The following is a 56513-nucleotide window of genomic DNA, read 5'->3' as shown; positions in this document are numbered from 1 at the left end:
CATCTCGACAAAATGTCAATTTAGAGGAAGTCTTAGGTGTCAAGGTCATTGACCGTATGCAGTTGATTTTGGATATCTTTGCCATGAGAGCTCGAAGCCATGAAGGCAAGCTCCAAGTTCATCTTGCGCAACTCAAGTATCTCTTGCCTCGTTTGGTTGGTCAGGGGATTATGCTCAGTCGTCAGGCAGGGGGAATTGGTTCCAGAGGTCCAGGTGAAAGCCAACTAGAGCTTAACCGTCGTAGTGTTCGCAACCAGATTACAGATATCGAACGTCAACTCAAGGTGGTTGAGAAAAATCGGGCGACAGTTCGAGAAAAACGTTTGGAGTCAAGCACCTTTAAGATTGGCTTGATCGGTTACACCAATGCTGGGAAATCGACCATTATGAATACATTGACCAGCAAGACCCAGTACGAAGCTGATGAGCTTTTTGCAACTCTGGATGCGACAACTAAAAGCATCCATCTGGGGGGCAATCTACAGGTGACCTTGACAGATACAGTTGGATTTATCCAAGACCTACCGACAGAGTTGGTGTCGAGTTTCAAGTCAACCCTAGAAGAAAGCAAGCATGTAGATCTCCTGGTTCATGTCATCGATGCCAGCAATCCTTACCATGAGGAACATGAAAAAACGGTTCTCTCCATCATGAAAGACTTGGACATGGAGGATATTCCTCGCTTGACCCTTTATAATAAAGCAGATTTGGTGGAGGACTTTATGCCTACTCAAACGCCATATGTGCTGATTTCGGCAAAGTCTAAAGATAGTAGAGAACAGTTGCAAGTTATACTGCTAGATAAGATCAAGGAAATTTTTGAAGCCTTTACCCTACGCGTGCCTTTTTCTAAATCATACAAGATTCATGACTTAGAAAGTGTTGCGATTCTTGAAGAACGGGACTACCAAGATGATGGCGAAGTGATTACAGGCTATATTTCTGAGAAAAACAAATGGAGGTTAGAAGAATTTTATGACTGATATCAAAAATTTGGCTCTAAAATATGGGGGCTATACAAGTCTGGATAAGGTCTATCTGGATCAACTTCTAGCTGGTAAAACAGAGCAGGAGCAGTTGGCTCTTATCACACCTCCGCCAAGTGTAGTTAATGCTTACTTTGCAGAACTCTACCAGAAAAAGAGTCCTGAGGCTGCGACGGATTATTTTGCGGAACTCAGTCAGGAACTGAATCTTTACAATACTGAGCCAAGTTTCACTCTCGAAAACAAGCCTTTTATTCGTCTTAATCTATCTGGTAAATCCTTTGGTTTTTGCTATGAGAGTGAGGGCATGGCTCGAATTTTCTCTGAAAATGAAGAGGTTCTTTCAGAAGACTTGCTCTTTGAGATTGCGCAAATTTTCCCCCATCAGCTAGTCTTTGAGGAGTCTGGCAAGATTTACATGAAGGCTGTAGGGGACGAGGAAGTTATTAGCGTGGAGAGTCTTACAGCTTTGACTGATTTGGAAAACTTGGCTGATGGTCGTAAACGTCTCAAAGGCTACAGCCAAGAGGATTTACTGCAAGAAGCTGCTGCTTTTTCTGGCAAGCGCTATTTCCGATCGGAAAATCGCACGGCCATGTTATATATTGATTAATTAGAAAGTATCGAATGGATATTCAATTTTTAGGAACGGGGGCTGGTCAACCCTCTAAAGCCCGCAATGTCTCAAGTCTCGCCCTGAAACTTTTGGATGAGATTAACGAAGTTTGGCTCTTTGACTGTGGAGAGGGGACGCAAAATCGTATTCTTGAAACCACAATTCGACCACGTAAGGTCAGTAAAATCTTTATTACACACCTGCATGGAGACCATATTTTTGGCCTGCCAGGATTCCTTTCTAGTCGTGCTTTTCAGGCCAATGAAGAGCAGACAGATTTGGAAATCTATGGACCGCAAGGGATCAAATCATTTGTCTTAACCAGTCTACGTGTGTCAGGTTCTCGTTTGCCCTACCGTATTCATTTTCATGAGTTTGACCAAGATTCTTTAGGGAAAATCCTTGAGACCGATAAATTCACGGTGTATGCAGAGGAGTTGGACCACACTATTTTCTGTGTTGGTTATCGTGTCATGCAAAAGGACCTAGAAGGGACTTTGGATGCTGAAAAACTCAAGGATGCTGGTGTCCCATTTGGCCCTCTTTTTGGAAAAATCAAAAACGGTCAGGATGTTGTTCTTGAAGACGGTACTGAAATCAAGGCAGCAGACTATATCTCAGCGCCACGTCCAGGTAAGATTATCACTATTCTTGGAGACACCCGCAAAACCAATGCCAGTGTGCGTCTGGCTGTCAATGCCGATGTCCTAGTCCACGAGTCTACTTATGGCAAGGGTGATGAAAAAATTGCTCGCAATCATGGTCACTCGACCAACATGCAGGCAGCAGAGGTCGCAGTAGAAGCAGGTGCCAAACGCCTCCTACTCAACCATATCAGCGCCCGTTTCCTCTCAAAAGATATCAGCAAACTCAAGAAAGACGCTGCCACAATTTTTGAAAATGTGCATGTGGTCAAAGACTTGGAAGAAGTGGAAATCTAACAGATTGAGAAAGGATAAGTATGCCTACTATTCTTATTACCGGAGCTAGTGGTGGTCTATCCCAAGAAATGGTCAAACTTTTACCAGAAGACCAGCTGATCTTGCTTGGTAGAAATAAGGAAAAATTAGCCCAACTCTATGGAAATCATCCCCATGCAGAATTGATAGAAATCGATATTACCGATGATTCAGCCTTAGAAACTCTGGTAGCAGACCTCTATCTCCGCTATGGCAAGATTGATGTCTTGATTAACAACGCTGGTTACGGGATTTTCGAGGAATTTGACCAGATTTCTGACCAAGATATTCACCAGATGTTTGAGGTCAATACCTTTGCTTTGATGAATCTATCTCGTCGCCTTGCTGCTCGTATGAAGGAAAGCCGAAAAGGCCATATCATCAATATCGTCAGCATGGCAGGTTTGATCGCTACTGGCAAGTCCAGCCTTTACTCAGCGACTAAGTTTGCGGCCATTGGTTTTTCAAATGCTCTGCGCCTAGAACTTATGTCCTACGGTGTTTACGTGACGACGGTTAATCCAGGACCAATCCGTACAGGATTTTTTGACCAGGCCGATCCAGATGGAACCTATCTCAAATCGGTTGACCGCTTCCTGCTAGAACCAGATATAGTGGCTAAAAAGATTGTTAAGTGTATAGGAAAAAACAAACGAGAACTCAATCTTCCGATTTTGTTGAACTTAGCCCATAAGTTTTATACCCTCTTTCCCAAGATAACCGATAAGTTGGCAGGGGAAACTTTTAATTATAAGTAAAAAAGAACCAATACGTAGGTTGTTGCTAGCCTACATATTGGTTCTTATCATTTCTCAACTATCAAACTGGACTTCTTCTAGTAGATAGTCGATAAAGCGTTCGCCCATCTTGGATAGGCTGGTTTTCTCATGCTGGATATAGACTAGCTCAATTGGGTCATCAATATCCAGTGGGATAGAAACGATATTGTCTCCGTTGAGGTTGCTGTTCAAAATCCCTGTCGCAATGGTATAACCGTCCAAACCAATCAAGAGGTTAAAGAGAGTGGCGCGGTCGCTGACTACGATAGATTTTTTGTGGTATTCCTGCGAGAGAATCTCTTCTGAAAAGTAGAAGGAGTTGTGAGTTCCTTGATCATAGCTGAGGTAAGGGAAGTTTTCTAAATCAGATAGTTTGACCTTATCTTTCTTTGCCAGAGGATTGGTCTTGCTGACAAAGATATGCGGTTGGGCGGTAAAGAGATGATGAGCCAGGAGGTGGTTGTCATCCAGCATTTTCGTTAAAACATCACGGTTGTAGCTGTTAAAAAATAGGACACCGACCTCACTACGGAAGTTCTTGACGTCGTCGATAATCTCCCAAGTACGAGTTTCACGAAGGAAGAGCTCGTATTTTTCCATATCACTTTTCTTGAGTAGAGAAACAAAGGCATTGACTACAAAGGCATAGTGCTGAGACGAAACGCTAAAGAGTTCGCGGTGGGCGACAGGATTTTTATAGCGTTCCTCCAGAAGCTGGGTCTGCTCGACAACCTGACGGGCATAAGAGAGGAACTCCATTCCATCGCGGGTCAAGGTGATACCCTTGGGATTGCGGATAAAGATCTCAATGCCCATTTCATTTTCCAAATCTCTCACAGCATTAGAAAGACTGGGTTGGGTGATAAAGAGTTGCTTGGCTGCCTCATTCATGGAGCCTGTTTCGACGATTTTGATAATATAATGTAATTGTTGAATTCTCATGTTTTTATTGTACCACACTTGCGTCAGAATCGCCAAAGAAGATAGGAAAATCAGGGGGAGTGTGTGGGTCTCTGTAAAGTAGTTAAGAAGAAACTTCTAAATCATTTAGTAAATAAGATTAAAAATTTTCCTCGAAAATAAGAAACTTGCACGATTTACTCATTACTTAGCCAATACTAGAGTTTATACTAGTTACTGTAAAGATGATCATCTAAAAGAAGGAAGGAGGCAACCTTATGGCTAAAAATATAAATCGTTCAGAGATTGATTCTTTAAGTTTCGAGGTTGAAAACCAAGAACTTTCCGGGCAATCAGAAGCTAGTGGTACACAGCTTTTAAAATGACACTAGCAGGTCTCTGTGGATTGTGTTTCACCTATTTCTATGAGTGTACGAGAAATAATGTTCGCTGTTAGATAAAACAAAAGGAAAATTCTAGTGTTTTATTACAAAACATTGACAACATTTTGATTTGGTGTTATATTTACGGGGAGAAAGACAAATAAAACAAGACAACTTTGAGATTGATTCTTTGGATTATGGAAATTAATAGCTAAGAATTGGATGGTAAATCTGCTGCTGGGTGGCGTACGGCTGTTAGATTAACAGCACAGGGGCGCGGTGGTTGGTGATTTACATATTCTTATGAATGTATTTCGTCAAACGTGCGCTGTGGATAAAACTCTCTATTTTTTGACAGGAGGATAAAATGGAAGGAATTATTGGAACACTAGATTTCTATGCACCTGTACTGGTCTTAGGAGTTGTTGTCATAGGGATTGTTTACTTTATGAAAAAAAGAAACGATCGCAAATAATCAACATCAACCGATACCTGAAAAAGGCATCGGTTTTTTATAACTTGAATATGTTGCACAAAATACTCATGGAAAACCTTGAAAGAAACCGTATAATGAGAGAGTAATAAAGAAACGGAGGAATGAAATGATGAAACAGCTTATCGTGACAGGATTAACAAAAACATTTGGTCAAGGGGATAATATCGTTTATGCTTTATCAGATGTGAACTTGTCCGTTGAAAAAGGTGAATTTCTGGCAATTATGGGAGCCAGTGGTAGTGGAAAAACAACACTCCTCAATTGTATTTCAACGATTGATAAACCAACATCAGGTGAGATTCGATTTGAAGATTTTGACATCATCCATGCCAAGGAAAATGAACTAGCTGACTATCGTGCTAAAAACATTTCCTATATTTTCCAAGCTTACAACTTGGTGGAAACCTTGACAGTTTATGAAAATATCGTTCTACCTCTTCAAATTCAGGGGAAAAATATCAAAAAACATCAGGATAAGATTGAGGAAATTTTGAATAAGTTGGCCATCCAAAACTTAAAAGATAAGTTTCCTAATCAGTTATCAGGTGGCCAGCGACAACGTGTGGCAACTGCTAGAGCCTTGATTGATGATTCTAAACTGATTATCGCAGATGAGCCGACAGGAGCCTTGGACTCTGCCAATTCTGAAAAACTGATGGCACTTTTGCAGGAAATCAATAAAAGTTTTGGGATCACCATTTTATTGGTCACCCACGACCCTGCTGCAGCAAAGTATTCCTCACGGATGGTGCTACTCAGTGATGGAAAGATTATGGATGATTTGAAACGTAACAGCTTATCTAATGAAGAGTATTTGCAAGAGATATACAGCCGTACCAGATAGGAGGGGGAAAGTATGTATCCAAAATTGATTTTACGAAATGTATTTCGAAATTTACAGACCTATACCATCTATTTTTTCAGTCTGACCTTGATTTATAGCTTGCTCTACGCTTTTAATGCTTTACCAAGCCATCCAGTGATGCAAAGTTTATCAGGAGCAAAGGAAACGTTGACGACGGTGATGAGCCAGTACATGGGTTTGCTTTCCTATCTGATTCTATCGGCGATTGCCTTTCTCATCGTTTACGCCACAAATTTTGTGCTGGGACGGCGCAAGAAAGAGTTGGGACTTTATGCAACGCTGGGAATGAAGAAGAAGCAGATTATCCGTACCCTGTTCTTTGAAACCATGCTGGTCAATATCTTTTCTTTGATTCTAGGTTTCTTTCTTGGAGTGATCTTACTGGTCATTCTAGCTAAGATTGCATCTGAGTTTTTCATGGCTAATTACTTTGGTAATCTGGTTTTCTTTGATAGTAAGTCTGTCATCTTACTAGTTTATTCCTATTTGGTAACCAGTTTTATTGTTGGTGTTATGGACATTATCACTTTTAGAAAGCAAAATATCATTGCACTCATTCAAGAAAATGGGGTCAAGAAATCTGTCTTGGCAAAAGGCAAGCCAGTTCTTCAAGTACTTCTCTTTATTCTTTCGACAGCTGTTATCGGTTTTGGTGCTCTCTATTTTTCAGACTATCACCATCTATCATTCTTGAAAAGCTGGGGTATCTTGCTGGTATCTGTCTTCGTGATTTTTGTGATTTTATTTTACAATACCTTGAGCCATTTTATCTTGGTCTCCCTTAGAAAACTGCCTCAAACCTACTATAACAAACTAAACACTTTTAAAATCCGTCAATTTTCAAAACAAGCTGATAGTAATTCGGTCACGTTGGCTGTCTTATCCTTGACCTTGACACTGGCTCTCAGCTTACTCGTTTTTAGTGGTAGTGCCTATACGACTATGAACCGAGAGCTGAACAAATACTCACCTTATGATGTAACTGTCAATCTCTACCGTGGTCAAGAGTTTCAATTTTCTCAGGAATCTGTCAAAGACAGATTGAAAGCAGATGGATTTGACTTTAACCTCATCAAAGAGGAGTACAGCTATCCTAGCTATTCTAGTGATGTAATCTATAAAGATTTGATTGATACCAGCAATCTCTGGGAGCATGATAAGAAACTTCCTGAATCAAAAGTACCGATTTTAGGAATTTCTGCCTACAATCACCTCCGCAAACTGCAAGGGAAAAAAGCGGTTGACTTAGCAGAAGACCAATTTCTAGTCAATGCCAATTATAAAGGAACTGCCAAGCAGATTCAGGAATTTCTATCAACGACCAAAACCCTCATGATTAACGGTCATTCTCTCAACCTTGCCTCTTCAAAGCCACTTGAAACAGTTTACTTTTTATCTTCAGTAGGTCTAAATGACGCAGGAACCTTGATTGTACCAGATAAGGTAGTAGTTGGATTGACGGAAGACCACACTACCTATGTTGCCAATTTCAAAGAAAACATTGACAAACGGGAAGTAGAAACATTCTTGAGTCAGTGGATTGAAAAATACTACTTCACTCGTGATGGAGCAGAGTTGAATTCGTTCACCTATCAAACGAAAGGAAGTATTTTTGAGGTTTACCTTGGATTTATGGGCGTCATTGTCTTTGTCATGATTTTTGTTAGTGTTATTTTTATCATTATTTCCCTCAGTATTTTGTCCCTTCAAACTTCTACAAGTGCTTTGGATAGTGTTAATGATTATCAAATCTTATACCTTCTTGGGAACAAGAGAAAGCAAAATCGCTTTATTCTTTTGCAACAGATTCTAAGTTATTTCTTGGTTCCGTTGGTTATCGCAGGTCCGCTAGCACTTGCCTTTAGTACAGCTCTTTTGGGCTATTTTGAGAACTTCGCTAATACCAGCATTTCTATTGATATCACCTATCTGGGAGTAGCGGTTTTACTCTTTGTTCTTTACTTGCTAGTGACTTACAGAGTAAGTTGGCAAATTATTGAAAATTAAGTCAAATACCAGAGTTGCCTATCCGACAATTCTGGTATTGTGTTATAATAATATTAAAGTAGTTCAGGAAGTGGATACATATGAAACAGTTTGTCAAATCGCTCTCGAAAAACTCACTTTTATTGTGGTGGTTGACGATTTTTAATCATCTAGCTTTAATGATTTATATTTATTATAGGATTCCTCTGGACTTTTCGACAGATTTTTCCTTGCAGATGGTTTTATTGCTGATTATTGCTTTAATTGTATTTAGCTATATTTGTAATATTGTGACCTTTCGGTATAGTGAGTTGAAACTTTGGTTGCTCCTGATGATGTTTCTCATTAGCTGGCAATCCATATTTAATCAAGGAGTTGCGAGCACCCTGTTGCACTTTTTTGATATTCTTCATCCGCTCAACTCTTTTTTATTGGTGTATAGTTCTCTGTCTATTATCTTTCTGGGAGAGAAAATAGGAGAAGAACTGTTGAGTGTGTCCTTTGTGTTGACACTAATCACCATTAGTTCATATCTGTTAAGTCCTTCAATTTTTCTATTTCTGTCCTTGTTTGCGTCTTTCTTTTTAAACCTTGTTCCCTTGATTTTACTGATTTTATATCATAAAGAGTTGAAAAGTAAACTCAAGTATCAGAGACGAAATTTGTGGATATTAGCTTTAATATTGCCTCTTTCTTATTTCTTTTTGTATATCAATACGAGGGGCTCAGGAGTGATGAACCTAGTCTGGTATCTTGAGATTATTGGAATACTTGCTTTTTTGCATCTCAAAACAATTATTAACTCTCTTCAAAAAAAGGTATCAGAGTTAAAATTGTCCTATATAAAAGCTTTTTCACGCTTGTTTTTACTGGTTCTGTTTTTGTTAGTAGGCATTTTCATCATCTTTCGTCTAGATTTAAATACGAGCTTTTTGGTCTTGAATATCATGTTACTATTGTTCGGGATTTGTTCGGAAGAATTGATTCGCCTTTTTCGTTCTGCTGAAATGCTAGATTCTAGGGATTATGTAAAAGTTCTCTTTTTAAAGCGTAACCGTATGGTGAAAAATCTGCTGGCAAATGAAGACACAGAACAACAGTTCTCCGAATTTCTTCACAATGAAATCCTGCAAAATGTGATGGCAATAAAAAATTTCAATAAATATAGTAGCAATCAAGCTTTTGGTGAACAGATCAATCTGGTGACAGAGGAGTTGGTTCAGCGGATTCGTGAGCGGATGGATTATTATCAGCCAATGGTAGAAACAGACGAGCAGTTAGACATCCAGTATCAAGGGCTGATTAATCGGATTGTCAAGCGCTATCACGCAGAAAATGAAGTCGTCACACAGTTTCCTGCCCACTTTAGGCTTTTATCTCCTTACGATAAAATTGCCTATCGTCTGGTTGAGGAGTTGGCGACCAATGCCGTTAAGTACGCTAGTGGTGGAACGATTTCTTTGAAGATTGATGTGCATGATGACGCTATTTTTATCATTTCTGAAAATGACTGCCTTCAAACAGAAAAATCCTTAGGTTATGGCTTGAAAAATATGTCTAATAAAATTAGTGTTTTAGGTGGTCAGATGCAGATTTTTGAAAATAATAAGAGATTTCGTGTAGAAATTACTCTCCCGATTGATAAGGAGTTGTGTTATGAAAATTTTGTTAATTGATGATCATAAATTATTTAGCCAAAGTATCAAGATGATTTTAGAGTTATCGGAAAACATTAAAAAGGTCCAGTTAGTGGATAATTTTTCGACTATCTCGGAGATTGCTTTTAATGACTACGACATTATTTTGATTGATATCAACCTGACGAGTCTGTATCAAGATGATGGGCTGACCTTGGCACAAGAGATTATCGACAATGGTTGTTCTAGTAAGGTTGTGATTTTGACAGGTTACAGCAAAAAAATGTATGAACACCGAGCTAAAGCTATGGGAGCTTATGGATTTCTGGATAAAAGTATGAACCCAGATGAGTTGGTAAAAAAATTGGAAAAGATTTATCTAGGTGATAAGGTCTTTTCAGATGAAGTGATGGTAGAGGTGCTAACACCACGAGAAATCGAGATGCTAGAACTGGTTAGAAATGGCTTGACTATTGATGATATCTGTGAAAGGATTTATGTGAGTAAACGTACAGTTTCCAATCACTTGTCCAATATCTTTTCAAAATTGGGAGTGACTAACAGGCAGGAGGCAATTCATATCGCTGAGCAGTTGGGCTATTTTCCACCAGATTAAAAAATTGCAGAAGGTACAGCTTTTTTAATTATTTCTGTGATACTTCCTGTGTGAGTCTCTTCTTGAAAAAAACACAAAATTTTGCTAGAATGAGTCTTATGAAAACATTCTATGATGTGCAGCAATTCCTCAAACGATTTGGTATTATTGTTTACATGGGAAAACGCTTATATGATATTGAGCTGATGAAGCTGGAACTCTCTCGAATTTACGATGCAGGGTTGATGGACAAACTAGACTATCTAGAAGCAGAAGCGGTTCTTCGCAGAGAGCACAAGGTAGAATTGGATTATATTGAGAAAAATGGAGAAAAGAACTAATGGTTACTTGGATTTTGTGGGCACTTATACTAGCAATGTTGGCATGGATGGGCTTTAACTATCTGCGTATTCGACGTGCGGCTAAAATCGTAGACAATGAGGAGTTTGAAGCCTTGATTCGGACAGGTCAATTGATTGATTTGCGAGACCCAGCTGAATTCCACAGAAAGCATATCCTTGGAGCCCGCAATATTCCTTCAAGCCAGTTGAAGACTAGTCTTGCAGCCCTTCGTAAAGATAAACCTGTCCTTCTCTACGAAAACCAACGTGCACAACGTGTCACAAATGCGGCCCTTTACTTGAAAAAACAAGGTTTTTCTGAGATTTATATCCTTTCTTATGGTTTGGATTCTTGGAAAGGGAAAGTCAAAGTTGAGAAATAAGAAAACGAGCTTGGGATGTTTCCAAGCTCATTTTTTAACCACTTTTTCTGAGAAATTCACGAATGATTTCTAATTCTTCCGAGTTTAGGGGTCGATAATCTCCTTCTTTTAGATTCTCATCCAAACTCCAAGGCCCAAAATGGGTGCGCTTGAGTGAGGTCACTTTGACACTAACCGAGAGGAACATTTTCTTGATTTGATGAAATTTTCCTTCTGAAATGGTGATAGAGGCTTGACTGTGGGAAGGACTTGCAGATAGAATCTCTAGTCTTGCAGGTTTACAGATAGTGCCATCTAAAAAGACAATTCCCTTTTGAAAGACTTGGATATGGTCAGGTGTTAGAAGTCCATTAACCTCAACTTGATAAGTTTTATCGACATGATATTGGGGATGGAGGAGCTGAAAGCCCAAGGGTCCGTTATCGGTCAAGAGGAGGAGGCCAGTCGTATCTCGGTCCAGTCGGCCGACAGCATAGAGCTTGTCAGACTGGATGTCGGGCGGAAGGAGATCCATGACGGTTTGGAGTTTCTTGTCTTTGTTGGCTGTCACGACACCAGCAGGTTTATGAAGCATAAGATAGGTGTGTTCATAGCCTTGAATGATTCGATTCTGAAAAAGGAGTTCTTGTAGTCCTGTATCGATATTTTGAGCTAGGGAGCGGGCTGAGCAACCATCGACTAGAATTTCCCCTTTGAGTAAGGCTTGTTTCATGGCCTTTCGGCTGATTTTTTCTTGGGCTAATAAATTATCTAAACGCATACTGTGCCTATCTTATCATAAGTCGCCTGCTTTGAAAAGGCTTGACGTGAAAAGAAAAGCGGAGTGAAAACATTTACACTTGCTTGAATTATGTTATTTACTTGAAATTATGGTATAATCGTTCAGTTAGAAAATAAATTTTGAATATTATAGAGGAAATCATGACAAAACTTAGAGAAGATATCCGTAACATTGCGATTATCGCCCACGTTGACCACGGGAAAACAACCCTCGTTGACGAACTATTGAAACAATCATCAACCTTAGATGCACGTACTGAATTGGCAGAGCGTGCTATGGACTCAAACGATATCGAAAAAGAGCGTGGAATTACCATCCTTGCTAAAAATACAGCTGTTGCCTACAACGGAACTCGTATCAACATCATGGATACACCAGGACACGCGGACTTCGGTGGAGAAGTTGAGCGTATCATGAAAATGGTTGATGGTGTTGTCTTGGTTGTAGATGCCTACGAAGGAACAATGCCACAAACTCGTTTCGTATTGAAAAAAGCCTTGGAACAAGATCTTGTCCCAATCGTTGTTGTTAACAAAATCGATAAACCATCAGCTCGTCCAGCTGAAGTAGTGGACGAAGTCTTGGAACTTTTTATCGAGCTTGGTGCAGATGATGACCAGCTTGATTTCCCAGTGGTCTATGCTTCTGCTATCAACGGAACTTCTTCATTGTCAGATGATCCAGCTGACCAAGAAGCTACTATGGCGCCAATCTTTGACACAATTATCGACCATATCCCAGCTCCTGTAGATAACTCAGATGAGCCTTTGCAGTTCCAAGTGTCACTTTTAGACTACAATGACTTCGTTGGCCGTATCGGTATCGGTCGTGTCTTCCGTGGTAGTGTGAAAGTTGGGGACCAAGTTACCCTTTCTAAATTGGATGGTACAACTAAGAACTTCCGTGTCACAAAACTCTTTGGTTTCTTTGGTTTGGAACGTCGTGAAATTCAAGAAGCCAAAGCTGGTGACTTGATTGCCGTATCAGGTATGGAAGATATCTTTGTCGGTGAAACCATCACTCCGACAGACGCAGTTGAAGCTCTTCCAGTTCTTCACATCGATGAGCCAACACTTCAAATGACCTTCTTGGTTAACAACTCACCTTTTGCTGGTCGTGAAGGGAAATGGGTTACTTCACGTAAGGTAGAAGAGCGCCTTCAAGCAGAATTGCAAACAGACGTTTCTCTTCGTGTTGAGCCAACTGACTCACCAGATAAATGGACTGTATCAGGGCGTGGAGAATTGCACTTGTCAATCCTGATCGAAACAATGCGTCGTGAAGGATATGAACTTCAAGTATCTCGTCCAGAAGTTATCGTAAAAGAAATTGACGGTGTTAAATGTGAGCCATTTGAACGTGTACAAATCGACACTCCAGAAGAATATCAAGGGTCTGTTATCCAAAGCCTTTCTGAACGTAAGGGTGAAATGTTGGATATGATTTCAACTGGTAATGGTCAAACTCGTTTGGTCTTCCTTGTTCCCGCGCGTGGTTTGATTGGATACTCAACTGAGTTCTTGTCAATGACTCGTGGTTACGGTATCATGAACCATACCTTCGACCAATACTTGCCATTGATTCCAGGAGAAATTGGTGGTCGTCACCGTGGTGCCCTTGTTTCTATCGATGCTGGTAAGGCTACAACTTACTCAATCATGTCTATCGAAGAACGTGGTACGATCTTTGTTAACCCAGGTACTGAGGTTTACGAAGGAATGATTATCGGTGAAAACTCTCGTGAAAATGACTTGACAGTTAACATCACTAAGGCGAAACAAATGACTAACGTTCGTTCAGCTACTAAGGACCAAACAGCTGTAATCAAGACTCCTCGTATCTTGACACTTGAAGAGTCTCTTGAGTTCTTGAACGACGATGAGTACATGGAAGTAACGCCTGAGTCTATCCGTTTGCGTAAACAAATCCTTAACAAGGCAGAGCGTGAGAAAGCTAACAAGAAGAAAAAATCAGCTGAATAAGAGCTAGAAAGAGATAAAGATGGTTTATTTAATCATAGGAATCCTCTTATTACTACTCTATGTATTTGCGACACCAGAAAGCATTAAAGGGACAGTCAATATCGTTCTTGTAGTCTTTGCTTTCGTAGCACTTTTGATTTTGCTGATGCTGTCTGTCCTGCAAATCTTTCAGCTACCGACAGAATTCTTTATCGCAATCGCCATGCTCTTTCTAGCATATTTTAGCTTGCGAGATATTACCCTCATGTCGGTCAGTAAAAGTAAAAGAAGATAAAAAGAGAGTTTTGGCTCTCTTTTTTTGTAGAAATTTTACAATAGTTTGAATTGCCTTTTATACTCAATGAAAATCAAAGAGCAAACTAGGAAGCTAGCCGCAGGTTGCTCAAAGCACAGCTTTGAGGTTGCAGATAAAGCTGACGTGGTTTGAAGAGTATTACTATAACATCATCTATTTTACTCAGATAATATGAATGGGAAAAGCTTGAATAAAAACCGCTAGCGATATCTATTTTTAAGGGAACTGTAAAATTTTATTACTAATGATATCTTAGTAAAAAATGTTGACAGGTTATATAGAAAGTGATATATTTATGTCATAAGAAACCGATTTCAAAATAAGAGAGGATTAAACTTGTTGTCTTGGTGTTCAGGGTGTGATGGATTAAACTAGGGAAATAATTCTAAGGATTTATAAAAGATAATACTCAATGAAAATCAAAGAGCAAACTAGGAAGCTAGCCGCAGGTTGCTCAAAGCACAGCTTTGAGGTTGCAAATAAAGCTGACGTGGTTTGAAGAGATTTTCGAAGAGTATAAATCTTTTTCTATAGGGTTATTCTCTTATACAAGGAGTCTACTATGAAGAAACTATTCATATTATTGTCAACTTTTTTTCTCAGCTTCTTCTTTGCTTGGATTATTGTCTTACGTGCGCCACAATATTTATATGCAAGCTATGATTCCGTTTCTTTACTTCGTGTCAAAAAAGATACTCAGGAACCGACACGTGAGGTATTTGAACAGGAATTAGAGAAGTTTGTAAACTCAGAACAGAGTTTAATAGCTAGAAGAATTGTAGAGCCGAGTAAGGATGGGACGACTCACTTTACTTATGCAACTTATGGTCAGGGAACATTACCAAAAGAATTCCAAGAAGCCAGTCAAGAAAGTCGTGAACGTAGTGATCCGCTAAATAGTTATCTCATTTTATCAGGCTCCTTGACGAAAGAAAAGCTAGCCGATAAATTAGGAGATTTGGGTTATAAAGCAGTTGCTGACCGAAAGACACCTCCCTATTCTCTTGCTTTTCGAATTTTACTAAATCCACTTATTTTAATTAGTTTAGCAATATTTGGCTTATCATTCTTTGCTTTAGTGATTATCACTCGGATTAAGGAAATGAGAGTAGCGGGTATAAAACTCTTTTCTGGTCAGACTCTCTTATCCATCATGGGGCATTCTTTATCTACTGATATCAAGTGGCTCCTTCTATCAGCCCTCCTTTCCTTCCTAGGTGGGGGAGTCGTTCTTTTTAGCCAAGGTTTGTTTTATCCTATCTTGTTAGCTACCTATGGTTTTGGGATTAGTTTCTATCTTTTGTTTTTATTGGGGATTTCAATTTTACTAATGCTCCTTTACCTAATGAGTTTGAGTTACAAAGCATTAGTTCCCGTTATTAAGGGAAGATTACCCCTTAAACGCTTGATGGCTTTAACCCTATTGTGTCAGTTAGTAGCTGTTTTTACAGTAGGCTACGCTGTTAAGACGGGTTTGACGTCTTACCAACGATTGAAAGAACTTGAAATCTCAAAACAAGCATGGAAGGATAGAGCAGATTATTATCAAATTTCTTTTGGTTTAGGTGATAGAGGAAAAGATACAGAAAATCTGAATAAGTGGTATGAATTTTCCAAAGAAGCAGTTGAAAAAGAACAGGCTCTATTTGTAAAAGATAATCTCATTCATTTTGCAAATCCTCAAGGAAAAAATGAAAAAGGGGAAACACTGGATACCTATAGTCCAGATGCGAATGTTCTCTATGTCAGTCCAAGTTATTTGGACAAGGAAAATGTGACTGTAAATGATGAGACTAGACAGAAACTAGCTCATCTTCAAAAAGGGGAATTTGGACTCTTATTACCAGAATCTCTTCGTTCACAGGAAGCAGAACTTAAGAAAGTTTTTGAAGAAAGTTTGAACAACTACGGAAAATCAAGCGAGGATGAAAACGCTCCTTTAGATTATGAAATGAGAGCTGTTGTTAGCTATCTTCCAACAGGAGAAAAGCGATTTGTTTATAATAACGGTGAAAGTCCAGTATCCATTCAGTACTTAACCGATCCGATTTTAGTTGTGTTCACTCCTACATCTACAGGTGATAGTTTCATTTCAAAATCTAGTTGGTCTATCAATGCTGGAAAGCAACTCTTTATCAAAGGATATGAGAGTGGACTAGCTCTCTTTAAGGAAGCTGGAATTTATGAGCAAGTATCCTATCTTAAGGAAGGAAGAAGTGTTTATCTAACTCGTTATAATGAAGTACAAACTGAAACAGCAACTTTAATCTTAGGAGCTATTGTGGGGATAGCCAGTTCCTTGTTACTCTTTTATTCTGTCAATCTTCTATATTTCGAGCAATTCCGTCGAGATATCTTGATTAAACGAATTTCAGGTTTACGATTTTTTGAAACGCATGCTCAGTATATGGTTAGTCAATTTGCCAGTTTTGTATTTGGTGCTAGTCTCTTTATTTTACGCAGTAGAGACTGGGTAATTGGCTTACTCACTTTATTAGTCTTTCTAGTTAGTGCAGTTCTGACGCTTTACCGTCAAGCACAGAAAGAATCTCGTGTTTCTATGACAATTATGAAAGGAAAATAGGATGATTGAACTAAAGAATATATCTAAAAAGTTTGGAAGCCGTCAGCTATTTTCAGATACTAATCTTCATTTTGAAGGTGGGAAAATTTATGCCTTAATAGGTACAAGTGGCTGTGGTAAGACAACACTCTTGAATATGATTGGACGATTAGAGCCATATGACAAAGGGCAAATCATCTATGATGGCACCTCTCTTAAAGACATTAAGCCCTCTGTTTTCTTTAGAGATTACTTGGGATATTTATTTCAAGATTTTGGCTTAATTGAAAGCCAGACCGTCAAAGAGAATCTCAATCTGGGTTTAGTTGGTAAAAAGTTGAAAGAAAAAGAGAAAATCTCTTTGATGAAACAAGCTCTAAATCGTGTAAACCTATCCTATTTGGATTTAAAGCAACCTATATTTGAGTTATCAGGAGGAGAAGCACAACGTGTTGCATTAGCGAAGATCATTTTAAAGGATCCGCCTTTGATTCTTGCAGATGAACCAACTGCTTCGCTAGACCCCAAAAACTCTGAGGAATTACTTTCTATCCTAGAATCTTTAAAAAATCCGAATCGGACCATTATTATTGCGACCCACAATCCTCTTATTTGGGAGCAAGTGGACCAAGTTATTCGAGTTACCGATTTATCACATAGATGATATGGCAAGATTTATACTCAATGAAAATCAATGAGCAAACTAGGAAACTAGCCGCAGGCTGTACTTGAGTACGGCAAGGCGACGTTGACGCGGTTTGAATTTGATTTTCGAAGATTATCAGTTAGAAGAAAGAGTCACAAACACACTTTGTGGCTTTTTTATTTCCATAAAAATGGTAAAATAGTAAGAGTAGAAATGGAGTTCGAGACATGAAAGTAATAGATCGATTTAGAAATCAAAAAGTCCTTGTTTTAGGTTTGGCCAAGTCTGGTGAATCTGCAGCTCGTTTATTGGACAAGCTAGGTGCCATTGTGACAGTAAATGACGGGAAGCCCTTCGAGGACAATCCAGCTGCGCAAAGTTTGTTGGAAGAAGGGATCAAGGTTATCACAGGTGGCCATCCTTTGGAACTCTTGGATGAAGAGTTTGCTCTTATGGTGAAAAATCCAGGTATCCCTTACAGCAATCCCATGATTGAAAAGGCTTTGGCCAAGGGAATTCCAGTTTTGACTGAGGTAGAATTGGCTTACTTGATTTCAGAAGCACCGATTGTTGGTATCACAGGTTCAAATGGAAAAACAACCTCAACGACCATGATTGGGGAAGTTTTGACTGCTGCCGGTCAACATGGTCTCTTATCAGGAAATATCGGCTATCCTGCCAGTCAAGTGGCCCAAACAGCGACAGATAAGGACACGCTTGTCATGGAACTTTCTTCTTTCCAACTGATGGGCGTTCAAGAATTCCATCCAGAGATTGCGGTTATTACCAACCTCATGCCAACTCATATCGATTACCATGGTTCTTTTGAGGAATATGTAGCAGCCAAGTGGAATATCCAGAACAAGATGACAGCGGCTGATTTCCTTGTCTTGAACTTTAACCAAGACTTGGCAAAAGAATTGGCTACTAAAACACAAGCTACCGTTATACCATTTTCAACACAGGAAAAGGTTGATGGAGCCTATCTAGCAGATGGTCAACTCTACTTCCGTGGGGAAGTGGTCATGGAAGCAAGTGAAATCGGTGTTCCAGGTAGCCACAATGTGGAAAATGCCCTCGCAACTATTGCTGTAGCCAAGCTTCGTGGTGTAGACAACCAAACCATCAAAGAAACTCTTTCAGCCTTTGGTGGTGTCAAACACCGTCTCCAATTTGTAGATGAAATTAAGGGTGTCAAATTCTATAATGATAGCAAATCAACCAATATCTTGGCTACTCAAAAAGCCTTGTCAGGGTTTGACAACAGCAAGGTCATTTTGATTGCAGGTGGTTTGGACCGTGGCAATGAGTTTGATGAATTGGTTCCAGATATTACTGGGCTCAAGAAGATGATCATCCTCGGTCAGTCTGCAGAACGTGTCAAACGGGCAGCAGAGAAGGCTGGTGTGACTTATGTAGATGCGACAGATATTGCAGATGCGACCCGCAAGGCCTATGAGCTTGCGACTCAAGGAGATGTAGTCCTTCTCAGTCCTGCAAATGCTAGCTGGGATATGTATGCTAACTTTGAAGTACGTGGCGACCTCTTTATCGACACAGTAGCGGAGTTAAAGGAATAATATGAAAAAAATTGTCTTTACAGGTGGGGGGACGGTTGGACATGTCACCCTCAATCTTTTGTTAATGCCTAAGTTCATAGAAGATGGCTGGGAAGTTCACTATATTGGTGATAAACACGAAATAGAACACCAAGAAATCCTCAAGTCGGGTCTAGATGTCACCTTCCACTCCATTGCGACTGGGAAATTGCGTCGTTATTTCTCTTGGCAAAATATGCTGGACGTCTTTAAAGTTGGTTGGGGAATTGTCCAATCGCTCTTTATCATGTTGCGACTTCGTCCACAGGCCCTTTTTTCAAAGGGGGGCTTTGTCTCTGTGCCGCCAGTCATCGCTGCGCGTGTGTCAGGAGTTCCTGTCTTTATTCACGAATCGGACCTATCTATGGGCTTGGCCAATAAAATTGCCTATAAATTTGCGACGAAGATGTATTCAACCTTTGAGCAGGCTTCAAGTTTGTCTAAGGTTGAGCATGTGGGAGCAGTGACCAAGGTTTCAGACCAAAAAACTCCTGAACCCGATGAATTGGTGGATATTCAAACCCACTTTAATCCAAAATTGCCAACGGTGCTGTTTGTCGGTGGTTCTGCAGGTGCTCGTGTCTTTAATCAATTGGTGACAGACCATAAGAAAGAACTGACAGAGCGCTACAATATTATCAATTTAACTGGAGATTCTAGCCTGAACGAGTTGAGCCAAAATCTCTTTCGTGTTGACTATGTGACTGATCTCTATCAACCTTTGATGGAATTGGCTGATATTGTTGTGACACGAGGTGGTGCCAATACGATTTTTGAACTCTTGGCCATGGCAAAATTACATGTCATTGTACCACTTGGGCGTGAAGCAAGTCGTGGTGACCAGATTGAGAATGCAGCCTACTTTGTAAAGAAAGGCTATGCAGAAGAGCTTCAAGAGAGCGATTTGACCTTGGATAGTTTGGAAGAGAAGCTGTCTCACTTACTAAGTCACAAGGAAGACTACCAAGCTAAGATGAAGGCTTCAAAGGAATTGAAATCTCTAGCAGATTTTTACCAATTGTTGAAAAAAGATTTATCATAAGGAAAGTAAATGTCAAAAGATAAGAAAAATGAGGGCAAAGAAATCCTCGAAGAATTTAAAGAGTTATCAGAATGGCAGAAACGAAACCAAGAATATCTAAAAAAGAAGGCTGAAGAAGAGGCGGCCCTAGCTGAGGAGAAGGAAAAGGAAAGACAAGCTCGAATGGCTTCAAAATCTGAAACGTCAGATGAAACTGGGGACCAAGAGAGTGAATCTGATCCAAAAGACCCAGAATCAGCTAAGGAAGAGTCTGAGGAAAAAGTAGAATCCTCAGAGGGTGACAAAGAGGAAGAAGAGAAAGAAAAATCAACGTCTAAAGAGAAGCAGGAACAGGATAAAAAGCTTGCTAAAAAGGCTGCAAAGGAAAAACCAGCCAAAGCAAAGATTCCTGGCATCCATATCTTGCGGGCTTTAACGATTTTATTTCCAAGCCTGCTTTTATTGATTGTTTCTGCCTACTTACTCAGTCCTTATGCGACCATGAAGGATATTCGTGTTGAGGGAACAGTGCAAACTACAGCTGATGATATTCGACAGGCTTCAGGCATTCAGGATTCGGATTATACGATTAACCTTCTGTTAGATAAGGCAAAATATGAAGAGCAGATCAAATCTAACTATTGGGTTGAATCAGCTCAGCTTGTCTATCAATTTCCAACCAAGTTTACTATCAAGGTCAAGGAATATGATATTGTGGCCTACTATGTTTCTGGAGAAAGTCATTATCCAATCCTTTCAAGTGGGCAGCTTGAGACCAGTGCGGTGAGTTTGGTGAGTCTGCCAGAAACTTATATATCAGTTCTCTTTAATGACAGCGAACAAATCAAAGCCTTTACGTCAGAACTTTCTCAAATTAGTCCGGAACTCAAAGCGGCTATTCAAAAGGTGGAACTAGCCCCAAGCAAGGTGATATCAGATTTAATTCGATTGACTATGAATGATTCGGACGAAGTCTTGGTTCCTCTATCTGAAATGAGTAAGAAACTGCCTTATTACAGCAAGATTAAGCCTCAATTGTCAGAACCGAGTGTGATTGATATGGAAGCTGGAATTTACAGTTACACTGTGGCAGATAAATTAATTATGGAGGCTGAGGAAAAAGCTAAACAAGAGGCTAAGGAAGCTGAGAAAAAACAGAAAGAAGAAGAGAAGAAAAGACTGGAAGAACGGCAGAATCAATTGGAAGAAGAGAAGAAAAAGCTGGAGGAAGAAAGCAATCGAAACCAAACGAATCGGCCTTCATCGCGTCGCTAGGGTTTACTTTTCTCTTATTGTTCTTTAGTAAGCTTTTATAGAACTTTCCAAGTCTTTTGATAGAAGTGAAGCCCTAAAAGTTCTTGAACTTGCTGACGAGATAAAGAAAGCTAAAAAAGCTAGATCTTTCAACTACACTTTGAAAATTTTGCGAGAGTGGGCAGAAAATGACATAAGGACAGCAGGACAAGCCGAAACCTTTTATAAAGCCAATTATAATGATATCCCAGAAAAACCTACCAAACCAAGAAAACCAAAAGAAAGCAAGTCCAACGTGCCTACGTGGAGCAATCCAAACTACGTGAATGAAACAGACGAGGAAACTCGTTTAGAATTAGAACGTAAAAAGCAAGAGTTGCTTGCGAAACTTGATAGGGGCATGAATAAGATGATACTAGTAAAGATAGCAGGAACTGCACTTTTTACTAATTTAGTAGCAACTCTTTTCATTATTCTATACCAAACAGGCGCACTTTTTAGCATGATTATAGCCAGTCTCTGGACGGTGGCGTATGGCATAAATTTATATAAAGAAAACAGATAAAACTAAAAAGAATGTAGGGTTTATTTCCCTACATTCTTAAAATAACTTAGTACATAAATGACAATGCTGCTGCCGCCGTCAATATTGCAAAAACTATTTTCCCAATTTTTTTATTTTTTCCAAAAATCTTATCAGGTAACAAGATTAATACAAGAAAGGTAATAAACAACACCAATTTAAGTGTATGTATCATAAAAACACCTTCTTTCTTTACAACAACAACATTATATGATAAAATGTAAGCGAATACAAATAAAAAGGAGTAAGTCATGAAAAAACGAACTATGAAGATTTCCCTACTATTTTTCTCTTTATTTTTAATAAATATATTAGTCCTTAAATTACTATCTATAATTGGATTTAACATGGTTATTACTGAAAATGCTTATTTAATTCCCCCTCTATTTTCAACTGTAATTTTATTGATTATTGAAAAAAATAGAACCGGATGTCATAAAAAAATATAGCTGATATCATAGAATAGAAGAAGTTCTATTGCAAAAACATGTTAAACATTTTAAAGGTAGTAGTCCCATCATAATCTTAGGTGTAACTTATGTTGGTACAAAAGCAATTGTTATTCTGGCAGGTGTTACAGGGTAGGGCGTCTGGGTAGGTTATAATGAGTCTCGACGCTAGTAACTTCGAACATTCCCTAGTTAAGAAAGGTGAAAAAATTATGGAAAAAGATATATATCTAAATAAGCTCATCATGAATTTTATCAGATATTCTATCGGCATATCTATGGTTGCAGTATGTGTTATGGATTTAATGATGGGGAACAAGTTGAATTCTATGTACATTCTTGCAAACCTTGCTGTATTGTATTTTATCAGTGATTAGGAGTTGAAATTATTCGGGGTTAATTTTTGTATAGATGCCCCGATTTTTGTTTTAATCATACAAAAATCACGCATTTTAGGTGCTGAGATGATGATCCTGGGCGCTTTTCAGATAATTTTTTGACATATCTATCACTAGAGAAACCTATAGCGACAAGGCTTTTGGGAGTTTCCAAGATGCTTTCTTTTAGGAAATTATCTTTCCGAAAAATTGGAGTTTTTCGGACTTTTTGTGATACTAAGGCTATATAAAATGAAAAGAAAAAGAGATCAAAAACCTCTTTTTTAGTAGTCTCCGAACCATAATTTTTTTCTGCTTTCTTGCAGAAGTCTTTCAGGAATTTATAGCGCTTGTAGTCTGCTCGCCTTTGCTCTTCGAAAGCTTCCGTTTTATCGTTTACTACGTAACTGTCAGGTTCGATATCTACTCCGCCCACAGTTTTGTAATAGTGCGTAAAGTAAAAATGCGGATAAAAAACGTCGTATTTCAAAGTGCCTTCCCTTGTTCCTACAAATGTAGCTTTATCATACCCAGGGATGTCGATTTCTTCGCTCTCAAGATATTCATCTAGATTTTTATCAGTCACGAAGTCATACGATTTGTATCGTTCAAAAGCAACGGAAACAATTTTATATTTTTTTCTGCGAACGGTTTTTGAAGTCATTCTAAAAAAGAACACTATGAAAATTTGAAGCACAAGGCCAGCCTTTTCGATAGGTCATGGGATTTAAAAGACGCTTTAAAAAGCGTTGCATGTTTTTACTTGACAAGTGCTAGTAGAAATAATAGAATAGTAAAAAACCTTTAAAGCAGTCCAGAGAGGCAGCTAAGGTTAGACGGTGAAAGGGTGGAGACTACCCATTTTTCGTGGAACCTTGCTGTTGGCAGGTTCCTTTTTTCGTGGCTTCTTGTGGCCAGACTCTCTCACTAGCAAAGGTAAAAGGAGAAACCTATGCGAGAACATCGTCCAGTCATTGCTCTTGATTTTCCTAGTTTTGAGGCGGTCAAGGAATTTTTAGCTCTTTTCCCAGCAGAAGAAAGTCTTTATCTAAAGGTAGGGATGGAGCTCTATTACGCAGCGGGGCCTGAGATTGTATCTTACTTGAAAGGTCTGGGTCACAGTGTCTTTTTGGATCTCAAGCTTCATGACATTCCCAATACAGTCCAGTCAGCCATGAAGGTCTTATCTCAGCTTGGTGTGGATATGACCAATGTTCATGCTGCTGGCGGTGTAGAGATGATGAAGGCTGCGCGTGAAGGTCTTGGAAGTCAAGCCAAATTGATTGCTGTCACTCAGCTGACATCAACATCAGAAGCCCAGATGCAGGATTTTCAAAACATCCAAACCAGCCTGCAAGAGTCTGTACTTCACTATGCCAAGAAGACAGCTGAAGCTGGATTAGATGGTGTTGTCTGCTCGGCTCAGGAAGTGCAACTCATCAAACAGGCTACCAATCCAGATTTTATCTGTCTGACACCGGGCATTCGTCCGGCAGGAGCTGCAGTTGGAGATCAAAAACGCGTTATGACACCTGCTGATGCCTATCAAATCGGTAGTGACTATATCGTAGTGGGACGTCCCATTACCCAAGCTGAGGATCCTGTTGCAGCTTATCATGCCATCAAGGATGAATGGATACAGGACTGGAATTAAAGAAATAGATTAGAAAAATAAAAGGAGAATACCATGACACTTGCTAAAGATATCGCTAGCCACCTCTTGAAAATTCAAGCCGTTTACCTCAAACCAGAGGAGCCTTTCACTTGGGCATCTGGTATCAAGTCACCGATTTACACTGATAATCGTGTGACATTAGCTTATCCAGAAACTCGTACCCTAATTGAAAATGGCTTTGTGGAAGCTATCAAAGAAGCCTTTCCTGAGGTAGAAGTGATTGCAGGGACTGCAACAGCAGGGATTCCACATGGAGCTATTATTGCTGATAAGATGAACTTGCCTTTTGCCTATATCCGTAGTAAACCAAAAGACCATGGAGCAGGCAATCAAATCGAAGGCCGTGTAGCTCAAGGTCAAAAAATGGTAGTGGTTGAAGACCTTATTTCAACAGGTGGTTCTGTTCTTGAAGCAGTAGCAGCAGCTAAACGCGAAGGAGCAGATGTGCTCGGTGTTGTAGCGATTTTCAGTTACCAATTGCCAAAAGCAGATAAGAACTTCTCAGATGCAGGTGTCAAACTTGTGACGCTTTCAAACTACAGTGAACTCATTCACCTAGCCCAAGAAGAAGGTTATATCACACCAGAAGGACTCGACCTTCTAAAACGCTTTAAAGAAGACCAAGAAAATTGGCAAAATGCTTAAAACATAGAAAATCAGGTAGTCGCTAGGATTACCTGATTTTGTTTTTAATACTAGAAAATGAAAAGATTATTTGAATTTCCATAACTTAAGAAAGTTTATCATTTCTTATTATCTATGTAAAATGATTGAAAGTATGAAATTTCCAAACAAAATATTTGAAAAGTTTTGAAAAAAGAGTTAAGATATTTTTGTAATATACGAAGTAAACGCTTACTTATTAAGGAGGACAGTTTATGTCATACAAAACAAGCAATGCAGAAGGTCATGTAGATTTCATCAATACCTATGATTTGGAGCCAATGGCGCAACAAGTTATTCCTAAAGCAGCATTTGGCTATATCGCTAGTGGGGCGGAAGATACTTTTACTTTACGTGAGAATATCCGCGCCTTTAATCACAAACTCATCGTTCCTCATACTCTTTGTGATGTTGAAAATCCAAGTACAGAGATTGAATTTGCTGGTGAAAAACTATCTTCACCAATCATTATGGCGCCTGTTGCGGCTCATAAATTGGCAAATGAACAGGGTGAAGTGGCGACTGCACGTGGTGTGCATGAGTTTGGTTCCCTCTATACAACCAGCTCTTACTCTACTGTAGACCTTCCAGAAATTACGGAAGCCCTTCAAGGGACACCTCATTGGTTCCAATTTTACTTTAGTAAAGATGACGGTATCAACCGCCATATCATGGACCGTGTGAAGGCTGAAGGTTATAAAGCGATTGTCTTGACGGCAGACGCTACTGTAGGGGGCAATCGTGAGGTGGACAAGCGTAATGGTTTTGTCTTCCCAGTTGGCATGCCGATTGTTGAAGAATACCTACCAGAAGGTGCTGGAAAATCAATGGACTTTGTTTACAAATCAGCTAAACAACGCCTATCGCCACGAGATGTAGAATTTATCGCTGAATACTCAGGATTACCAGTTTACGTTAAAGGACCACAATGCCGTGAGGACGTTGAACGTTCGCTTGCTGCAGGTGCTTCTGGTATCTGGGTAACCAACCACGGTGGCCGTCAAATCGACGGTGGACCAGCTGCCTTTGATTCACTTCAAGAAGTAGCAGAAGCAGTTGATAAACGTGTACCAATCGTCTTTGACTCTGGTGTTCGTCGTGGTCAACATGTCTTTAAAGCCTTGGCATCAGGAGCAGACTTGGTAGCTATTGGCCGCCCTGTTATCTATGGCTTGGCTCTCGGTGGTAGTGTCGGTGTGCGTCAAGTCTTTGAACACTTGAATGCGGAATTGAAGACAGTCATGCAGTTGTCTGGAACTCAAACTATTGAAGATGTCAAACACTTCAAACTTCGTCACAACCCATACAACCCAACCTTCCCAGTTGATCCTCGTGACTTAAAATTGTATTGATAAAAAGATTGCCTCCACTGAGTGTGGAGGTTTTTGCTTGTGTTTTATACTCTTCGAAAATCTCTTCAAACCACGTCAACGTCCATCTGCAACCTCAAAACAGTGTTTTGAGCTGACTTCGTCAGTCTTATCTACTACCTCAAAGCAGTGCTTTGAGCAACTTGCGGCTAGTTTCCTAGTTTGCTCTTTGATTTTCATTGAGTTTTAAACGTTTTAATAAAGGAAAATCGCATCAAAAACTATATAAATATATTTTCCAATCAAATATCTTGCTAGGGCTTTCATTTTTTGCTATACTGGTGCAGTAATAAAATAATAATAAAGACATTTGGGGTGCTTTAGGCTGAGATGATACCCATTGAACCTGATACAGTTAATACTGGCGAAGGGAAATGTGAACAGTTTTTTCGAATGGCGAAATGAACAATCTAATCTTGTAAGTCAACTCTAATTCTTGATTGTAATTGGAGTCTTTTTGTTTATATAAATTGGATAGGCTTGTTTAGGTAGCTCTCTGCAAATGCCCTCGATTTTCTTTAAAAGTATCAAGTGGAATTACGATTTTGCTTGGTATTTCTTGTTGTTTTATTCATTACTAAGGAGTAAAGAGAGGAAAAGTAAATATGGAAATACAAGACTATGCATTTGAGCCAGGTTTGACTGTTGGAGAATTATTAAAAAGAAGTCAGAAGGATTGGCAAGCTGCAATCGATCATCGTTTTGTCAAGGAACTTTTTGAAGGGACAATTGAGAATAAGGTTTTAAAAGAATACCTAATTCAAGATTATCACTTCTTTGATGCTTTCTTATCCATGCTGGGTGCCTGCGTAGCCCACGCAGACCAGCTTGAATCCAAACTTCGTTTTGCCAAGCAACTAGGCTTTCTTGAAGCGGATGAAGATGGTTATTTCCAAAAGGCTTTCAAAGAGTTAAAAGTATCTGAGAATGACTATCTAGAAGTGGCCTTGCACCCTGTAACAAAAGCCTTTCAGGATTTAATGTATTCGGCAGTGGCTTCATCAGACTATGCTCATCTTTTGGTCATGCTGGTCATTGCAGAAGGTCTCTATTTAGACTGGGGTTCTAAAGATTTGGCTCAACCTGAAGCCTATATTCATTCGGAATGGATTAATCTCCACAGAGGTCCTTTCTTTGCAGAGTGGGTTCAATTTCTGGTTGACGAACTTAATCGTGTCGGGAAAGGTCGAGAAGATTTGACAGAACTTCAACAACGCTGGAATCAAGCAGTTGCTCTAGAATTAGCCTTTTTTGATATTGGTTATGAATCCTAGAGAAAGTTCAGGATGTTGACAAATTTGATGAGGTAAACCATTCAATGTAAATAAAAAAAATTTCTTAAGGAAAGATAGAAATATATCGAAATCAGTAGATCGTAAAAAGTGAAAAGGAAGGATTTCAATATGACAAGTTTAAAATTATTAAAAGAAAAAGCACCCTTGGTCATTTGTATAACCAATGATGTAGTAAAAAATTTCACAGCAAATGGATTAGTAGCACTGGGTGCCTCACCAGCCATGAGTGAGTTTCCTGCAGATTTAGAGGATTTGTTAAAGTATGCTGGAGGTTTATTAATAAACATAGGAACATTGACAGATGAAAATTGGAAATTATACCAAGCTGCTCTGAAAATTGCAGAGAAATATAATGTCCCAGCAGTTTTAGATCCTGTAGCCTGTGGAGCAGGAGAATATAGGAAAAAAGTAGCAGATGATCTAATCAACAATTACAAACTAGCTGCAATTAGAGGAAATGCTGGAGAGATTGCATCGTTAGTAGGGATAAATGTGGCATCTAAAGGAGTAGATAGTGCGGGCGTAGATAATATTGATAAAATTGCTCTAGCAGCAAATGAGAAGTTCAATATTCCAATAGTAGTAACAGGTGAAGTGGATGCTATTGCGGTAAATGGAGAAGTGGTAACGATTCATAATGGTAGTGCCATGATGCCAAAAGTTATCGGAACTGGATGTTTATTAGGGGCAGTGGTAGCAAGCTTTATCGGACTTGAAAAAGGTCAAGAATTGAAATCATTAGAAACAGCAATGTTGGTTTACAATATCGCTGGAGAAATGGCAGAAAAACGTCCAAATGGGCATCTTCCTGGGACATTTAAAGTTGAATTTATAAATGCCTTATACGAGATTACAGATGAAGATGTAAAGGAATTCAAAAGAGTGAAGTAAAATGTTTCATAAAGAATTACTAAAATTATATTTTATTTGTGGAACGACTACTTGCCAAGGAAAAGATTTATATACAGTCGTTGAGGAAGCCTTAAAAGGTGGTATAACCTTATTTCAATTTCGTGAAAAAGGTGAGGGAGCCCTGGAAGGTAAAGAAAAAGTCGAATTAGCAATAAAACTACAGGATCTTTGTAAAAAATATAATGTTCCATTTATTGTTAATGATGATATTGAGTTAGCATTAGAAATTGACGCTGATGGCGTACATGTAGGACAGAATGACCTTGGTGTTGATGAAATTAGAAAATTGATGCCAGATAAAATAATTGGTCTTTCTATAAAAAACAAGGAAGAATTTCAACAATCAAAAGTTGAATATGTAGATTATGTGGGTGTTGGTCCTGTATTTGATACTCAGTCAAAAGATGATGCTGGTGGCGCCATAGGTTATGAAGGTCTTAAATTGATGAGAGAACTATTGCCACAAATGCCCTTAGTTGCAATTGGTGGGATACAGACGCAACATATTAAAGACATTATGAAGACTAATATGGATGGTGTTTCAATCATTTCAGCAATATCATATGCAAGAAATATAGAAAAAACTATTCGGGAAATGAGTGAACAATAGGTATCGATCTAACCAAAGAACGATTTGCTGTCTTTGTGAGTGAAAGGTTGTATTTCCAGTTCAATTTCTTGAACTGGAAAAAATCGTTTGTTATAATATTTATATAATTAAATAATAAAGACATTTGGGGTGCTTTAGGCTGAGATGATACCCATTGAACCTGATACAGTTAAGACTGGCGAAGGGAAATGTGAAAAGGTTTTTTTCGGATGTCGAAAAGAACTGTCTAATCTTGTAAGCTAAACTCTAATTCTCGTTTGTAATTGGAGTTTTTTTGTTTATTAAAAGAGGATAGGCTGGACGTTAATACTCAATGAAAATCAAAGAGCAAACTAGGAAACTAGCCGCAGGCTGCTCAAAGCACTGCTTTGAGGTTGTAGATAAGACTGACGAAGTCAGTCACATATATAGTCCAAGGCGACGTTGACGTGGTTTGAAGAGATTTTCGAAGAGTATAAACCTTTCGGTAGCTCACCTTGAATACCCCACTTTTCTTTAAAAAAGGAGTTTTTTATGTTGAAAAAATGGCAATTAAAAGATGTTATCTTACTTGCTTTCTTGTCTATCTTTTTTGGTGGCGTTTTTGTGGGATCTGGTTATCTGTTTGATATCCTTACTCTGATTTTAGCCCCTCTTGGTTTACAGGCCTTTGCCAATGAAATCCTCTTTGGTCTCTGGTGTATGGCTGCACCTATTGCTGCCATCTTTGTTCCAAGAGTGGGAAGTGCAACGATTGGAGAAGTACTTGCTGCACTTGCTGAAGTCCTTTATGGTAGCCAATTTGGTCTAGGTGCCCTTTTGTCTGGCTTGGTTCAAGGTTTGGGAAGTGAACTTGGTTTTATCGTAACCAAGAATCGCTATGAAAGTTGGCTCTCTCTAACTGCCAATAGTATTGGGATTACGCTTGTTAGCTTTGTCTATGAATACATTAAGTTAGGTTACTACGCCTTCTCCCTTCCTTTTGTTCTTTCCTTGCTTGTAGTACGTTTTATTTCCGTCTTTTTCTTCTGTGCCATCTTGGTTCGTGCTATTGTCAAACTTTATCATCAGTTTGCAACTGGAGGAAAAGCATAGATGGGGCTGGAATTACGGGAGATTCAGTCTTCGATTTTTTCGGAACCGATTGATTTTACTTTTCATGAGCAAGCCTTTACCTTGTTGGTTGGAAGCAGTGGTTCAGGAAAATCCAGCCTCTTTCAAATGATTGCCCAAGTCAGTTCTCTTCCCTATAGCGGTCAAGTCCTGATAGATGGGAGCGAGGTCAGTCAGCTTTCTATCATCGAACGTGTCCAGACGGTTGGTATTCTCTTTCAAAATCCCAATCATCAATTTACCATGGAGAACTTGTTTGAGGAGTTGATTTTTACCTTGGAAAATATTGGGTATCCCGTTCAGGAAATTGATTCTAAAATAGCAGAGGTGGTCCAGCAATGTCGTTGCAAGGAAATCTTGCACCGTCCCATCCATCACTTATCAGGTGGGGAAAAGCAAAAGGCTGCTTTGGCTGTTCTCTTTGCCATGAATCCTAGGGTCTATCTCTTGGATGAGCCTTTTGCTTCTATCGACCGCAAGAGTAGGATAGAGATATTGGAGATTCTAAAAGAGTTGGCTCTTGATGGGAAGACAGTCGTCCTGTGTGACCATGATTTAACGGACTATGAATCCTATATCGACCATATGGTGGAGCTAAGAGATGGACAACTGAGGGAAGTGCTTCAAATTCCTACCTCTGAGACGACACAGGTTGCTTCAAAGGAAGTTGCTTCTAGCCCGGAACTGTTTCATATGGATAGAACGACTTGTGAGCTGGATTATCGCCCCCTCTTTTCAATTGCGGATTTCACATTCTACCAAGGGATTTCCTGTATTTTGGGTGACAATGGTGTCGGGAAATCAACCCTCTTTCGCTCCATTCTTCAATTTCAAAAGTATAAGGGGCACATTATTTGGAAGGGGACAGTCCTGAAAAAGAAAAAGAGTTTGTACCGTGATCTGACGGGAGTTGTACAGGAAGCTGAGAAGCAGTTTATCCGAGCTAGTTTGCGAGAAGAACTGCAATTAGATGGATCTGATTCTGAAAGAAATCAGCGAATTCTCCAAGCTTTACGATATTTTAATCTGGAGCAGGCACTCGATAAGAGCCCCTATCAATTAAGTGGTGGCCAGCAAAAGATCCTTCAGCTCTTGACCATCTTGACCAGTAAGGCTTCTGTAATCTTGCTAGATGAACCTTTTGCAGGTTTGGATGATAGAGCTTGCCATTATTTTTGTCAGTGGATTATGAAGGAGAGAAATCAAGGAAGAAGTTTTTTGATTATTAGCCATCGTTTAGATCCCTTGATCTCTGTGGTTGATTATTGGATTGAGATGACTAGTCAGGGTCTTCGTCATGTGAAAGAAGTGACTATCACCAAACCACTCACATCTCAAAGTAGCAATACCCAAGGGGAGGTGAGATAGTATGGTCAAAGTAGCAACCCAGACACCGATTATCAGTCTCTTCTTGCTGATTTTATCCTTGGAAACATCTTTCATTCCTTCGATTGCTCTGAATCTTTCGGTAGTCGCATTTTGTGTTCTCTTTATGCTTTATTACCGTCGATTTAAGATGTTGGTTTGGATGATTCTGCTTGCCATTTTGCCATCTTTGGCCAACTATTGGGCAGTTCAGTTACATGGGGATGCTTCGCAGGCAGTCATGCTTGGAACGAGGGCCTTTGTGACAGTTTGTATCGGACTTGTCTTTGTTTCCTCTATTTCCCTAAAAGAGCTTCTTTTGTACTTGGCTCAAAAGGGATTATCACGCTCTTGGGCCTATGCCTTGATTGTGGTATTCAATTCCTTCCCCCTCATTCAGCAAGAAATTAAGTCTCTCAAGGAAGCTTGCCTACTACGTGGTCAAGAACTGCATGTTTGGTCTCCCTTGATTTACAGTAAGGTTCTGATGACGGTCTTTAGATGGCGCCATCTTTACTTGAGAGCTCTGTCTGCGCATGGATATGATGAACATGCACAGTTGAAGAATAGCTATCGGACTTTTTATATTCCTAAAAAAACAAAATTAATCTACCTGCTTTTCTTTTTATTGCTTCAAACCAGTCTATTTTTATAAAGGAGTTATTATGGAATTTACAGATATTGCGATGGAATTATCCAAGGAAGCTTGGCAGTCCTCCTTTCATCACCCCTTTGTTTTACAGTTGCAAGAGGGAAATTTAGACCCTGCAATTTTTCGCTATTACTTGATTCAGGATGCCTACTATCTAAAGGCCTTCTCAGAAGCCTATCACCTCTTGGCTGATAAGACTTCAAACCAAGAGATGAAGAGACTCTTGAAACAAAATGCTCAGAGTCTGGTGGAGGGTGAGTTGTTTATCCGCCAACAATTTTTCAAGGAGTTGGAAATTAGCGACCAGGAAATGGAGCAACATCCAATCGCTCCAACCTGCTATCATTATATCTCTCACATTTATCGTCAATTTGAAGAAGCAAATCTAGCCATCGCTTTTGCAAGTTTGCTTCCTTGTCCTTGGTTATACCATGATATAGGTAAATCCCTTAATCTTAAACCATCACCAAACCCTCTCTACCAACAATGGATTGAAACTTATATTACAGATGAGTTAGAGCAGCAGATCAGAGAGGAAGAAGCCCTGGTCAATCAACTCTATCGAGAAAGTGACGAGACAGACAAGCAAAAAATGCTAGAGGCCTTCCACCGAAGTGTCCACATGGAAGCCAAGTTTTGGGAGATGGCTTACCAACATCAAACATGGACGAGTGATTTGCAGTCGTTAGAAAAAGAGAAGAAATAGAAACATGAGAAAGCACCAATTACAAGTTCACAAATTAACCATTTTATCTATGATGATTGCCCTTGATGTAGTCTTTACGCCTATCTTTCGGATTGAGGGAATGGCACCGATGTCCAGTGTAGTCAATATTCTAGCGGGAATCATGATGGGACCTGTTTATGCCTTGGCTATGGCTACAGTGACAGCCTTTATCCGTATGACGACTCAAGGGATTCCACCTTTAGCTCTCACAGGAGCGACTTTTGGAGCCCTTCTAGCAGGTCTCTTTTATAAGTATGGTCGAAAATTTCACTATTCTGCTCTAGGAGAGATTGTGGGAACAGGTATTATTGGTTCTATTGTTTCCTATCCTGTTATGGTTCTCTTTACAGGATCGGCTGCTAAGCTTAGCTGGTTTATCTACACTCCTCGATTTTTCGGAGCAACCTTGATTGGTACAGCGATTTCCTTTATTGCCTTTCGATTTTTAATCAAGCAGGAATTCTTTAAAAAAGTGCAAGGATATTTTTTTGGTGAAAGGATAGACTGATGCAGGCATTGACAAATCCTTTTCCTCTGGGAACAACTTCCCTCATTCACTGCATTACCAATGAGATTTCTTGTGAGATGCTAGCAAATGGGATTTTGACTCTGGGATGTAAACCAGTTATGGCAGATGACCCTCGTGAGGTTCTTGATTTTACTAAGCAAAGCCAGGCACTCTTCATCAATTTGGGGCATTTGTCATCTGAGAAGGAAAAAGCAATCCGTAAGGCAGCTTCTTATGCCACTCAAGTTTCTCTCCCAATGGTAGTAGATGCGGTTGGCGTAACAGCTTCAGTCATTCGTAAGAGCTTAGTTAAAGACCTTTTAGACTATAGACCCACGGTCCTTAAAGGAAACATGTCGGAAATTCGAAGTCTTGTTGGCTTAAAACATCACGGCGTTGGGGTCGATGCGAGTGCTAAAGACCAAGAAACTGAGGATTTACTTCAAGTCTTGAAAGATTGGTGTCAGACTTATCCAGGTATGTCATTCTTAGTTACTGGCCCCAAGGACCTCATCGTTTCGAAGAATCAAGTTGCTGTATTGGAGAATGGCTGTGCAGAATTAGACTGGATAACAGGGACAGGAGATTTGGTTGGAGCCTTGACAGCCGTTTTTCTCAGCCAAGGAAAGACAGGTTTTGAAGCTTCTTGCTTGGCAGTCTCTTATCTCAATATCTCTGCTGAGAGAATAGTTGTTCAAGGAATGGGATTGGAAGATTTTCGCTACCAAGTACTCAATCAGCTCTCTCTCTTAAAAAGAGACGAAGACTGGCTAGAAGCCATCAAAGGAGACTTTTATGAATAGAGAGGCACTTAGACTATATCTGGTAACCAATAGCTATCAAGATTCCTTGGAAAGCTTTCTTGAAAAGGTTGAGACGGCTTGCCGTTCAGGGGTTACCATAGTCCAATTGCGAGAAAAAAATCTCACAACTAATCAATACTATCAACTAGCAAAACAAGTCAAGGAAATAACAGATGCTTATCAGGTACCCTTGATCATCGATGATCGTTTGGATGTCTGTCTTGCAGTCGATGCTGCTGGTCTGCATATCGGAGACGATGAACTACCAGTTTCGGTTGCCCGACAAGTCTTGGGTCCTGAAAAAATCCTCGGTGTCACAGCTAAAACTGTAAAAAGAGCCCTCGAGGCAGAAGAAGGTGGAGCAGATTACTTGGGTACAGGAGCCATTTTCCCAACCACCACCAAGGAAAATGCGCCTATTACCCTGATTTCAACCTTGAAAACAATTTGCCAAACGGTCGCCATTCCAGTAGTTGCTATCGGAGGCTTGACGTCAGAGAATATTGACCAACTTATCGGCACTGGTATAGTTGGAGTCGCTGTCGTCAGGGATCTGATGCAGGCAGAAGATATTGAGGCAAAAACGCAAGCCTTTTTAACAAAGCTAGATGACATTGTTTCCTAATTAAAAACTCTCTAATTCCCTTAAAGTAGGAACTAGAGAGTTTTTCTTAATCTTTAAAAGTTGTATGGTTGACTGGGCCAGAACCATGTCCGAGTTGAGGGGCATCTTGGATGGCTTTTGTGATAAAGGCCTTGGCCTTATCGACTGCCTGGTAAAGGCTTTTGCCCTTGGCAAGTTCAGCCGTAATCACTGCAGCAAAGGTACATCCAGTACCATGGGTGTGACAGGTTTGAATTCTTGGACTTTCCCAGACAAATTCCTCATCCTTGGTAAAGAGGAAATCTTTGGCACCGCCTTCGAGATGGCCACCTTTGATGACCACAGACTGAGGACCAAATTCTTTTAAAATCAGGCGACCAGCACGCTGCATGTCTTCGGGGTCATGGATTGAAAAACCAACAATCTCTTCTGCCTCAGGAAGATTGGGAGTGATAATGGTTGCAAGGGGAAGCAGGTTTGTTTTTAGGTAGGTTCTGGCACTGGTATCAATCAGGGTGTCTCCACTCGTAGCAACCATAACAGGGTCAAGGACGTAGGGACAATCCAGCTTTTTAAGATAGGGATGGATGATTTCCATGATTTCAGTAGTTGCCAACATCCCAGTTTTTACAGCCTGAGGCTTGATATCCGAAAAGACACTATCTAATTGGGCTTTCAACATTTGAGGAGAAACGTGTTCGATTAGCTGAACGCCTCTGGTATTTTGAGCGACAAGGCTTGTCACAACTGCCATTCCATAGACATCTCTAGCTTGGAATGACTTTAAGTCAGCCATAATACCAGCACCACCACTAGGGTCAGTCCCTGCAATGGTCAAAGCAACGGGTAAATAAGTCATCTAAAACCTCCCAACCAACTGAAGTTTGTATTCTTAAGAACAAGCTAGTCTGTTTCAGGAAAGCAATAGAAGACAAGTAGTCCTCATTATCATTTCCACTTCCATCAGCTAGCATTACCTAGATTGAGTCAAAGGGTCTAACAAATGTTAATCTCAGCTTTACGCACCCCTAGTGGTTGTTTTCTTTTTTCTTTAGTATAGCATATTTTTATAGTTTATATAGTAAGATTTGACTGAAAATCCTTTATCATATGGTTAAAATTCAATTTTTTAAAGAAAAGCTTATTTTTATGATTGACAAATGTAGATTTTAAGTGTATACTGATGATTATAATTTACAAATGTAGATTTTGGAGGTGTACCAATGCAGATTTCAGATGCAGAATGGCAGGTCATGAAGATTATTTGGATGCAAGGAGAGCAGACCAGTACGGATTTGATCAGGGTTCTGGCTGAGAGGTTTGACTGGTCTAAATCAACTATTCAGACTCTTTTGGCTCGTTTGGTTGAGAAAGAGTGTCTGACTCGAATAAAAGAAGGCAAGTCCTTTGTTTATTCAGCCCTTTTAACTCTAGACCAAAGTCGAGACTTGCTTGTCCAAGATATCAAAGACAAGGTTTGTTCCCGTAGGATTAAGAACTTGTTAGCTGATTTAATTATAGAATGTGATTTTACTTTGGCTGACTTAGAAGACTTGGAAGCTGTGATTTCAGAGAAGAAATCAAGTGCTGTAACAGAAGTAAGATGTAATTGTATGTAAAGGAGATGTCATGTTAAATTTTATTGTAACTATTGTTTGTATAGCCCTTATTGTGTTTATCTGGTTCTGGTTTTTCAAAAAACCTGAAAAATCTGGACAAAAAGCCCAGCAAAAAAAGGGCTACCAAGAGATTCGGGTGGAAGTTATGGGAGGATATACGCCTGAGTTGATTATCCTCAAGAAATCAGTGCCAGCCCGCATTGTCTTTGATCGCAAGGATCCTTCACCCTGTCTGGATCAAATTGTTTTTCCAGATTTTGGAGTGCATGCGGATCTTCCTATGGGGGAAGAGTATGTAGTGGAAATAACGCCTGAGCAGGCTGGAGAATTTGGATTTGCTTGTGGTATGAACATGATGCACGGCAAGATGATTGTAGAGTAGGAGGACATTATGTCAGAAATTGTGAAAGCAAGCCTGGAAAATGGCATTCAAAAAATCCGTATCCGAGCTGAAAAAGGCTATCATCCAGCACATATCCAGCTTCAAAAAGGGATTCTAGCTGAGATTACCTTTCATCGTGCAACTCCTTCAAACTGTTACAAGGAAATTCTTTTTGAAGAAGAAGGGATTCTAGAACCAATCGGTGTAGATGAGGAGAAAGTCATTCGTTTTACACCTCAAGAATTAGGCCAACATGAATTTTCTTGTGGCATGAAGATGCAAAAAGGAAGCTATACAGTCGTTGAGAAGACTCGAAAATCTCTATCTCTTTTACAGCGTTTCTGGATTACCAGTATCTTTACTGTGCCTCTTGTGATTCTCATGATTGGGATGTTGACAGGTAGTATCAGTCACCAAGTCATGCATTGGGGAACATTTCTAGCCACAACGCCGATTATGTTGGTGGCAGGCGGGCCTTATATCCAAAGTGCTTGGGCCAGCTTTAAAAAGCACAATGCCAACATGGATACCTTGGTTGCTCTGGGAACCCTAGTTGCTTATTTCTATAGCCTCGTTGCCCTCTTTGCTGGGCTCCCTGTCTACTTTGAAAGTGCTGGATTTATCCTCTTCTTCGTTCTTTTGGGAGCAGTTTTTGAGGAAAAAATGAGAAAAAATACGTCCCAAGCTGTAGAGAAACTACTAGACTTGCAGGCTAAAACAGCAGAAGTCTTGCGTGAGGATAGCTATGTTCAAGTTCCCTTGGACCAAGTCAAGGTAGGTGACCTAATTCGTGTTCGTCCTGGTGAAAAGATTGCAGTTGATGGGGTCGTAGTAGAAGGTGTCTCTAGTATTGACGAATCCATGGTAACAGGTGAGAGTCTTCCTGTGGATAAGACAGTTGGAGATACTGTGATTGGCTCAACCATCAATAATAGTGGAACTCTTGTTTTTAGGGCAGAAAAAGTTGGCTCAGAGACTGTTTTGGCTCAGATTGTAGACTTTGTGAAGAAAGCTCAAACCAGTCGTGCGCCGATTCAGGATTTGACAGATAAGATTTCAGGGATTTTTGTCCCAGCGGTTGTCATTTTAGGGATTGTGACCTTTTGGGTTTGGTTCGTCTTGCTCAGGGATAGTGTAGTCGTGCTTGGGGCGAGCTTTGTCTCTTCTCTTCTCTACGGAGTGGCTGTTTTGATTATTGCCTGCCCTTGTGCCTTGGGTCTGGCAACACCTACAGCACTGATGGTAGGAACAGGACGCAGCGCTAAAATGGGGGTTCTCCTCAAAAATGGAACTGTCTTACAGGAAATCCAGAAAGTCCAAACTATTGTCTTTGATAAGACAGGGACTTTGACGGAAGGGAAACCTGTGGTGACAGATATCATTGGCGACGAGGCAGAGGTGCTTGGATTGGCGGCCTCCTTGGAAGAAGCTTCCCAACACCCACTGGCTGAGGCTATTGTCAAGAGAGCGAGTGAAGCTGGACTTGAGTTTCAAACTGTTGAAAATTTCCAAGCCTTGCACGGAAAAGGTGTTTCAGGGCAAATAGCTGGGAAACAAGTCTTACTTGGAAATGCTAAAATGCTGGATAGTATGGATATTTCTAGCGCTTATCAAGAAAAACTAGAAGAACTAGAAAAAGAAGCTAAGACAGTTGTTTTCTTGGCTGTGGACAATGAAATCAAAGGCTTGCTTGCTTTGCAAGATATTCCCAAGGAAAATGCTAAGCTAGCCATCAGTCAGTTAAAAAAACGTGGTCTTAAAACAGTCATGCTGACAGGAGACAACGCAGGTGTGGCGCGTGCTATTGCAGATCAAATCGGAATCGAAGAGGTCATTGCAGGCGTCCTACCAGAAGAAAAAGCCCATGAAATCCATAAGCTACAAGCGGCTGGTAAAGTAGCCTTTGTTGGGGACGGTATTAATGATGCGCCAGCCCTCAGTGTAGCAGATGTGGGAATTGCCATGGGTGCTGGAACGGATATCGCTATCGAGTCAGCAGATTTGGTGTTAACAACCAATAACCTCTTAGGGGTGGTTCGTGCCTTTGACATAAGTAAGAAAACCTTTCATCGTATTCTGCTCAATCTTTTCTGGGCCTTTATCTACAATGTCGTCGGAATTCCGATAGCAGCAGGAGTCTTTTCAGGTGTTGGACTGGCCCTCAACCCAGAACTGGCAGGTCTAGCCATGGCCTTTAGTTCTGTATCTGTTCTGACTAGTTCACTCTTACTAAACTTTAGTAAAATAGATTAAAAGCGGGCTTGCTCGCTTTTTATACTCTTCGAAAATCAAATTCAAACCACGTCAGCGTCGCCTTACCGTACTCAAGTACAGCCTGCGGCTAGCTTCCTAGTTTGCTCTTTGATTTTCATTGAGTATTATTATAAAACAGAAACTAAAAACGTTTTCAAACTGTACTGTAATAGAGAATAAAAACTTCTGAGCAGATTCTTAGTAAAGTCAAAATAAATGTGATAAATTAGTAGAGTAAAAATTTGCTGAAACGTTTTCAAAAATTATATGAAACCTTTTTTAGTAGATTTAAAAATATTTGAAGGAGAGTTATCATTATGACTCAAGGGAAAATTACTGCATCTGCAGCAATGCTCAACGTATTGAAAACATGGGGCGTAGATACTATCTACGGTATCCCATCAGGAACACTTAGCTCACTTATGGACGCTTTGGCTGAAGACAAAGATATCCGTTTCTTGCAAGTTCGCCACGAAGAAACAGGTGCTCTTGCAGCGGTTATGCAAGCTAAATTTGGCGGTTCTATCGGTGTTGCAGTTGGTTCAGGTGGACCTGGTGCAACTCACTTGATCAACGGTGTTTACGATGCAGCTATGGATAACACTCCATTCCTTGCTATCCTTGGATCACGTCCAGTTAATGAATTGAACATGGATGCCTTCCAAGAGCTAAACCAAAACCCAATGTACAACGGTATCGCTGTATACAACAAACGTGTAGCTTACGCAGAACAATTACCAAAAGTAATCGACGAAGCTTGCCGTGCTGCCGTTTCTAAAAAAGGTCCAGCTGTCGTTGAAATTCCAGTAAACTTCGGTTTCCAAGAAATCGACGAAAACTCTTACTATGGATCAGGTTCATACGAGCGTTCATTTATCGCTCCTGCTTTGAACGAAGTTGAAATCGACAAAGCTGTTGAAATCTTGAACAATGCTGAACGTCCAGTTATCTATGCTGGTTACGGTGGTGTTAAAGCTGGTGAAGTGATTACTGAATTGTCACGTAAAATCAAAGCACCAATCATCACAACTGGTAAAAACTTCGAAGCTTTCGAATGGAACTACGAAGGTTTGACAGGTTCTGCTTACCGTGTTGGTTGGAAACCAGCCAACGAAGTAGTCTTCGAAGCAGACACAGTTCTTTTCCTTGGTTCAAACTTCCCATTTGCAGAAGTTTACGAAGCATTCAAGAACACTGAAAAATTCATCCAAGTAGATATCGACCCTTACAAACTTGGTAAACGTCATGCTCTTGACGCTTCAATCCTTGGTGATGCAGGTCAAGCAGCTAAAGCTATCCTTGATAAAGTAAACGCTGTTGAGTCTACTCCATGGTGGCGTGCAAACGTGAAGAACAACCAAAACTGGCGTGATTACATGAACAAACTCGAAGGTAAAACTGAGGGTGAATTGCAATTGTACCAAGTTTACAATGCAATTAACAAACATGCTGATCAAGACGCTATCTATTCAATCGACGTAGGTGACACTACTCAAACATCTACTCGTCACCTTCACATGACACCTAAGAACATGTGGCGTACATCTCCACTCTTTGCGACAATGGGTATTGCCCTTCCTGGTGGTATCGCTGCTAAGAAAGACAATCCAGATCGCCAAGTATGGAACATCATGGGTGACGGTGCATTCAACATGTGCTACCCAGACGTTATCACAAACGTTCAATACGACCTTCCAGTTATCAACGTTGTCTTCTCAAATGGTAAATATGCCTTCATCAAGGACAAATACGAAGACACAAACAAACACTTGTTTGGTTGTGACTTCCCTAATGCTGACTATGCGAAAATCGCTGAAGCGCAAGGTGCTGTAGGATTTACAGTTGACCGTATCGAAGACATCGATGCTGTTGTTGCAGAAGCTGTGAAACTCAATAAAGAAGGTAAAACTGTTGTGATCGATGCTCGCATCTCTCAACATCGTCCACTTCCAGTAGAAGTACTTGAATTGGATCCAAAACTTCACTCAGAAGAAGCTATCAAAGCCTTCAAGGAAAAATACGAAGCTGAAGAGCTTGTACCATTCCGTCTCTTCTTGGAAGAAGAAGGATTGCAATCACGAGCAATTAAATAATTCCTCTCGTCGAAAATCAAAGATAAATTTATAGACTTCTTTATTAGGTTACTGCCAACGATTCCATCATTGAAACCTTAATTTTCAATGATGGAATCTAGTGCGGAGCCTAGAAAAAGTCCCAAAGGATTTTTCGTAGTTTGATGAGCAAAGATTTGCCATCAAACTTGGTTCTGCCTTGTTTATTCTTTGATTTTCATAGAGAGAAACTTGAAAAGATCGGAGCAATCCGGTCTTTTTTAGAGGAGAGTAAATGAATTTAAATCAATTAGATATCATCGTTTCAAATATTCCTCAAGTCTGTGCCGACTTAGAGTGTATTTTGGATAAAAAAGCTGATTATGTTGACGACAATTTTGCTCAGTTTACGATTGGCAGTCACTGTCTCATGTTATCACAAAATCATTTGATTCCTTTGGAGGATTTTCAGTCAGGAATCATTCTTCACATTGAGATTGAGAATATAGAGCAGAACTACCAACGGTTGCAAGATCTTGGTATCCAGATTTTAAATGGCCCAGCTGTAACCGATTGGGGAACAGAGTCTTTATTAGTTAAAGGTCCTGCTGGTTTAGTACTTGATTTTTATCGTATGAAATAGGACATAGTGGAGTTTGATCGCCAACAAAAGTTACAGCATAAGAAGGGATTTATTCACTATTTTTATAAAATCTTCTCTCTACTTTATATAATAGGAAAAAGAGTTCAATTAGATGGAGCTTTTTGCTATAATGAGGGGAGAAAAATCAGACAGGAGATCAATATGTCAGAACCATTATTTTTACAATCAGTTATGCAAGAAAAAATTTGGGGTGGAACCAAGCTACGTGATGAGTTTGGCTACGACATCCCAAGTGAAAAAATCGGAGAATATTGGGCAATCTCAGCTCATCAAAATGGCGTTTCAAAGGTGGCTAATGGTCGTTTTGAGGGAACAGACCTAGCTACTTTGTATGCGGAACACCGTGAATTGTTTGGCAACCGTCCAGAACCTGTATTTCCACTTTTGACCAAAATTCTCGATGCCAACGACTGGCTCAGTGTGCAAGTTCACCCAGACGATGCATATGGACTCGAGCATGAAGGCGAACTTGGGAAAACAGAGTGCTGGTACATCATTGCAGCGGATGAAGGATCAGAGATTATCTACGGTCATAATGCCAAGTCAAAAGAAGAACTCCGTCAGCAAATCGAAGCTAAAGACTGGGATGGTCTATTAACAAAAGTTCCTGTCAAGGCTGGAGATTTTTTCTATGTACCAAGCGGAACCATGCACGCTATCGGTGCAGGTATCTTAATCCTTGAAACGCAACAGTCTAGCGATACCACCTACCGTGTCTATGACTTTGACCGCAAGGACGATAAAGGCAACTTGCGTGAACTTCACCTTGAAAAATCTATCGATGTCTTGAACATTGGTGAGCCTGCTAATAGCCGTCCTGTGACTGTCAAAGCAGATGATTTGCGTTCCACTCTCCTTGTATCCAATGATTTCTTCGCAGTTTACAAGTGGGAAATCGATGGAAAAGTTGACTTCGAAAAGACAGCTGACTACAGCTTGTTGAGTGTCTTAACTGGCCAAGGTCAACTGACTGTTGACGGAAAAAACTATCCGATCCAAAAAGGCAGCCACTTTATCCTACCAAGTGATGTTGAATCTTGGACCCTAGAAGGGCAAGGTTTGGAATTGATTGTTAGTCATCCATAAAAAAGAAAGGGCCTGAGTTCATTACTCAAGTCCTTTTTGATTACATAAATTGGGCGATAAAGACCACAATGATGATGATGGGGATGATGAAACGAAGAAGGAAGAGCCAGACTTGGAAAAGTCCCTGTTTCCATGCTGTTTCATCGAGATGGAGTTCCTCCAGGGCAAGAGCCTTTTTGAAGATGTAGCCTGTAAAGAGTGAAAGGCAGAGAGCTCCAAATGGCATGAGGAGATTGGAAACCAAGAAGTCCATAGCGTCAAAGAAGGTCTTCCCAAAGATGTGAACATCCGCCATGACACCGTAAGATAGGGCTGAAGGAATTCCAAAGACAAAGGTCAAGATTCCTAAAATCACACTCCACTTGGCACGTTTGCTGTTGTCCTGATTGGTGATATTCCCTACATTAATTTCCAGCATCACGACAGAAGAAGTGACCGTCGCAAAGAGGAAGAGCAAGAGGAAGAGGATGTAGAAAATGGTTCCAAAAGGCATCATGTCAAAGAGTTGAGGCAAGACGATAAAGAGTAAGCTTGGTCCTCCTTCAGACTGGATATTAAAGGCTGACATAGCTGGGAAAATAGCTAACCCTGCCATAATGGATACCGAGATATTCATGGCTACAATGGAAAGACCTGACTGGACTAGATTGGTTTTCTTATCCAAGTAAGAAGCATAGGTCAGCATGGCTGTAACTCCTAGTGAGAGGGCAAAGAAAGATTGTCCCAGAGCATAGAGGAGGCCAGCACTGGTTAGTTTTGAAAAGTCTGGTTTGAGGAAGTAGAGAACGCCTTCCATTGCATTTGGCAAACTGAGAGAGCGCCCGATGATGACAACAAAGATGATAAAGAGCAGGGGCATCATAACCTTAGATGCTCTTTCAATCCCTTTTTGAACCCCACGTGATACAATAAAGATATTCAACAGGATAAAGGCTGCTTGAGCTCCTAGGGCAATGACTGGATTTGAAATGATGGAAGAAAATAACTGAGCGTAATCACTAGTTACACCAAGCTGGAACAATTTTCCAAACTCAATACCCAAATAAACTAGAATCCATCCTCCAATAACACTGTAGAAAGATAAGAGGATAAAGAGGGCAAAGGCACCAATCCAACCGATAAAGTTATACTTGCTATTTTTGCCGAGTTTTCCAAAGGTTTTAATTCCAGAGACACCAGCGCTTCGGCCAAGGGCAAATTCAGCAAGGAGAAGTGGGAAACCGATTAAAATAGTGGAGATGAGAAAGACCAGTAAAAAGCCTCCACCACCATTAGCAGCAGTCATGTAGGGGAATTTCCAAACGGCACCAAGCCCGATGGCTGAACCAGCAGATGCTAGGATAAAGCCCAGTTTAGAACCCCATTGCGATTTTTCAGACATAGTTAAACTCCTAAAATTAGTGTTACAAAAGAAAAAGCCACTGCCCTTGGCAAATAGCCTTCTCAGTACTCAAACTGAGCGTTTCTTTTGATTGATAGACTTGACTATCCTATCATGTTTTCTAAGGTCTGTCAAGAAAACCATTTTCAAGCTTTCACACCTTCCTCAAAAAGTTTAAAAAATCTCACAAAAACGCTTGACTCTGACCTATGGGGAGGGGGTATACTATCAATGTAAGGAGGAAATCATGTATCATATAAAAGAAGCTGCGCAGCTTTCAGGTGTCTCTGTTAAGACCTTGCACCACTACGACAAGATAGGTCTTCTGGTCCCCTTAAAGTCAGAAAACGGCTATCGAATCTACAGTAAAGAAGATTTGGAACGCCTTCAGGTCATTCTGTACTACAAATATCTAGGTTTTTCTTTAGAAAAAATAGCAGAGCTACTAAAGGAAGATAGATCAGATTTGTTACCTCACTTGACCAGACAGTTGGACTATTTGACTCGAGAAAGGCAACATCTGGATAGCTTGATTTCCACCTTGCAAAAAACCATTCAAGAACAAAAAGGAGAAAGAGAAATGAGCATTCAAGAAAAATTCGCAGGATTTAACTACCAAGACCATCAAAAATACCACCAAGAAGCGGTAGAAAAATATGGTCAAGAAGTCATGGATCAAGCTCTCGAACGCCAAAAAGGTCACGAAGATGAAGCTACGGCTGCTTTCAACCAAGTTTTTCGAACTTTGGCACAAAATCTTCAAGCTGGTTTACCTGCAACAGCAACTGAAAACCAAGAGCAAGCAGCCAAGCTCTTGCAAGCCATCCGTACTTATGGATTTGATTGTTCTGTTGAGGTATTCGGTCATATCGGCAAAGGATATGTCTATAACCCTGAGTTTAAAGCAAATATTGACAAATTTAGACCAGGAACCGCCCAGTACACATCAGATGTCATTGCCCACTATGTCCAAACTCAGACAAAATAAAATCGGAGGAGTATTCTTCCGATTTTTCTACTATAGAGTTTTTAATCATAATGTAGACTTCCTGCCACCCAGCCAGTACAGAGGGCAGAAGTGATGTTAAAGCCACCTGTGTGGGCATTGATGTCCATGACTTCGCCTGCAAAGTGGAGTCCGGGTACCAGCTTACTTTCCAGAGTTTTAGGATTGATTTCCTTGAGACTAACTCCACCCTTGGTAACAAAGGATTTGGCAAGGGACATTTTGCCAGTCACAGGGATTTTGAGGGCCTTGATAGACTGGATAAGTTGTTCTCGTTCCTTTTCAGTCAGTTGTTTGACTTTTTCAGGATAGCCTTGCACAAAAAATTCTGCCAAGCGTTCTGGAAGCAACATTTTTAAAGCATTTTTCAAGGATTTTTCACGGTTTTCTTCGAGAAATACAACCAAGTCCTTTTCAGAAAGTTGAGGCAAAACATCCAGTGAGAGAATTTCCCCACCCTTGACAAAACTAGACATACGCAGAGCAGCAGGGCCAGACAAACCAAAGTGGGTAAAGAGCAGATCATGAGTGATGATATGCTTGCCATAACTTAGTGTCACATCGTCCAGAGAAATTCCTTGAAGCGCTTTGTGTGGAAAATCCGTCAATAATGGACTTTCAGCAGCCTCAAGTTCGGTAATGGTATGCTTAAAATGACGGGCAATCTCATGTCCAAAACCAGTCGAACCAGTGGAAGGATAGGATTTTCCGCCAGTTGTGACAATGAGTTTCTCACAAGTGAAGGTTTGGTCAGCTGACTTAAGGACAAACTGGTCATCTACCTTTTTAACCGAAACAACTTCTGTTTGAGTAAGAACTTGGCCACCTAGCTCAGTGATTTTCTTTTCCAAGGCCTCGATAATGGTTCGTGATTTGTCGCTGGCCGGAAAGACACGGCCATGGTCTTCTACTTTAAGTTTAACACCATTTTCTGTAAAGAAGTTAATAATATCATGGTTATCAAACTGGGAAAAGACACTGTATAGAAAGCGACCATTTCCAGGGATTCCAGCTAGTAGGTCATCTAGAGTTCCGTTGTTAGTTACATTGCAGCGTCCTCCACCAGTCCCAGCTAATTTTTTTCCAAGTTTCCGATTTTTTTCGATGAGGAGGGTTTTCTGTCCATAAAAGCTACTGGAAATCGTAGCCATCATACCGGCAGGTCCCCCACCGATGATAATAGTATCAAAATGTTTCATAGCTCTATTGTACCACAAAAAAACAAGAGATGAAGTCACCTCTTGTCAAGAATGCAATTAATCAATTTCATATCCCATCAGCAAACCACCATCTTCTGCATAGAAACTACAGAGACCAGAAGTTGGTAGAATTTTGATATCCGCATGTGGGAAGGTTTCGCGGATTCGGTCTGAGAGCTGTTGACAACATTTTTCGTTATTGCGTTGGGCCATGACAATACGCCCACCAGCATATCCAGCTTTTATCAACTCATCATAGGCTGCCTGAATTGATTTCTTTGGTCCTCTTGCTTTTTGTAGCAATTCGAGAGTTCCAGTTTCACTAGCTTCTCCGACCATACGGATGTTGAGAAGACCAACGACTGTACCGATAAGCTTGCTCAAACGGCCGTTTTTAACCAAGTTATCGACTTTAGCTAGGACAAAGAGCAACTTAGTTTTTTCTTGATAAGCTGTGATAGCTTCAACCACTTCATCAAAAGATAAGCCCTGGTCAATCAAGTCATTTAATTTTTCTACGAGCAAGTCAACTTCCCCACCAGCAGACAAACTATCAATCACATGAATCTTAGTATCAGGATGATCTTCCAGATAGATATTCTTGGCCAGTTGAGCACTATTGTGACTGCCAGAAAGAGTACCGGTGATGGTTACTAAGAAAATGTTTTTGGCTCCTTCAAATGCTCGTAAATAATCATCTGGGCTTGGACAAGCTGATTTTGAAGCTTCTGCAGTTGCATACATGGTTTCCATCATTTGGTCAATATCAAGACTGGCATCATCAATAAAGACCTGATCAGCTACTTGAATGGTTAAGGGAACACTTACAAATGTCGTGTCAATAGCTGGTGTTGGCAGTTGACGATAATCACAACCAGAGTCAGCAATAATCTTCCAAGTCATAGAAATTCTCCATCTTTGTCAGTTATACATTGACAAAGGTTCTGTCTTTTTTTACAATTATATCATGAAAACCCTTGAAACAAAAGCCTCATCCGTCTGTTGTGACAAGTAGAAAGAAAATGTTATGTCTGAACGTAGAATCTCTGAAAAATCTCTTGAAAATCTAAGAAAATCAAACCAAGAATCCAACTTATTAACCAGAGAAGCCATAGAAACAGCCCTCTTGCAGCTCTTGGAAAAAAAGGACTTGACCAAGATTAGTATTTCTGAATTGGTCAAACGGGCAGGCGTTTCGCGTGCGGCCTTTTATCGTAATTATGATTCCAAAGAGGAGATTTTAGAGAGCGTCTTTAAACGAACTGTCCACAATATCATGGAACAGTTGCATCATTATGATTTAAAAACAGATCTTTATCTGGTCTGGGTTCATCTTTTCCGGGAGGCAAGGAAGGAAGCCAGAGTGATTCAACTAGCCTTGGATTACCATCTGGAAAAAATCTTTGTCCAAGCTATGCAGGAGTTTCTGGAAAAATACCATGGAAAATCAAAAGGTGTCAGCTCTTATCTGCATTCCTTCTGGAGCTCGGCCATCGTCTCAGTCCTCCTAAAATGGATCAAGGATGGTATGAAGGTGCCTGCTGAAAAGATTGCAGATTTACGGTTACCATTTTTTAAAAAATAGAGAAAAAGGAGAAAAGATATGACTGAAAAAAGACTAGCCTGGGATGAGTATTTTGCAGCCCAAGCCCTACTAATTGCCAATCGTTCCACTTGTAAACGTGCCAAAGTGGGCGCGATTCTGGTAAAGGATAATAAGGTTATTTCAACCGGTTATAATGGTTCGGTATCAGGGACTGAGCATTGTATTGACCACGAATGTCTGGTCATTGAAGGTCATTGTGTTCGCACTCTTCACGCCGAGGTTAATGCCATTCTACAAGGTGCAGAACGTGGTGTTCCCAAAGGTTTTACAGCCTATGTGACGCACTTTCCATGTCTAAACTGTACAAAACAATTGCTTCAGGTCGGTTGCAAGCGCGTGGTTTATATCAACCAGTACCGAATGGACGACTATGCCCAATACCTTTACCAAGAAAAGGGAACAGAATTGACCCATTTACCACTTGAGACAGTACAGGCCGCTCTTAAAGAGGCAGATTTAATGTAATACTCTTCTAAAATCTCTTCAAACTACGTCAGAGTCGCCTTACTGTTGATATATGGTTACTGACTTGGTCAGTCTTGTTTACAACCTCAAAACAGTGTTTTGAGCTGACTTCGTCAGTCTTATCTACAACCTCAAAGCAGTGTTTTGAGCTGACTTCGTCAGTCTTATCTACAACCTCAAAGCAGTGCTTTGAGCAGCCTGCGGCTAGCTTCCTAGTTTGCTCTTTGATTTTCATTGAGTATAAAAATTATCAAAAATAAATGGTTCAGAAAGATTTTTAAACCATTTTTTGGTATAATAAGAAGAATAAATTGAAAGAAGGAATTCCAAAAATGGGAAAAATTGAAGTTATTAATCACCCACTGATTCAACACAAATTGTCAATCTTGCGTCGTACAGATACTTCTACAAAAGCTTTCCGTGAGCTAGTAAATGAGATTGCAATGTTGATGGGGTATGAAGTACTTCGTGATCTTCCACTAGAAGATGTAGAAATCGAAACACCAATTACAAAAACAGTTCAAAAACAATTGGCAGGTAAGAAATTGGCCATTGTTCCAATCTTGCGCGCAGGTATCGGGATGGTTGATGGACTCTTGAGCTTGGTTCCAGCTGCTAAAGTTGGTCACATCGGTATGTACCGTGATGAAGAAACACTTCAACCAGTTGAGTACTTGGTAAAATTGCCTGAAGATATCGACCAACGTCAAATTTTTGTAGTGGATCCAATGTTGGCAACAGGTGGCTCAGCAATTTTGGCCGTTGACTCACTTAAAAAACGTGGTGCATCAAATATTAAATTTGTCTGCCTTGTATCTGCACCAGAAGGTGTCAAAGCCCTACAAGAAGCTCATCCAGATGTAGAAATCTTTACAGCAGCCTTGGATGAACGCTTGAACGAACACGGTTATATCGTTCCAGGTCTTGGAGATGCTGGAGATCGCTTGTTCGGTACGAAATAAGATCGAAAAGAAGAATGACTTGGAAAAGAATTTCCAGTCACGAAAGGAGGTTAAATTTTTGTTTCTGTCTAATGAAAACAGAGCAAAAATTTGACCTTTTTTGACCAAGATATTATAATAGTCTTATCTTCAGTCATTTGACCAACAAAATTAAAATTCAAAAGGAGAAATAAATGATTCCTGTAGTTATTGAACAAACAAGCCGTGGAGAACGTTCATACGATATTTACTCACGTCTTTTAAAAGACCGCATCATTATGCTGACAGGTCCAGTTGAAGACAATATGGCTAACTCTGTTATTGCTCAGTTGCTCTTCTTGGATGCTCAAGATAGTACAAAAGATATTTACCTTTATGTCAATACACCTGGTGGTTCTGTTTCAGCTGGTTTGGCAATCGTTGATACCATGAACTTTATTAAGGCAGATGTCCAAACCATCGTTATGGGAATGGCTGCATCTATGGGAACAGTCATCGCATCAAGTGGAGCCAAAGGCAAACGTTTCATGCTTCCAAATGCAGAGTATATGATTCACCAACCAATGGGTGGTACAGGTGGTGGTACTCAACAAACCGATATGGCGATCGCTGCAGAACACTTGCTCAAAACTCGTAATACCTTGGAAAAAATCTTGGCTGAAAATTCAGGTCAGTCAATCGAAAAAGTCCATGCGGATGCAGAACGTGATAACTGGATGAGTGCCCAAGAAACACTTGAATATGGCTTCATTGATGAAATCATGGCCAACAATTCATTGAACTAATGATTAAAGAAGGCAAACTCGACTGGGTTTGCTTTTTTTGGTATAATAGGGAGAGATTTCTTAGAAAGAGGATTTATCATGTTTGAAAAAGTCAATCGATCTGGCTTGATTATCTATCTTTACTATAATCGTGATGCAAAAAAACTGCAGGATTATGGAGATATTACCTATCATTCCAAGAAACATCGTTACTTACAACTCTATGTTCCAACTCAAGAAGTGGAGCAATTGGTCGGGCGCTTGAGCAAGGAAAGATTTATCAAAAAAGTTAGAGTTTGTCATATCCAAGAATTGGAAACACCCTTTGTGGGCAATCTTTATAGAGAGGAAAACGCAATCATTTAAAAAATACAAAAAAAGTGTTGACAATTTTCTGATAATTCGGTATATTCTTAACATGCTATTTATTTAAGAAATAAGGAGATAAAAAATGAAGAAAAAATTTGCCCTATCGTTTGTGGCGCTTGCAAGTGTAGCACTTCTTGCAGCCTGTGGAGAAGTGAAATCTGGAGCGTCAAACGCTGCTGGTAACTCAGTAGATGAAAAGACAATCAAAATCGGATTTAACTTCGAGGAAACTGGTGCCGTAGCAGCCTACGGTACATCTGAACAAAAAGGTGCCCAACTTGCCGTTGATGAAATCAATGCCGCAGGTGGTATCGATGGAAAAAAAATCGAAGTAGTTGATAAAGATAACAAGTCTGAAACTGCTGAGGCGGCTTCAGTAACAACTAACCTTGTAACTCAATCTAAAGTATCAGCAATCGTAGGACCTGCGACATCTGGTGCAACTGCAGCTGCGGTAGCTAATGCTACAAAAGCAGGTGTTCCATTGATTTCACCAAGTGCGACTCAAGATGGATTGACTAAAGGTCAAGATTACCTCTTTATCGGAACTTTCCAAGATAGCTTCCAAGGAAAGATTATCGCAAACTATGTTTCTGAAAAATTAAACGCTAAGAAAGTTGTTCTTTACACTGACAATGCCAGTGACTATGCTAAAGGTATTGCCAAAGCTTTCCGTGAAGCTTACAAAGGCGAAATCGTTGCAGATGAAACTTTCGTAGCAGGTGACACAGACTTCCAAGCAGCTTTGACAAAAATCAAAGATAAAGACTTTGATGCGATCGTATTACCAGGTTACTACACTGAAGCTGGTAAAATTGTAAACCAAGCGCGTGGTATGGGAATTGACAAACCAATCGTTGGTGGTGATGGATTCAACGGTGAAGAGTTTGTGCAACAAGCAACTCCTGAAAAAGCATCAAACATCTACTTTATCTCAGGCTTCTCAACTACTGTAGAAGTTTCACCTAAAGCAAAAGCCTTCCTTGAAGCTTACCGTGCAAAGTATAACGAAGATCCTTCAACATTTGCAGCTCTTGCTTATGACTCAGTTTACCTTGTAGCAAACGCAGCAAAAGGTGCTAAAAACTCAGGTGAGATCAAGGACAACCTTGCTAAAACAAAAGACTTTGAAGGTGTAACTGGTCAAACAAGCTTCGATGCAGACCACAACACAGTCAAAACTGCTTACATGATGACCATGAACAATGGTAAGGTTGAAGCAGCAGAAGTTGTAAAACCATAATAGAAAAATATTGAAATAGGGAATGAGCCTCTGACTCACTCCCTGTTTCGATGTTTAAGAACCTATCAAAAAGTGAGGGACGCCCCTCTAAGATTATAAATAGAAAGAGTGAATCTTATGCTCCAACAACTCGTAAATGGTTTGATTCTAGGTAGTGTTTACGCACTGTTAGCCCTAGGATATACCATGGTTTACGGAATTATCAAGCTCATCAACTTCGCCCACGGTGATATTTATATGATGGGAGCCTTTATTGGTTATTTCTTGATTAATTCTTTCCAAATGAATTTCTTTGTAGCGCTAATTGTAGCTATGCTAGCGACAGCCATCCTTGGTGTCGTGATTGAGTTCCTTGCTTACCGACCTTTGCGCCACTCAACTCGTATTGCTGTTTTGATTACAGCTATTGGGGTTTCCTTCCTACTTGAGTATGGAATGGTCTATCTGGTTGGTGCCAATACTCGTGCTTTTCCTCAAGCGATTCAAACAGTTCGATATGATTTGGGACCAATTAGCCTAACAAATGTGCAGTTAATGATTTTGGCCATTTCCTTGATTTTGATGATTTTATTACAAGTCATTGTCCAAAAGACTAAGATGGGGAAAGCCATGCGTGCAGTATCCGTAGATAGCGATGCAGCACAATTGATGGGGATCAATGTAAACCGTACTATCAGCTTTACCTTTGCTTTGGGTTCAGCTCTTGCGGGTGCAGCTGGTGTTCTGATTGCCCTCTATTATAACTCTCTTGAGCCTTTAATGGGGGTTACTCCAGGTCTTAAGTCTTTCGTTGCCGCTGTACTTGGTGGTATCGGAATTATTCCTGGCGCGGCTCTTGGTGGCTTTGTGATTGGTCTATTGGAAACCTTTGCGACAGCCTTTGGAATGTCAGACTTCCGTGATGCCATTGTTTATGGAATCTTATTGTTGATCTTGATTGTCCGACCAGCTGGTATTCTTGGTAAAAATGTGAAAGAGAAGGTGTAAACGATGAAAGAAAATTTAAAAGTTAATATTCTATGGTTACTCCTTTTGCTAGCTGGCTATGGCTTGATTAGTGTATTGGTTTCAGTTGGAGTACTCAATCTATTCTATGTACAGATTTTACAACAAATTGGAATTAATATTATTCTGGCTGTTGGTCTTAACCTAATTGTTGGTTTTTCAGGACAATTCTCACTTGGGCATGCTGGTTTCATGGCGATTGGTGCCTATGCTGCTGCTATTATTGGTTCTAAATCACCAACTTACGGTGCCTTCTTTGTAGCCATGCTTGTAGGGGCCTTACTTTCAGGAGCAGTTGCCTTGCTTGTCGGAATTCCAACCTTGCGCTTGAAGGGTGACTATCTTGCGGTAGCGACTCTTGGTGTTTCTGAAATTATCCGTATCTTTATCATCAATGGTGGAAGTCTTACAAACGGTGCGGCAGGTATCTTGGGAATTCCTAATTTTACAACTTGGCAAATGGTTTACTTCTTTGTCGTAATTACAACTATTGCAACCTTGAACTTCTTGCGTAGTCCAATTGGGCGTTCAACCCTTTCTGTTCGTGAGGATGAAATCGCTGCTGAGTCAGTTGGGGTTAATACGACTAAAATTAAAATCATCGCCTTTGTCTTTGGTGCTATTACTGCAAGTATTGCAGGATCACTTCAGGCAGGGTTTATCGGTTCAGTTGTACCGAAAGATTATACTTTCATCAACTCAATCAACGTTTTGATCATTGTTGTATTTGGAGGCCTTGGTTCAATTACAGGTGCCATTGTTTCGGCTATTGTTCTTGGAATTTTGAATATGCTTCTCCAAGATGTTGCTAGCGTTCGTATGATTATTTACGCTTTGGCCTTGGTATTGGTAATGATTTTCAGACCAGGTGGACTCCTTGGAACATGGGAATTGAGCCTATCACGTTTCTTTAAAAAATCTAAGAAGGAGGAACAAAACTAATGGCATTACTTGAAGTAAAACAGTTAACCAAACATTTTGGCGGTCTAACAGCTGTTGGAGATGTGACTCTTGAATTGAACGAAGGGGAATTGGTTGGATTAATTGGTCCAAACGGAGCTGGGAAAACCACTCTTTTCAACCTTTTGACCGGTGTTTATGAACCAAGTGAGGGAACAGTTACCCTAGATGGTCACCTTTTGAATGGAAAGTCACCTTATAAGATTGCCTCTTTAGGACTTGGACGTACTTTCCAAAATATTCGTCTCTTTAAAGATTTAACAGTTTTGGACAATGTTTTGATTGCTTTTGGCAACCATCACAAACAACATGTTTTTGCTAGTTTTTTACGCTTACCAGCTTTTTATAAGAGTGAAAAAGAATTAAAGGCTAAAGCTTTGGAGTTGCTGAAAATCTTTGATTTAGATGGTGATGCAGAGACTCTTGCTAAAAACCTTGCCTACGGACAGCAACGTCGTTTGGAAATTGTTCGTGCCCTTGCTACGGAACCTAAAATTCTCTTTTTAGATGAACCAGCAGCAGGTATGAACCCACAGGAAACAGCTGAATTGACTGAGTTAATTCGTCGTATCAAAGATGAATTTAAGATTACAATCATGTTGATTGAGCACGATATGAATCTGGTCATGGAAGTAACAGAACGTATCTACGTACTTGAATATGGTCGTTTAATTGCTCAAGGAACTCCAGACGAAATTAAGACCAATAAACGCGTTATCGAAGCTTATCTAGGAGGTGAAGCCTAATGTCTATGTTAAAAGTTGAAAATCTTTCTGTGCATTACGGTATGATCCAAGCAGTCCGTGATGTAAGCTTTGAAGTGAATGAAGGAGAAGTAGTTTCCCTTATAGGTGCCAATGGTGCAGGTAAGACAACCATTCTCCGTACCTTGTCTGGTTTGGTTAGACCGAGTTCAGGAAAGATTGAATTTTTAGGTCAAGAAATCCAAAAAATGCCAGCTCAGAAGATTGTAGCAGGTGGTCTTTCACAAGTACCAGAAGGACGCCACGTCTTCCCTGGTTTGACTGTTATGGAAAATCTTGAAATGGGAGCTTTCTTAAAGAAAAATCGTGAAGAGAATCAAGCTAACTTGAAGAAGGTTTTCTCACGCTTTCCTCGTCTTGAAGAACGGAAGAACCAAGATGCAGCAACTCTTTCAGGTGGTGAGCAACAAATGCTTGCTATGGGTCGTGCCCTCATGTCAACACCTAAACTCCTTCTTTTAGACGAACCATCAATGGGACTTGCCCCAATCTTTATCCAAGAGATTTTTGATATCATTCAAGATATCCAGAAACAAGGGACAACTGTCCTCTTGATTGAACAAAACGCTAATAAAGCACTCGCAATCTCTGACCGAGGCTATGTACTGGAAACAGGAAAAATCGTCCTATCAGGAACAGGAAAAGAACTCGCCTCATCAGAAGAAGTCAGAAAAGCATATCTGGGTGGCTAAAACAATCCAGTGGATTGTTTTAGCCGGCAGATGGAGATTGCAAAGCAATCTTCGCATAGTCCGAGGGACTTTTTTAGTCGGTAGATAAAGATTACTCAAGTAATCTTCAGACAGTCTGGGAGACTAGTTTAGGTTGCAGATGGAGATTACGAAGTAATCATCATTACGGTTCTGTGGACCTTTTTAGTCGGCAGATGGAGATTGCAAACAAATTTGCATCTACATTGAAAGCTTAATTTCTAATAATTGAAAAAATCGAATGAAAGGTATCTTACCTTCATTCACGGAGCTCGATTTCAGAGCTCTTTTTGCTAGCTTATTCATACTTTTCTGAATTTTGAAAAAGAAATGTAAGCGTTTGATAGATTTACAAAAAGATTGTATAATAGGGATAAGAATAGAAAAGGAGAAGTCTCATGGCAGTTAAAGATTTTATGACCCGCAAGGTAGTGTATATTAGTCCAGATACAACAGTATCTCATGCAGCAGATTTGATGAGAGAGCAAGGGTTGCACCGCTTGCCTGTTATCGAAAATGATCAATTGGTTGGTTTGGTAACTGAGGGAACCATTGCACAAGCTAGTCCATCAAAAGCAACAAGTCTTTCTATCTATGAGATGAACTATCTTCTAAATAAGACCAAAGTAAAAGATGTCATGATTCGTGACGTTGTTACTGTTTCAGGTTATGCTAGTCTAGAAGATGCAACTTATCTGATGTTAAAGAACAAGATTGGTATTCTTCCTGTCGTAGATAACCATCAAGTCTATGGTGTTATTACAGACCGTGACGTTTTCCAAGCCTTTCTTGAAATTGCTGGTTACGGTGAAGAAGGAATTCGTGTGCGCTTTGTTACGGAGAATGAAGTTGGTGTACTCGGAAAGATTGTTTCTTTGATTGTAGAAGAAAATTTGAATATTTCCCATACAGTTAATATTCCACGAAAAGATGGTAAGGTGATTATCGAAGTTCAAATTGATGGTTCAGTTGATTTGTCATCCTTAAAGCAAAAATTTGAATCAGAGAATATTCAAGTCGAAGAAATCACTCGTACTTCAGCAAAAGTCTTGTAAGAAGGGAAGCCGAAAGGCTTCAGATTGAAGACAAAGTCCTTAGAACACAAGTTTCTAAGGGCTTTTCTTTGTGTAAAGTCGTATAATAGAGGTAAGAAGAGTTGTGAGGTAATCCCTATGTTTCACAAAGAAAAACCTGATTATAATCGTAAGCAATATGGTTTCTATACAATAGACGAATTGGTCCCAAAAGATCACTTTCTTCGACAAGTTGATTCAAAAGTTGATTTTGACTTTAT

58 protein-coding genes, 2 pseudogenes and 3 riboswitches (1 of these 63 running past the window's edge) are annotated in these 56513 nt (G+C 40.0%); of the genes and pseudogenes, 51 read left to right on the top strand and 9 right to left on the bottom strand.

The window, feature by feature from the left end:
- The 4 genes in view from hflX to QM959_RS00285 are tightly spaced (at most 20 nt apart) and all read left to right on the top strand, a layout consistent with a single transcriptional unit that may run on beyond the window.
- Window positions 1–983: the 3' portion of a GTPase HflX gene (hflX, locus tag QM959_RS00300; protein WP_414370644.1), read on the top strand. 256 nt of this gene lie to the left of the window's left edge; the window shows 983 of its 1239 coding nt (coding positions 257–1239); its start codon lies beyond the left edge, outside the window; its stop codon occupies window positions 981–983.
- Window positions 976–1599, top strand: a complete 624-nt coding sequence (locus QM959_RS00295; protein WP_414370642.1) for a cystathionine beta-lyase — start codon at window positions 976–978, stop codon at window positions 1597–1599. The genes hflX and QM959_RS00295 overlap by 8 nt, the downstream gene beginning before the upstream one ends.
- Before the next feature lie 14 nt (window positions 1600–1613).
- Complete coding sequence (rnz, locus tag QM959_RS00290) at window positions 1614–2543, top strand: ribonuclease Z (RefSeq protein ID WP_414370641.1); 930 nt, start codon at window positions 1614–1616, stop codon at window positions 2541–2543.
- A 20-nt stretch (window positions 2544–2563) separates the two neighbouring features.
- Window positions 2564–3319, top strand: a complete 756-nt coding sequence (locus tag QM959_RS00285; RefSeq protein ID WP_414370639.1) for an SDR family NAD(P)-dependent oxidoreductase — start codon at window positions 2564–2566, stop codon at window positions 3317–3319.
- Window positions 3320–3373: 54 nt separating this feature from the next.
- Here QM959_RS00285 and QM959_RS00280 read toward each other — a convergent pair whose 3' ends face one another.
- Window positions 3374–4282 (bottom strand): LysR family transcriptional regulator, encoded by a 909-nt coding sequence (locus QM959_RS00280; protein WP_001222582.1) that lies wholly within the window; start codon window positions 4280–4282, stop codon window positions 3374–3376.
- Between the two features lie 708 nt (window positions 4283–4990).
- Here QM959_RS00280 and QM959_RS00275 point away from each other — a divergent pair.
- From QM959_RS00275 to QM959_RS00245, 7 genes are all read left to right on the top strand, one after another.
- Complete coding sequence (locus tag QM959_RS00275; RefSeq protein ID WP_020901952.1) at window positions 4991–5098, top strand: QVPTGV class sortase B protein-sorting domain-containing protein; 108 nt, start codon at window positions 4991–4993, stop codon at window positions 5096–5098.
- A gap of 130 nt (window positions 5099–5228) precedes the next feature.
- Window positions 5229–5963, top strand: a complete 735-nt coding sequence (locus QM959_RS00270; RefSeq protein WP_078238523.1) for an ABC transporter ATP-binding protein — start codon at window positions 5229–5231, stop codon at window positions 5961–5963.
- Window positions 5964–5975: 12 nt separating this feature from the next.
- The gene (locus QM959_RS00265; protein ID WP_414370636.1) at window positions 5976–7991 is read left to right on the top strand and encodes an FtsX-like permease family protein; all 2016 of its coding nucleotides are present in this window, start codon (window positions 5976–5978) and stop codon (window positions 7989–7991) included.
- An 80-nt stretch (window positions 7992–8071) separates the two neighbouring features.
- On the top strand, window positions 8072–9646 hold the full coding sequence (locus QM959_RS00260) for an ATP-binding protein (protein ID WP_414370634.1): 1575 nt from the start codon (window positions 8072–8074) through the stop codon (window positions 9644–9646).
- Window positions 9627–10223 carry a response regulator gene (locus QM959_RS00255; RefSeq protein WP_414370633.1) on the top strand — a complete coding sequence of 199 codons (597 nt, stop codon included), beginning with the start codon at window positions 9627–9629 and terminating at the stop codon, window positions 10221–10223. Before QM959_RS00260 ends, QM959_RS00255 begins: the two co-directional genes overlap by 20 nt.
- Before the next feature lie 50 nt (window positions 10224–10273).
- Window positions 10274–10543, top strand: coding sequence for a YqgQ family protein (locus QM959_RS00250; protein WP_000051787.1), 270 nt, complete (start codon window positions 10274–10276; stop codon window positions 10541–10543).
- The gene (locus QM959_RS00245; RefSeq protein WP_000259257.1) at window positions 10543–10926 is read left to right on the top strand and encodes a rhodanese-like domain-containing protein; all 384 of its coding nucleotides are present in this window, start codon (window positions 10543–10545) and stop codon (window positions 10924–10926) included. Before QM959_RS00250 ends, QM959_RS00245 begins: the two co-directional genes overlap by 1 nt.
- A gap of 34 nt (window positions 10927–10960) precedes the next feature.
- Here QM959_RS00245 and QM959_RS00240 read toward each other — a convergent pair whose 3' ends face one another.
- Window positions 10961–11686, bottom strand: a complete 726-nt coding sequence (locus tag QM959_RS00240) for a 16S rRNA pseudouridine(516) synthase (RefSeq protein ID WP_414370631.1) — start codon at window positions 11684–11686, stop codon at window positions 10961–10963.
- A gap of 161 nt (window positions 11687–11847) precedes the next feature.
- On the opposite strand from QM959_RS00240, the gene typA reads away from it, so the two are divergent.
- The 9 genes and pseudogenes from typA to QM959_RS00195 all read left to right on the top strand — a co-directional run.
- Window positions 11848–13689: a translational GTPase TypA gene (gene typA / locus QM959_RS00235; RefSeq protein ID WP_414370629.1), complete on the top strand. Its 1842-nt coding sequence runs from the start codon at window positions 11848–11850 to the stop codon at window positions 13687–13689.
- A 19-nt stretch (window positions 13690–13708) separates the two neighbouring features.
- Entirely contained in the window at window positions 13709–13963 is a 255-nt protein-coding gene (locus QM959_RS00230) for a DUF3165 family protein (RefSeq protein WP_261030631.1), read from the top strand.
- Between the two features lie 583 nt (window positions 13964–14546).
- Complete coding sequence (locus tag QM959_RS00225) at window positions 14547–16568, top strand: bacteriocin-associated integral membrane family protein (RefSeq protein ID WP_414370627.1); 2022 nt, start codon at window positions 14547–14549, stop codon at window positions 16566–16568.
- Between the two features lies 1 nt (window position 16569).
- Window positions 16570–17211 carry an ABC transporter ATP-binding protein gene (locus tag QM959_RS00220; protein ID WP_000571283.1) on the top strand — a complete coding sequence of 214 codons (642 nt, stop codon included), beginning with the start codon at window positions 16570–16572 and terminating at the stop codon, window positions 17209–17211.
- Between the two features lie 209 nt (window positions 17212–17420).
- Window positions 17421–18773, top strand: coding sequence for a UDP-N-acetylmuramoyl-L-alanine--D-glutamate ligase (gene murD / locus QM959_RS00215; protein ID WP_414370625.1), 1353 nt, complete (start codon window positions 17421–17423; stop codon window positions 18771–18773).
- A gap of 1 nt (window position 18774) precedes the next feature.
- Window positions 18775–19833, top strand: a complete 1059-nt coding sequence (locus QM959_RS00210; protein ID WP_414370624.1) for a UDP-N-acetylglucosamine--N-acetylmuramyl-(pentapeptide) pyrophosphoryl-undecaprenol N-acetylglucosamine transferase — start codon at window positions 18775–18777, stop codon at window positions 19831–19833.
- A 9-nt stretch (window positions 19834–19842) separates the two neighbouring features.
- On the top strand, window positions 19843–21087 hold the full coding sequence (locus QM959_RS00205) for a cell division protein FtsQ/DivIB (RefSeq protein WP_414370622.1): 1245 nt from the start codon (window positions 19843–19845) through the stop codon (window positions 21085–21087).
- Window positions 21088–21124: 37 nt separating this feature from the next.
- Window positions 21125–21274: pseudogene (locus QM959_RS00200) on the top strand (DnaD domain protein); the annotation flags it as partial.
- 75 nt (window positions 21275–21349) lie between these two features.
- A pseudogene (locus QM959_RS00195) lies at window positions 21350–21466 on the top strand (DNA helicase); the annotation flags it as partial.
- A 211-nt stretch (window positions 21467–21677) separates the two neighbouring features.
- Here the strand turns inward: QM959_RS00195 and QM959_RS00190 are convergent.
- Window positions 21678–21998: a hypothetical protein gene (locus QM959_RS00190; RefSeq protein WP_414370957.1), complete on the bottom strand. Its 321-nt coding sequence runs from the start codon at window positions 21996–21998 to the stop codon at window positions 21678–21680.
- A 532-nt stretch (window positions 21999–22530) separates the two neighbouring features.
- Complete coding sequence (locus QM959_RS00185; protein ID WP_414370621.1) at window positions 22531–23139, bottom strand: hypothetical protein; 609 nt, start codon at window positions 23137–23139, stop codon at window positions 22531–22533.
- 288 nt (window positions 23140–23427) lie between these two features.
- On the opposite strand from QM959_RS00185, the gene pyrF reads away from it, so the two are divergent.
- From pyrF to thiE (QM959_RS00120), 13 genes are all read left to right on the top strand, one after another.
- Window positions 23428–24129 (top strand): orotidine-5'-phosphate decarboxylase, encoded by a 702-nt coding sequence (pyrF, locus tag QM959_RS00180; RefSeq protein WP_414370619.1) that lies wholly within the window; start codon window positions 23428–23430, stop codon window positions 24127–24129.
- A gap of 33 nt (window positions 24130–24162) precedes the next feature.
- Entirely contained in the window at window positions 24163–24795 is a 633-nt protein-coding gene (gene pyrE, locus QM959_RS00175) for an orotate phosphoribosyltransferase (RefSeq protein WP_033689062.1), read from the top strand.
- 233 nt (window positions 24796–25028) lie between these two features.
- The gene (gene lctO / locus QM959_RS00170) at window positions 25029–26165 is read left to right on the top strand and encodes an L-lactate oxidase (RefSeq protein WP_000120716.1); all 1137 of its coding nucleotides are present in this window, start codon (window positions 25029–25031) and stop codon (window positions 26163–26165) included.
- Between the two features lie 319 nt (window positions 26166–26484).
- Window positions 26485–26573, top strand: a riboswitch (TPP riboswitch).
- Between the two features lie 215 nt (window positions 26574–26788).
- Window positions 26789–27457 carry a TenA family protein gene (locus QM959_RS00165; RefSeq protein ID WP_414370617.1) on the top strand — a complete coding sequence of 223 codons (669 nt, stop codon included), beginning with the start codon at window positions 26789–26791 and terminating at the stop codon, window positions 27455–27457.
- Window positions 27458–27586: 129 nt separating this feature from the next.
- Window positions 27587–28369, top strand: coding sequence for a hydroxyethylthiazole kinase (gene thiM / locus QM959_RS00160; protein ID WP_414370615.1), 783 nt, complete (start codon window positions 27587–27589; stop codon window positions 28367–28369).
- A gap of 1 nt (window position 28370) precedes the next feature.
- The gene (thiE, locus tag QM959_RS00155) at window positions 28371–29000 is read left to right on the top strand and encodes a thiamine phosphate synthase (RefSeq protein WP_414370614.1); all 630 of its coding nucleotides are present in this window, start codon (window positions 28371–28373) and stop codon (window positions 28998–29000) included.
- A 115-nt stretch (window positions 29001–29115) separates the two neighbouring features.
- Window positions 29116–29204: riboswitch (TPP riboswitch) on the top strand.
- A 309-nt stretch (window positions 29205–29513) separates the two neighbouring features.
- Window positions 29514–30074 carry an ECF transporter S component gene (locus tag QM959_RS00150; protein WP_414329909.1) on the top strand — a complete coding sequence of 187 codons (561 nt, stop codon included), beginning with the start codon at window positions 29514–29516 and terminating at the stop codon, window positions 30072–30074.
- Window positions 30075–31460, top strand: a complete 1386-nt coding sequence (locus QM959_RS00145; protein ID WP_414329911.1) for an ATP-binding cassette domain-containing protein — start codon at window positions 30075–30077, stop codon at window positions 31458–31460.
- A 1-nt stretch (window position 31461) separates the two neighbouring features.
- Entirely contained in the window at window positions 31462–32112 is a 651-nt protein-coding gene (locus tag QM959_RS00140; protein WP_414329913.1) for an energy-coupling factor transporter transmembrane component T, read from the top strand.
- A 10-nt stretch (window positions 32113–32122) separates the two neighbouring features.
- A complete protein-coding gene (gene tenA, locus QM959_RS00135; protein ID WP_414370612.1) occupies window positions 32123–32815 on the top strand; it encodes a thiaminase II in 693 nt (230 codons plus the stop codon).
- Between the two features lie 4 nt (window positions 32816–32819).
- A complete protein-coding gene (gene thiW / locus QM959_RS00130) occupies window positions 32820–33344 on the top strand; it encodes an energy coupling factor transporter S component ThiW (protein ID WP_414370610.1) in 525 nt (174 codons plus the stop codon).
- Window positions 33344–34147 (top strand): hydroxyethylthiazole kinase, encoded by an 804-nt coding sequence (locus QM959_RS00125; RefSeq protein ID WP_414370608.1) that lies wholly within the window; start codon window positions 33344–33346, stop codon window positions 34145–34147. Before thiW ends, QM959_RS00125 begins: the two co-directional genes overlap by 1 nt.
- Window positions 34140–34772 carry a thiamine phosphate synthase gene (gene thiE / locus QM959_RS00120; RefSeq protein WP_414370606.1) on the top strand — a complete coding sequence of 211 codons (633 nt, stop codon included), beginning with the start codon at window positions 34140–34142 and terminating at the stop codon, window positions 34770–34772. The genes QM959_RS00125 and thiE (QM959_RS00120) overlap by 8 nt, the downstream gene beginning before the upstream one ends.
- Window positions 34773–34818: 46 nt before the next feature.
- On the opposite strand, the gene thiD is transcribed toward thiE (QM959_RS00120), so the two are convergent.
- Window positions 34819–35610, bottom strand: a complete 792-nt coding sequence (gene thiD / locus QM959_RS00115; RefSeq protein ID WP_414370605.1) for a bifunctional hydroxymethylpyrimidine kinase/phosphomethylpyrimidine kinase — start codon at window positions 35608–35610, stop codon at window positions 34819–34821.
- An 83-nt stretch (window positions 35611–35693) separates the two neighbouring features.
- A riboswitch (TPP riboswitch) is annotated at window positions 35694–35791 on the bottom strand.
- Window positions 35792–35974: 183 nt separating this feature from the next.
- Between thiD and QM959_RS00110 the strand changes: the two genes are divergently transcribed.
- The 6 genes from QM959_RS00110 to manA all read left to right on the top strand — a co-directional run bounded on the left by QM959_RS00110 (window position 35975) and on the right by manA (window position 42806).
- Window positions 35975–36370, top strand: a complete 396-nt coding sequence (locus QM959_RS00110; RefSeq protein ID WP_414370603.1) for a CopY/TcrY family copper transport repressor — start codon at window positions 35975–35977, stop codon at window positions 36368–36370.
- A gap of 10 nt (window positions 36371–36380) precedes the next feature.
- Window positions 36381–36752: a cupredoxin domain-containing protein gene (locus tag QM959_RS00105; protein WP_414370601.1), complete on the top strand. Its 372-nt coding sequence runs from the start codon at window positions 36381–36383 to the stop codon at window positions 36750–36752.
- Between the two features lie 9 nt (window positions 36753–36761).
- Complete coding sequence (locus QM959_RS00100) at window positions 36762–39005, top strand: heavy metal translocating P-type ATPase (protein WP_414370600.1); 2244 nt, start codon at window positions 36762–36764, stop codon at window positions 39003–39005.
- Between the two features lie 317 nt (window positions 39006–39322).
- Window positions 39323–41098 (top strand): pyruvate oxidase, encoded by a 1776-nt coding sequence (spxB, locus tag QM959_RS00095; RefSeq protein ID WP_414370598.1) that lies wholly within the window; start codon window positions 39323–39325, stop codon window positions 41096–41098.
- Between the two features lie 253 nt (window positions 41099–41351).
- Window positions 41352–41699 carry a VOC family protein gene (locus tag QM959_RS00090; protein WP_414370596.1) on the top strand — a complete coding sequence of 116 codons (348 nt, stop codon included), beginning with the start codon at window positions 41352–41354 and terminating at the stop codon, window positions 41697–41699.
- 162 nt (window positions 41700–41861) lie between these two features.
- On the top strand, window positions 41862–42806 hold the full coding sequence (gene manA, locus QM959_RS00085) for a mannose-6-phosphate isomerase, class I (protein WP_414370594.1): 945 nt from the start codon (window positions 41862–41864) through the stop codon (window positions 42804–42806).
- A 40-nt stretch (window positions 42807–42846) separates the two neighbouring features.
- On the opposite strand, the gene QM959_RS00080 is transcribed toward manA, so the two are convergent.
- Entirely contained in the window at window positions 42847–44187 is a 1341-nt protein-coding gene (locus tag QM959_RS00080) for a sodium-dependent transporter (protein WP_414370592.1), read from the bottom strand.
- A gap of 247 nt (window positions 44188–44434) precedes the next feature.
- On the opposite strand from QM959_RS00080, the gene QM959_RS00075 reads away from it, so the two are divergent.
- Window positions 44435–45175: a MerR family transcriptional regulator gene (locus QM959_RS00075; protein WP_414370590.1), complete on the top strand. Its 741-nt coding sequence runs from the start codon at window positions 44435–44437 to the stop codon at window positions 45173–45175.
- Between the two features lie 41 nt (window positions 45176–45216).
- Here QM959_RS00075 and QM959_RS00070 read toward each other — a convergent pair whose 3' ends face one another.
- Window positions 45217–46392: an NAD(P)/FAD-dependent oxidoreductase gene (locus tag QM959_RS00070; protein WP_414370589.1), complete on the bottom strand. Its 1176-nt coding sequence runs from the start codon at window positions 46390–46392 to the stop codon at window positions 45217–45219.
- A 57-nt stretch (window positions 46393–46449) separates the two neighbouring features.
- A complete protein-coding gene (locus tag QM959_RS00065) occupies window positions 46450–47295 on the bottom strand; it encodes a DegV family protein (protein WP_414370588.1) in 846 nt (281 codons plus the stop codon).
- A gap of 124 nt (window positions 47296–47419) precedes the next feature.
- On the opposite strand from QM959_RS00065, the gene QM959_RS00060 reads away from it, so the two are divergent.
- Window positions 47420–47977, top strand: a complete 558-nt coding sequence (locus tag QM959_RS00060; RefSeq protein ID WP_000004136.1) for a TetR/AcrR family transcriptional regulator — start codon at window positions 47420–47422, stop codon at window positions 47975–47977.
- A gap of 18 nt (window positions 47978–47995) precedes the next feature.
- A complete protein-coding gene (locus QM959_RS00055; RefSeq protein WP_000136973.1) occupies window positions 47996–48463 on the top strand; it encodes a deoxycytidylate deaminase in 468 nt (155 codons plus the stop codon).
- A 28-nt stretch (window positions 48464–48491) separates the two neighbouring features.
- On the opposite strand, the gene QM959_RS00050 is transcribed toward QM959_RS00055, so the two are convergent.
- Window positions 48492–48698 carry a hypothetical protein gene (locus QM959_RS00050; protein WP_414370586.1) on the bottom strand — a complete coding sequence of 69 codons (207 nt, stop codon included), beginning with the start codon at window positions 48696–48698 and terminating at the stop codon, window positions 48492–48494.
- A gap of 97 nt (window positions 48699–48795) precedes the next feature.
- Here QM959_RS00050 and upp point away from each other — a divergent pair, with 97 nt between their 5' ends.
- From upp to QM959_RS00005, 9 genes are all read left to right on the top strand, one after another.
- Entirely contained in the window at window positions 48796–49425 is a 630-nt protein-coding gene (upp, locus tag QM959_RS00045; RefSeq protein ID WP_061454502.1) for a uracil phosphoribosyltransferase, read from the top strand.
- Between the two features lie 173 nt (window positions 49426–49598).
- A complete protein-coding gene (clpP, locus tag QM959_RS00040; protein ID WP_000613475.1) occupies window positions 49599–50189 on the top strand; it encodes an ATP-dependent Clp protease proteolytic subunit ClpP in 591 nt (196 codons plus the stop codon).
- 78 nt (window positions 50190–50267) lie between these two features.
- Window positions 50268–50534, top strand: coding sequence for a YlbG family protein (locus tag QM959_RS00035; protein ID WP_247934491.1), 267 nt, complete (start codon window positions 50268–50270; stop codon window positions 50532–50534).
- A gap of 85 nt (window positions 50535–50619) precedes the next feature.
- Entirely contained in the window at window positions 50620–51780 is a 1161-nt protein-coding gene (locus QM959_RS00030; RefSeq protein WP_414370584.1) for an ABC transporter substrate-binding protein, read from the top strand.
- Window positions 51781–51897: 117 nt separating this feature from the next.
- Window positions 51898–52767 (top strand): branched-chain amino acid ABC transporter permease, encoded by an 870-nt coding sequence (locus QM959_RS00025; RefSeq protein ID WP_000941421.1) that lies wholly within the window; start codon window positions 51898–51900, stop codon window positions 52765–52767.
- Between the two features lie 3 nt (window positions 52768–52770).
- A complete protein-coding gene (locus QM959_RS00020) occupies window positions 52771–53727 on the top strand; it encodes a branched-chain amino acid ABC transporter permease (RefSeq protein WP_414370578.1) in 957 nt (318 codons plus the stop codon).
- Window positions 53727–54491 carry an ABC transporter ATP-binding protein gene (locus QM959_RS00015; RefSeq protein WP_001185997.1) on the top strand — a complete coding sequence of 255 codons (765 nt, stop codon included), beginning with the start codon at window positions 53727–53729 and terminating at the stop codon, window positions 54489–54491. Before QM959_RS00020 ends, QM959_RS00015 begins: the two co-directional genes overlap by 1 nt.
- Window positions 54491–55201, top strand: coding sequence for an ABC transporter ATP-binding protein (locus tag QM959_RS00010; RefSeq protein ID WP_000062219.1), 711 nt, complete (start codon window positions 54491–54493; stop codon window positions 55199–55201). The genes QM959_RS00015 and QM959_RS00010 overlap by 1 nt, the downstream gene beginning before the upstream one ends.
- A 416-nt stretch (window positions 55202–55617) precedes the next feature.
- Window positions 55618–56274, top strand: a complete 657-nt coding sequence (locus tag QM959_RS00005; protein WP_125456328.1) for a CBS domain-containing protein — start codon at window positions 55618–55620, stop codon at window positions 56272–56274.
- Window positions 56275–56513: the final 239 nt, after the last annotated feature.

The organism is Streptococcus mitis (assembly GCF_047459985.1).
GTDB classification, from domain to species: Bacteria; Bacillota; Bacilli; order Lactobacillales; family Streptococcaceae; genus Streptococcus; species Streptococcus mitis_DZ.
This window is presented reverse-complemented; position numbering and strand designations above follow the sequence as displayed.

Excerpts from the sequence above, each read along its gene's own strand:
- QM959_RS00295 (WP_414370642.1), top strand. The coding sequence starts at position 976 with ATGACTGATATCAAAAATTTGGCTCTAAAATATGGGGGCTATACAAGT.
- rnz (WP_414370641.1), top strand. The coding sequence starts at position 1,614 with ATGGATATTCAATTTTTAGGAACGGGGGCTGGTCAACCCTCTAAAGCC.
- QM959_RS00285 (WP_414370639.1), top strand. The coding sequence starts at position 2,564 with ATGCCTACTATTCTTATTACCGGAGCTAGTGGTGGTCTATCCCAAGAA.
- QM959_RS00280 (WP_001222582.1), bottom strand. The coding sequence starts at position 4,282 with ATGAGAATTCAACAATTACATTATATTATCAAAATCGTCGAAACAGGC.
- QM959_RS00275 (WP_020901952.1), top strand. The coding sequence starts at position 4,991 with ATGGAAGGAATTATTGGAACACTAGATTTCTATGCACCTGTACTGGTC.
- QM959_RS00270 (WP_078238523.1), top strand. The coding sequence starts at position 5,229 with ATGAAACAGCTTATCGTGACAGGATTAACAAAAACATTTGGTCAAGGG.
- QM959_RS00265 (WP_414370636.1), top strand. The coding sequence starts at position 5,976 with ATGTATCCAAAATTGATTTTACGAAATGTATTTCGAAATTTACAGACC.
- QM959_RS00260 (WP_414370634.1), top strand. The coding sequence starts at position 8,072 with ATGAAACAGTTTGTCAAATCGCTCTCGAAAAACTCACTTTTATTGTGG.
- QM959_RS00255 (WP_414370633.1), top strand. The coding sequence starts at position 9,627 with ATGAAAATTTTGTTAATTGATGATCATAAATTATTTAGCCAAAGTATC.
- QM959_RS00245 (WP_000259257.1), top strand. The coding sequence starts at position 10,543 with ATGGTTACTTGGATTTTGTGGGCACTTATACTAGCAATGTTGGCATGG.
- QM959_RS00240 (WP_414370631.1), bottom strand. The coding sequence starts at position 11,686 with ATGCGTTTAGATAATTTATTAGCCCAAGAAAAAATCAGCCGAAAGGCC.
- typA (WP_414370629.1), top strand. The coding sequence starts at position 11,848 with ATGACAAAACTTAGAGAAGATATCCGTAACATTGCGATTATCGCCCAC.
- QM959_RS00230 (WP_261030631.1), top strand. The coding sequence starts at position 13,709 with ATGGTTTATTTAATCATAGGAATCCTCTTATTACTACTCTATGTATTT.
- QM959_RS00225 (WP_414370627.1), top strand. The coding sequence starts at position 14,547 with ATGAAGAAACTATTCATATTATTGTCAACTTTTTTTCTCAGCTTCTTC.
- QM959_RS00220 (WP_000571283.1), top strand. The coding sequence starts at position 16,570 with ATGATTGAACTAAAGAATATATCTAAAAAGTTTGGAAGCCGTCAGCTA.
- murD (WP_414370625.1), top strand. The coding sequence starts at position 17,421 with ATGAAAGTAATAGATCGATTTAGAAATCAAAAAGTCCTTGTTTTAGGT.
- QM959_RS00210 (WP_414370624.1), top strand. The coding sequence starts at position 18,775 with ATGAAAAAAATTGTCTTTACAGGTGGGGGGACGGTTGGACATGTCACC.
- QM959_RS00205 (WP_414370622.1), top strand. The coding sequence starts at position 19,843 with ATGTCAAAAGATAAGAAAAATGAGGGCAAAGAAATCCTCGAAGAATTT.
- QM959_RS00190 (WP_414370957.1), bottom strand. The coding sequence starts at position 21,998 with ATGTTAAATCCAATTATAGATAGTAATTTAAGGACTAATATATTTATT.
- QM959_RS00185 (WP_414370621.1), bottom strand. The coding sequence starts at position 23,139 with ATGACTTCAAAAACCGTTCGCAGAAAAAAATATAAAATTGTTTCCGTT.
- pyrF (WP_414370619.1), top strand. The coding sequence starts at position 23,428 with ATGCGAGAACATCGTCCAGTCATTGCTCTTGATTTTCCTAGTTTTGAG.
- pyrE (WP_033689062.1), top strand. The coding sequence starts at position 24,163 with ATGACACTTGCTAAAGATATCGCTAGCCACCTCTTGAAAATTCAAGCC.
- lctO (WP_000120716.1), top strand. The coding sequence starts at position 25,029 with ATGTCATACAAAACAAGCAATGCAGAAGGTCATGTAGATTTCATCAAT.
- QM959_RS00165 (WP_414370617.1), top strand. The coding sequence starts at position 26,789 with ATGGAAATACAAGACTATGCATTTGAGCCAGGTTTGACTGTTGGAGAA.
- thiM (WP_414370615.1), top strand. The coding sequence starts at position 27,587 with ATGACAAGTTTAAAATTATTAAAAGAAAAAGCACCCTTGGTCATTTGT.
- thiE (WP_414370614.1), top strand. The coding sequence starts at position 28,371 with ATGTTTCATAAAGAATTACTAAAATTATATTTTATTTGTGGAACGACT.
- QM959_RS00150 (WP_414329909.1), top strand. The coding sequence starts at position 29,514 with ATGTTGAAAAAATGGCAATTAAAAGATGTTATCTTACTTGCTTTCTTG.
- QM959_RS00145 (WP_414329911.1), top strand. The coding sequence starts at position 30,075 with ATGGGGCTGGAATTACGGGAGATTCAGTCTTCGATTTTTTCGGAACCG.
- QM959_RS00140 (WP_414329913.1), top strand. The coding sequence starts at position 31,462 with ATGGTCAAAGTAGCAACCCAGACACCGATTATCAGTCTCTTCTTGCTG.
- tenA (WP_414370612.1), top strand. The coding sequence starts at position 32,123 with ATGGAATTTACAGATATTGCGATGGAATTATCCAAGGAAGCTTGGCAG.
- thiW (WP_414370610.1), top strand. The coding sequence starts at position 32,820 with ATGAGAAAGCACCAATTACAAGTTCACAAATTAACCATTTTATCTATG.
- QM959_RS00125 (WP_414370608.1), top strand. The coding sequence starts at position 33,344 with ATGCAGGCATTGACAAATCCTTTTCCTCTGGGAACAACTTCCCTCATT.
- thiE (WP_414370606.1), top strand. The coding sequence starts at position 34,140 with ATGAATAGAGAGGCACTTAGACTATATCTGGTAACCAATAGCTATCAA.
- thiD (WP_414370605.1), bottom strand. The coding sequence starts at position 35,610 with ATGACTTATTTACCCGTTGCTTTGACCATTGCAGGGACTGACCCTAGT.
- QM959_RS00110 (WP_414370603.1), top strand. The coding sequence starts at position 35,975 with ATGCAGATTTCAGATGCAGAATGGCAGGTCATGAAGATTATTTGGATG.
- QM959_RS00105 (WP_414370601.1), top strand. The coding sequence starts at position 36,381 with ATGTTAAATTTTATTGTAACTATTGTTTGTATAGCCCTTATTGTGTTT.
- QM959_RS00100 (WP_414370600.1), top strand. The coding sequence starts at position 36,762 with ATGTCAGAAATTGTGAAAGCAAGCCTGGAAAATGGCATTCAAAAAATC.
- spxB (WP_414370598.1), top strand. The coding sequence starts at position 39,323 with ATGACTCAAGGGAAAATTACTGCATCTGCAGCAATGCTCAACGTATTG.
- QM959_RS00090 (WP_414370596.1), top strand. The coding sequence starts at position 41,352 with ATGAATTTAAATCAATTAGATATCATCGTTTCAAATATTCCTCAAGTC.
- manA (WP_414370594.1), top strand. The coding sequence starts at position 41,862 with ATGTCAGAACCATTATTTTTACAATCAGTTATGCAAGAAAAAATTTGG.
- QM959_RS00080 (WP_414370592.1), bottom strand. The coding sequence starts at position 44,187 with ATGTCTGAAAAATCGCAATGGGGTTCTAAACTGGGCTTTATCCTAGCA.
- QM959_RS00075 (WP_414370590.1), top strand. The coding sequence starts at position 44,435 with ATGTATCATATAAAAGAAGCTGCGCAGCTTTCAGGTGTCTCTGTTAAG.
- QM959_RS00070 (WP_414370589.1), bottom strand. The coding sequence starts at position 46,392 with ATGAAACATTTTGATACTATTATCATCGGTGGGGGACCTGCCGGTATG.
- QM959_RS00065 (WP_414370588.1), bottom strand. The coding sequence starts at position 47,295 with ATGACTTGGAAGATTATTGCTGACTCTGGTTGTGATTATCGTCAACTG.
- QM959_RS00060 (WP_000004136.1), top strand. The coding sequence starts at position 47,420 with ATGTCTGAACGTAGAATCTCTGAAAAATCTCTTGAAAATCTAAGAAAA.
- QM959_RS00055 (WP_000136973.1), top strand. The coding sequence starts at position 47,996 with ATGACTGAAAAAAGACTAGCCTGGGATGAGTATTTTGCAGCCCAAGCC.
- QM959_RS00050 (WP_414370586.1), bottom strand. The coding sequence starts at position 48,698 with ATGAAAATCAAAGAGCAAACTAGGAAGCTAGCCGCAGGCTGCTCAAAG.
- upp (WP_061454502.1), top strand. The coding sequence starts at position 48,796 with ATGGGAAAAATTGAAGTTATTAATCACCCACTGATTCAACACAAATTG.
- clpP (WP_000613475.1), top strand. The coding sequence starts at position 49,599 with ATGATTCCTGTAGTTATTGAACAAACAAGCCGTGGAGAACGTTCATAC.
- QM959_RS00035 (WP_247934491.1), top strand. The coding sequence starts at position 50,268 with ATGTTTGAAAAAGTCAATCGATCTGGCTTGATTATCTATCTTTACTAT.
- QM959_RS00030 (WP_414370584.1), top strand. The coding sequence starts at position 50,620 with ATGAAGAAAAAATTTGCCCTATCGTTTGTGGCGCTTGCAAGTGTAGCA.
- QM959_RS00025 (WP_000941421.1), top strand. The coding sequence starts at position 51,898 with ATGCTCCAACAACTCGTAAATGGTTTGATTCTAGGTAGTGTTTACGCA.
- QM959_RS00020 (WP_414370578.1), top strand. The coding sequence starts at position 52,771 with ATGAAAGAAAATTTAAAAGTTAATATTCTATGGTTACTCCTTTTGCTA.
- QM959_RS00015 (WP_001185997.1), top strand. The coding sequence starts at position 53,727 with ATGGCATTACTTGAAGTAAAACAGTTAACCAAACATTTTGGCGGTCTA.
- QM959_RS00010 (WP_000062219.1), top strand. The coding sequence starts at position 54,491 with ATGTCTATGTTAAAAGTTGAAAATCTTTCTGTGCATTACGGTATGATC.
- QM959_RS00005 (WP_125456328.1), top strand. The coding sequence starts at position 55,618 with ATGGCAGTTAAAGATTTTATGACCCGCAAGGTAGTGTATATTAGTCCA.